The following is a 57057-nucleotide window of genomic DNA, read 5'->3' on the forward strand; positions in this document are numbered from 1 at the left end:
GTCGGGTGCTCGGCGTGCTCGGCGTCGATCGTGTCGACGGCCGGGACCAGGCGGTACCCGGCGGCGGCGACGCTGAGACCCGACAATCCGGGCCCGGCGTCACCGACCGATGGCGTCACCGGCGATCCGGCGGGGGCCTCGTCGTCGTGCTCGACGTGGCCGTCGTCGTCGCGACTGGTGTCGATGGGACCGACCGCGGCGCCGACGGCGGCGGCCGCGCCGAAGGCGATCGCCGTTCCGGCGGCGAAGGCGGCGAGCTTGGTGAGCGGTCTCACTTCACCAACTCGTAACCCGCCTCGTCGACGGCCGCCGCGACGGCGGCCCGATCGACTGGCGATTCGGACTCGACGGTGACGGTGCCCGCGGCGAGGTCGACATCGACCTTGCTCACACCGGCCACCTTGGCGACCTCCTCGGACACGGCGTTGACGCAGTGCTGGCAGGTCATCCCGGTGACGGTGAACGATTCGACGGTCATGGCGGTGGTCTCCTTCGAGCGATCGGACATCAGATACCCCATGGGGGTACATGCCCAACCCTACATACCCCCAAGGGGTACCACAACCCTCACCGCTGCGGCGTCAGCTGGCGAGGCTCGCCTCGCGTCGGCGACGGGCCTCGGCGCGGCGCAGTCCGGCGGCGAAGAGCTCGGTGTCGAACCAGGTGGGGAAGGCGCGGGCGAGGCGAGCCGGGCCGAGCACCCGCACGGCGCCTCCGGCCACCAAGGAGCGGAAGGGCACCAGACCGAGCAGCCAGCGGTGCATCTGCCGGTTGTCGGCCTCGACGGCGAGCGCGATGTCGACGCCGGGGTCGGTGCGGCAGACCGTGATGGCCCCGTCGTTGATGTCGAGCCAACCCTCGGCGCCGCCGACGCCGGTGAGCACGATGTGGGTCACCGTTCGCTCGTCGGGGAAGTGGTCGGGCAACGCGTGCTGGTGCATGCGCCACAGCAGCGACAGCCCGTCGAGGTCGTCGTCGGTGGGGTCACCGAAGGCCCATTCGGCGGCCCAGTGCCCCATCGCCCACACGATCGACGTCAGCCCTTCGCCGGACTCGGTCAGCTCGTAGCGCACCGGGCGCCCGGGACCGGCGGTCTGCCGAACGACGAGGCCGCGCGCCTCGAGCATCCGCAGCCGTTCTGCGAGCAGCGACCGGCTCATCCGCGGCACGCCGCGGTGGATCTCGTTGAAGCCCGTCGCCCCGATCATCATCTCCCTGATCAGCAGCGGGGTCCATCGATCACCGAGCACTTCCACCGCTGACGCGATCGGGCAGTAGTCGGCATACCCATTCACGCCGTCAGTGTGACCGACGACCCAGGGTCGTGTCGCTCGATTTCCGTCGGGACCCAGTTCGAAAGCTGCACTGGTTTGGCTCCGCCGGTTGTCGGATGGTGTACGGCATGTCAACGACGACAACCCTCAGCAACTCCATCACCCGTCCCGCCGACCTCGCGAGCTGGGCCGAAGAGCTCGGCAAGATCGCCGGGGCCGCGGCGGCTCGCCACGACCAGGACGGCTCCTGGATCGACGACTCCTTCGACGCCCTGCGTTCGCGCGGCTACCTGGCCCTCGCCGTCCCCTCTGAGCTGGGCGGCATGGGCGCGACGCTCTCCGAGATCGCCGGCGTCCAGCGCATCCTCGGCCGTCACTGCGGATCGACGGCCCTGGCCATGTCGATGCACCAGCACGTCACCGCCTTCACCGCATGGCGCTACCGAAGAGACCTGGCCGGCGCAGAGGCCACCCTGCGCCGGGTTGCCGACGAGGGCATCGTGCTCGTCTCCACCGGCGGGGCCGACTTCACCAACCCGCGCGGCACGGCCACCAAGGTCGACGGCGGCTACATGGTCAGCGGCCACAAGATCTTCGCCAGCCAGTCCCCCGCCGGCACCGTGATGTCCACGATGTTCGCGTACGACGATCCCGAACAGGGCCTCCGCGTCCTCAACCTGGCCGTTCCGTTCAGCGACCCCGGCGTGACCGTGCTCGACAACTGGAACACGATGGGGATGCGGGGCACGGCGAGCCACGACGTCGTCGTGGAGAACGTGTTCGTCCCGGGAGAGCGGGTGCTGGCCAACCGGCCTCACGGCGTGATCGACCCACCGCTCCAGGTGATTCTGAGCATCGCCTTCTCGGTGATCAACGGTGCCTACCTCGGCGTCGCCGACAGCGCCGCGGCGGCGGCGATCGACGCGGTCGCCGACCGTGCCGGCGATCCCGGCGTGCAGCGCCAGGTTGGGCTGATGCAGCACCGCCTCCGTGTCGCCTCGTGGGCCCACGAGGGGGCGTTGGCGGCGGTCGGCGACGATCCGCAGCCGTCGATGGAGACGGTCGCCGCGGTCATGGCCGCCAAGCGTGAGATCGCCATCGCCGGCATCGAGGTCTGCGACATCGCCATGGAACTGGCCGGCGGCCGCGCCTACTTCAAGGGCTCGCCGATCGAGCGCGCCTACCGGGACATCCGCGCCGCCAAGTTCCACCCGCTCACGCCGGAGGCCACGCTTCTGCACGGCGGCCGCCTCGCCCTCGGCCAGCCCTGCGACATCGTCTGAGTCCACCCCCCAACCCTCGCCGGGCGTGCCCGATCGGGCACGCCCGGCGACCACTAGGGGCGGACGGGCCGGCGCACCTCGTCGAGCACGAACGCCGTCTCCGTGCCGATCACCTCGTCGATCGTGTTGAGCTGGACCAGCAGGGTGTCGCGGAACTCGGCCATGTCGCGGCACCTCACGGTGGCGACGAGGTCGAACTCCCCCGCACACATCATCAGCGACTCGACACCGGGGACCTCGGCGATGGCGTCGCGGGCCCGCCGCCAGTCGTGTTGGCGGATGCGCAAAAAGACCAGCGCGCAGATGTCCAGGCCGAGTGCCCGCGGATCGAGCGTCGCGGTGTACCCGGTGATCACCCCGAGGCGGCGCAAGCGCTCGACGCGGGCGTGGGCGGTGGATCGCGAGATGTGACAGCGATCGGCCAGATCGGAGAACGACAGCCGAGCGTCGTCGAGGAGCTCGCGCAGCACGGAACGATCGACGTCGTCGATCTGTCGGGCGACGGTCCCGATGGGCCGCCCCGACAGGACATCTGGCGTTGAATCGGCGGTCATGTTGCACAATCGTACGGACTTGGGCGTCGAGTCTGGCGCATCGATCCTGCTACGGCACAGAATTGCCGCATGGCTGTCGAGCTCGCTGCCGACCATCCAGGCGTTGCCGACCCCGAGTACCGCCGCCGGCGTGACGAGATCGCCGAGGCCGCCCGCCGCCTTGCCCCCGGCGACGAGGCGGCCCGCATCGCCTACACGCCCGACGAGACAGCGACATGGACGACGGCGTCGACGGCGCTGGACCGCCTCCACGCCCAGCACGCCTGCCAGGCGTACCGGCTCGGCGCAGCGCGACTCGGCCTGCCACGTGACGAGGTGCCCCAGCTCGCCGACGTGTCGGCGCGGCTCCAGCATCTGACCGGCTGGAGATTCCATGCCGCACCGGGCCTGGCGCCGATTCGCGAGTTCTACGGGGCACTCGCCGAGCGGCGCTTCCTGTCGACGCAGTACGTGCGCCATCCCTCAGTGCCGCTCTACACGCCCGAGCCCGACGTGATCCACGAACTGATCGGTCACGCCAACGCCCTCGCCGAACCGCGCTTCGCCGAGCTGTATGCCGTCGCCGGGGCGGCCGGCCGCCGGGTCGCCGACGACGACACCACGTTGCAGCGCTTCTCCAGGACGTTCTGGTTCACGCTCGAGTTCGGCGTCGTCCACGAGGACGACGACCTGCGGGCGTACGGCGCCGGCCTGCTCTCCAGCTTCGGCGAGCTCAACGTCTATCGCGAGGCGGAGATCCGCGAGTGGGATCCCGACGCCATGTCGGTCACCGACTACGACATCAACGTGTACCAGCCGGTGCTCTTCGCCGCCCCGAGCTTCGACACGATGGTCGCCGACCTGCTCGGTTGGTTCGGCGCCCTCGGTCGCTGACGATCTCGGCGGGCGCGTGCGACACTGGGCGCGTGTTGCTCCCGGCCCGCCTCTACGACGGCATCGCCGCCGGTGAGGTGACGCTCGCCTTCCGGTCGTGGCTCCGGCCGACCGTCAAGGCCGGCGGCACGTTGATCACTCCGGTCGGGCAGTTGGCGATCGACGCTGTCGACGTGGTCGATCCGACCCGCATCAGTGACGACGATGCCCGCCGCGCCGGAGCTGCCGACGCCGACGCCGTGCGGGGCGAGCTGCGCGGCGGCGAGGGCCGCCAGGTGTTCCGGATCGCCTTCCACGTCGCGGGCGACGACCCCCGCATCGCCCTGCGCGAACGCACCGAGCTCGACGACGCCGAGTGGGCGGCGCTGCGCAGGAAGCTCGACGTGATGGACGCCCGCGCGTCCGACGGGCCGTGGACCCGTCGCGTGATGGACGTGATCGCCGAGCACCCCGCCGTGGTCTCCACCGTGCTCGCCGAACAGGTCGGCATCGACCGCCCCGAGTTCAAGCTCCGCGTGCGACGCCTCAAGGCGCTGGGCCTGACCGAGAGCCTCGGCACGGGCTATCGCCTGTCCCCGCTCGGCGAACTGCTCCGCTCGAAACCCTGACCAACGCCCTCAGTGGCAGTCGGAGCAGCGGCCGAAGAGGTCGACGCTGTGGCCGGTGACCTCGAAACCGAGCTCGTTGGACACCTTGTGCGACTCGGCGGCCATGGCCTTCTCGAAGCCGTGGTTCGTCGGGATGTCGACGACCAGCCCGCACGACGTGCACTTCATGTGGTGATGGTGATGACCGCTCAGAGCCTCGCTGAGCTCGAAGCGGTCGTGGTTGCCCCACCCGGCGACGCGCTGGAGGACGCCGACGTCCTCGAGCACGACGAGGTTGCGGTACAGGGAGCTCTGCGACACGCCGGCTCCGCCGATGGCCAGCAGATCGGGCACGGTGACCGGACGACCGGCGTCGACGACGAGCTCGAGGATCGCCCGTCGTTGCCTGGTGTGTCGCTGACCGACCTTGGACAGGCGCCGCTCGGCGGCGTCGTGCAGCCGGTCGATCCGGCCGGCCTCGCCGCCGTCGACGGGGACGACAGCGGGCTCGGCCGGCTCAGCTGTCGCTTGCTTGGCCACGGACCTACCGTACCCGGGCCCGCCGCCAGGCCACCGCCTCCCAGGGGCGCAGCTCGATCCCATCGGCCGTCGGCGCGGCCGGGTCGCCGATGTTGCCGATCAGCATCTCGGCGTCGGTCCACTGCTGGGCCTGCTCGATCGGGGCGACGACGTCGTGGCTGGAGAGGTTGGCCACGACCAGCAACTCGACGTCGTCGAGCCGCCGTAGGTACGCGTAGACGTTGGGGTCGTCACGCAGCTGTGGCGTGTAGTCGCCGGCGGCGATCACCGGCTCCGCGCGGCGTAGGGCGATCACGCGTCGATAGTGGTGGAAGACCGAGTCGTCGTCGGCCACGGCCGCCGCGGCGTTGATCTCGGTGTGGTTCGGATTGACGCCGATCCACGGCTCGCCGGAGGTGAACCCGGCGTGCGGCGAGGCGTCCCAGTGCATCGGCGTGCGCGCGTTGTCCCGGCTCGCCGGTTGGATCGAGGCCAACACGTCCGCCGGGTCGGCCCCGACAGCGACCGCCGCGGCGTAGTGGCGGAGGGTCTCGATGTCGCGGTACTCGTCGATGGTGGGTAACCAAGTGTTCGTCATGCCCAGTTCTTCCCCCTGGTACACGTACGGCGTGCCGCGCTGGAGGTGCAGCACCGTGGCCAACGCCTTCGCCGAGCGCACGCGGTGCTCGCCGTCGTCGCCGAAGCGTGAGACCGCCCGCGGCTGATCGTGGTTGTCCCAGTAGAGGCTGTTCCACCCGGTGTCGGCGAGGCCGATCTGCCAGCGGTCGAGCGACCGCTTGAGGCGGACGAGATCGAGCGGCTGCTGGTCCCACTTCGTCAGGCCGTGATCGACGCCGACGTGCTCGAACTGGAAGATCATGTCGAGCTCGCGGCGCGCCGGGTCGGTGAACAGGCGGGCGTCATCCACGGTGGCGCCGGGCGTCTCACCCACGGTGAGGATCGGCCGGTCGTACCGGTCGAACACCTCGAGGTGCATCTCGGCCATGAACTCGTGGATCCGCGGGCCGCAGATGAACGACGGCCATCCGTCGCCGTACTCGGCGCCGGGACGCACCGGGCCGTCGGGCAGCGTGACGTCCTTGGACACCATGTTGATGACGTCCATGCGGAACCCGTCGATTCCCCGATCGAGCCACCAACGCATGAGGTCGTACACCTCGGCCCGCACGGCCGGGTTCTCCCAGTTCAGGTCGGGCTGACGGCGCGAGAAGAGGTGGAGGTAGTACTCCCCCGTCGTCTCGTCGAACGCCCACGTCGGGCCGGAGAAGAACGACCCCCAGTTGGTCGGCTCGGCGCCGGGCGTGCCCGGTTCGAACCCCTCACGCGGCGGGCGCCACCAGTACCAGTCCCGCTTCGGGTTGTCACGGCTCGAGCGGGACTCGACGAACCACGGGTGAAGATCGCTGGTGTGGTTCACGACCAGGTCCATCACGAGCTTCATGCCGCGGTCATGGACGCTCGTCAGGAGCTCGTCGAAGTCGTCGAGCGTGCCGAACACCGGGTCGATGCCGCGGTAGTCGCTGATGTCGTAGCCGTTGTCGTCCTGCGGCGACGGGTAGATCGGCGACAGCCACAGCACGTCGACGCCGAGGTGGGCGAGGTAGTCGACGTGCTCGATGATGCCGCGCAGGTCGCCGACGCCGTCGCCGTTCGAGTCGGCGAAGCTGCGCGGATAGATCTGGTACACGGTCGACGTGGCGAACCAGGGCGTGGCCATGCCCCACATCGTTATCGTCGGTCCGTCATGGGAAGCGAGGGTCAGCCATGAAGTCAGTACTGGCACGGCTCGATCGCCTGCAGCAGCGCTACCCGGCGGTCGCTCTGCCGATCGCCGTGTTCAAGCGCTTCGGCGAACACGGTGGGGGACGGCTGGCCTCGACGATCTCCTACTGGTCGTTCTTCAGCATCTTCCCGCTGATGTTGGCGTTCGTCACGATCCTCAACGTCGTCCTCAAGGACGAACCCGAAACCCGCCAGGACCTCGTGGACGGGGCACTCGGCCAGGTGCCGGTGATCGGGAGCGAGCTGGGCGCAGATCATGCACTGGGCGGTAGCTGGGTGACCATCACGCTCGGCGTGCTGGCCGCCGTGTGGACCGGGCTCGCCGCGGCCAAGGCGCTGCAGGTGGCCCTCGACGAGGTCTGGGACGTGCCGATGTTCGAACGGCCCAACGGGGCGGTCCAACGGGTGAAGGCGCTGGCCTTCCTCGTCGTCCTGGCGATCGGCATCTCCCTGTCGACCGGCGCGTCCAACGCGACCAAGATCTTCGACGCCCCCGGCGTGGTGTGGGTGCTCGGCCTCGTCGTCACGTTCGTCGTCGACTCTGCGGTCGTCCTGTTCGCCTTCTGGATGCTCACCAGTCGCCGCCACACCATCCGCGAGCTGCTGCCCGGCACGCTGTTCGCGGGCGTCGGTCTCGTCGCCCTCCAGGTCCTCGGCACGTGGGTGGTGCAGCGCTACATCTCGGGTGCCAGTGACACCTACGGCACCTTCGCCATCGTCATCGCCCTGCTGAGCTGGTTCTTCCTCGTGTCACGCGTGGTGCTGCTCGGCGCCGAGCTGAGCGCCGTGCTGGCGTTCGGGCTGAGCCCCCGCTCGCTCCTCGCCGACCAGGACCTGACCGAGGGTGACCGCCGGGCCGCCGAGCTCGATGCCCAACGCGTCCGCCGCGACGAACGCATCCCGCTCGTCGCCGAAACGACCCCGTGAGCGGCGAGCCGCTCAGGGAATGACGACGAAGTCATCGCCTTCGGCGAGCCACGGCGCCGGCCACCGGCGCGAGGCGACGTCGAGACCGAACCGAGCGAAGGCGTCGGCGAGTGCGGCTCGGGCGTCGGCGCCGGCCACCACGGACACGACGTCCACGTAGGCCGAGCGGTACAGGCCGTCGTGACCGTGGTCGACCCCGGCGAGGGCGTGGGCCAGCTCGTGGGCGACGGTCGACACGCTGAGTTGCTCATCGGTCAGGCGGACCTCGACCGCATCGGAACCGCGCGCCGACCGTGCTGTCGGTGCGGAACGGGCCGACGACGAACGCGCCGAGCGCCGGGGCACGGTCACCACCACCGACGGGCCGGCCGAGCGCCACCAGGCACCGCCGACCACGGCGTCCACGAGCTCGTGGGCCTGGTCGCGCGTCATCCGTTCGGCAGCCGACGTGCCGTCGAAGGCGTGCGCCTCGGCGGCGGCGACCGCCTCTCGCCCACGGTCCACCGTCACGGCCCGCCCGGCTGGATGTGAACACAGCCCGCAGGTGGATGGCTCATGAGCCGCGGCCGATGGCGCGGCGGCCGCCCAGGCGATCACGGCCGAGATCGGCCTTCGACGCCGCCCGGTGTCCCGCCTGCCACCCCGACGCCTGGGCCGGCCGGGCCGGCGATGCGGCCACGACGCGGCCGAACGACTCGGCGGCGAAGGCCTTCACACGGTCGGCCCGCTCGGCGAGCTCCGGCAACAGGTCGGATCCACCGTCGCCTCCACCACGTCCGCCCCGACGAGGCGCCGGCGCCGGCCGGGACGCGGCGAGCAGCTCGGACACGCGCCGCGCGTACCCGAACAGGAACGAGCGGCGGTAGCGCTGGGTGGCCGCCGCCGTCGATCGCCGCATCGTCGCCATCTGCCCGGCCGCCTGCGTGTGCAGCGAGGCGTAGAGCAGTTCGGTCACGTCGAGATCGGACTCGAAACCGGCCACGATCGCAGTCGTGCCGGTCGATCCGGACTGGAACACGACCTCGCAATCGTGGGTGCCGGCCACCGCCATCAGCAGCGCCAGGCGCGCCCGGACGTAGGCACCCCGGCCGATCGGCAGCCGGCGGATGCCGAGGCTGCCGCGCTCGAGCGAATCGCGGACGTGGCCGAGATCGAGCCGGTGGGCGGCGATCAGCTGTGCCGCCTTGGCCGAGAAGGCCTCGGCCTCGTTGGCGTTGTTGGTCGATTCGGCCTTGGCGAGCAGCTTGCGCACCCGGTCGATCAGCGCTTCGTTGGCGGTGGTCATCGATTGCTGCCCTCCGGGGCGCCGAGTCGTACCACGAGCGGCAAGTGGTCAGACAGCTCGCCGAGCCGGGCCTCGTCCACGGATGTCGCACCCACGGTGGCGTCCAGCACCGCCCAACCGGGTGGTGCCATCACGTAGTCCAGCCGCTGGTCCGCCCGACGGCCGGCACGATGCCCGGGGCTCCAGTTGGTGAAGCCCTCGCCATGCGGGTGGGCGCTCGCCCAGGCGTCCGTCCAGCCGGCCGACTCGAGCCGCGCCGGCGCCGGACCTCCCGGGCAGTCGTTGAAGTCACCACCGACGACGGCACCCCCGGCGCGGCCGACGACGGTCGACGCCTCCTGGCCGCGGGCGTCGCCCTCGTCATGCGGCGACAGGTGCACGTTGACGACCGACACCCTGGCGTGCGCCGATTCGATCGTGGCGAGCACGGCGACGCGTCGTCGCCACGTGAACAGTGGCGAGCGGCGCAGGACGACCTTCGCCGTCGACGAGAAGGCCCACGGCGTCAGCACCGCCAGCCCCTCGGGCCACGCCCACAACGACACGTGCTTGAACACCCAGCGCCGACGCATGGACACGGCGGCGGCGAGACGGCGCGACTGCCGGCGCTGGATCTCCTGGAGCAGCACGACGTCCGGTGCCCACTCGCGGATCACGGCCGCAACGGCGTCCGTGTCGAGACCGTGGGATCCCTGGAGATTCCACGTCAGCACCGTGACCGAGATCGGTGCCTCGTCGGGATCCACGCCGACATTCAATCGACTTTCACCGGACGGTACGGTCCAGGGTGATGAGCACGAGCACGACCCCTCGATTCCTCCACCCCTTCGCCGCTCCGGCCCGGCCGGCGTTCGTCGAGGTCGTGCGAGGGGCGGGTGCCCTGCTCTGGACCGCCGACGGCCACGAGCTGATCGACGCCATGGCCAGCCTGTGGTACTGCAACGTCGGCCACGGACGGGGAGAGATCGCCGACGCCGTCGCCGCCCAGATGCGTTCCATCGAGGCCTACTCGTGCTTCGAGCCGTTCACCAACGCGCCGGCCGATGCGCTCGCCGAGCGGGTCGCCGCGCTGTCCCCCGTCCCCGATGCCCGCGTCTTCCTGTGCGGCTCAGGCTCGGAGTCGATCGACACGGCGATCAAACTCGCCCGGCTCGCCCAGCGCCTGTCCGGTCATCCCGATCGCACCGTCGTGGTCAGCCGGGAACGCGGCTATCACGGCACCAACCTCGGCGGCACCAGCGCTCAGGGCATCGCTCCCAACCGTGAGGGCTGGGGTCCGCTGGTCCCCGAGATGGTGCAGGTGCCGAGCGACGACATCGAAGCGCTGTCGGTTCTCATGTCCGAGCACGGCGATCGGATCGCCGCGGTGATCAGCGAGCCGGTGCAGGGTGCGGGCGGTGTGTTCCCGCCGGCCGACGGCTACCTCCAGGAGGTGCGGGCCCTGTGTGACCGCCACGGAGCGCTGATGGTGCTCGACGAGGTGATCACGGGCTTCGGCCGTCTCGGTCGCTGGTTCGCCGCCGAGCACTATGGCGTGGTGCCCGACATGATCACGTTCGCCAAGGCGGTCACGTCGGGGTACCAGCAGGTCGGCGGCGTGGTGATCGGCCAGGCGGTGGTCGGCCCGCTCGAGTCCGATCCCGCCTACCTCCTGCGCCACGGCTACACGTACTCGGGCCACGCCTCGTCGTGCGCCGCCGGCCTGGCCAACCTCGACATCCTCGAGCGGGAGGAACTGCTCGACCGGGCGGTGCCGATGGGTCGGCGCCTCGCCGACGGGCTCGAAGCGATTGCCGCCGACGGCGGGATCGCCGGCGTCCGCGGTGTCGGTGCCGTTTGGGCCATCGCCCTCCGGCCCGATCAGAACGCCGTGGCCGTGCGCGACCGCATGTTCGCCGACGGGGTGATCACCCGGGCGATCGGCGCCGACACCTGCACGTTCTGCCCGCCGCTGGTGACGACGGACGCGCAGATCGACCGCATCGTCGACTCGGTGGCCGGCGCCGTGGCGCCGTAGCTTGCCGTTGGAACCTCACGGTTGGTGCCCGGCACCAACCGTCAGGTCGCCGGCTGAGCGGCGCGGGGAGCCGGTTCTACTTGGTGGCGGCGGCGGTCTTCTTGGCGGCCGCCGCCTTGGCGGGCTTGAGCACGCCGCGGGCGAGCGCCCCGTCGAGGTAGTCCTCGGCCTCCTCGGCCGTCACCTTGAGCGCCGGCGAGATCTCGCTGATGAGGTTCACGCGGGCCCTCTCGTACATCGTGCGCTCGGCCGCCGACAGCGAGGCGTCACGGTTGCGGGCGGCGAGGTTCCGGACGACCTCGGCCACCTGATACACGTCGCCGCTCTTCAGCTTCTCCTGGTGGTTCTTGAACCGGCGACTCCAGTTCGACGGCACACGCGGATCGGGCTTCGACAGCACGGCCACGAGGTCTTCGAGCTCGTCGGCCGACACCGGCGGGCGGACGCCCACCTCGTCGGTCTTGTTCACGGGCACCTTGAGGGTCATCTCGTTGATGACGGTCTGCAGGATCAGATATTCCTGCTTCTCGCCGAATGCCTCCATCTTCTTGGTTCCCATGACGATGCAGGCACCGTGCTGGGGATAGATGATGGTGTCACCCTTCTTGAACTTCACGCAGGCACCTCGAGGCGAGAGTTGGGACGGAGAGACGGGATCGGAGCACAGAGACCGCCCCCGATCGGGTGCTCCATTGTACGGCGAAACGAGCCCGATCAGGTGGCCCGGTGGCGCGGGTTCGGCCGACGGTCCGAGTCGAGAGCACAGGGGTTACCGCGTGTTACTCTGCCCGCGGCGGCGGCCCAGGGTCGCCGTCAACGCACCGTCAACGCACCGTCAACGCACCCACGGACGCGCCGTGGGGCACCGAGACTTGGGGGTTCTACATGGCTCGATCACGGCATCTCGCCATCACAGCGGCGGCGGCCACGGCATTGCTCGTGCCGACCGCAATCGCCGGGGCGAGCGCGCCGCCCGACAGCGGCGCCGCCGAATCAGGAGCCGCCGAAGAGGTCCCCACCGGCACGGGCACGCCCGAGGAGGCCACCGAATGGGCCTTGAACTACACCGGCGGCACCGCCGGTGAGGCGTCGGGCGACCCGATCCGCATCGGCTACGTGAACCAGGAGGCACTCTTCCCCGAGGCCACCCTCGGCATCAAGGCCGCCGTCGAGTTCGTCAACGCCGAGCTGGGCGGCGCCGACGGGCGTCCCATCGAGCTCGTCGAGTGCCAGCTCAACACCGCCGAAGACGGCGGCGCCTGCGGCGCCCAGATGGCCAACGACGACTCGATCGTCGCAGTGCTCACCGGCACGAGCAACGTCGGCAACAAGGAGCTCTACGACGCCCTGGCCGGCAACAAGCCGGTCCTCATCGGCAACGGCATCACCACCGACGACTTCGTCAACACCGCCGGGGTGTCGTACACGGCGGGCTCCACCGGCGTGATCGCCGGCATGGCCATCTTCACGATCGAGGAGTTCGCGCCCGAGAACGTCGCCGTCGTGTACGTCGACAACGCCGGCGGCCAGGCCGGCGCTCAGGTCCTGCTCAAGCCCATCCTCGACGCCGCCGGTGTCACCAGCACCCTCGTCGGCGTCCCCGAGACGGCGACCGCCCCCGACATCGCCGCGGCGATGCAGGCCGCCGGCGCCGACAGCGCCGACGTCTTCGTGTCGCTGCTCACCCTGCAGGGCTGCATCGCCAGCTACGACGCCATCTCGTCGCTCGGCATCGACCCGGTCGTGGTCACGACGGGCCTCTGTTTCGGCACGCCGATGACCGACCACCTCGCCGAGCTCGGCGTCGAGGGCACGTACCCCGACGGCTGGTACTTCGGCGGCTATGGCTACAGCTACTTCCTCCCCGACTACGACTCGGGCATGCAGGCGTACATCACCAAGGTGCAGGAGTACGGAGAGCCGGTGGGCGGGTCCGAGACGCTCGAGTACACCGGCTTCGCCGGCCCGATGTTCGCCAACCTGCTGACGATCACCAAGTTCATCAACGAGCTCGGTGCCGACAACCTCGATTTCACCACCCTCGACGAGACGGTGCGCTCGTTCACCGGTCCGATGATGATCCAGTCCGGGCCCATCGAGTGCGGCGTCGGCATCTTCATCGCGGCGTGCGGTCACGAGATGGGCATCGAGCAGTACATCGACGGTGAGTGGGTGCCGGTGCGCGACGGACTCAACGGCAATCCGATCGTCGTTCCCGTCGCGTGACACGGCGCGCGTGACGACCACCACGTCGCGTTCCCCCGTCGCGTACGCCCGGTACGCAGCACTCGGTTCGGCGGCGATCGCGTTCATCGCGATCGTCGCCGTCCGGGACTTCCGGGAGAGCTTCTTCTCCGGACCGGGCGTCGCGCAGGGTGCGCTCATCGCGGCGATCAGCCTGGGGGTCGTCCTCACCTATCGCGGCGCGGGCGTCGTCAACTTCGCCAACGCCGCGGTCGCCATGTACGCGGCGTACGTGTACGCCGGCCTGCGGTCCCAGGGCGACGTCTTCCTGCCGCCGTTGCCCAACCCGCTGGCCCTCGTCGAGGGGGTCGTCCACTGGTTCCAGGACCCGGCCACGCTCGACCTGCCCGACTGGCCGACCACGGTCTCGCTCGGCGGACCGATGGGCTTCGGTCTGGCGCTGTTCCTGTCGCTGGTGTTCTGCGTGCTGCTCGGCCTGGCCATGCACTACCTCGTGTTCCGCCCGCTGCGGAACGCGCCGATGCTCGCCAAGGTGGTGGCGTCGGTCGGCCTGCTCCTACTCTTGCAGGCGATCGTCGTGCGCCGATTCGCCACCAACGCCCAGACGATCAAGCCACTGGGGTTCGTCAGCAAGGACCAGGTGAACCTCAGGTTGCTGACGATGACGCAGGAGCAGATCTTCGTCAGCGTCCTCGTCATCGCCTTCGCGATCGCCCTGTGGGTGCTGTTCCAGCGCACTCGCTTCGGCCTCGCCACCCGGGCCGCCGCCGAGAACGAGCGGGGCGCGATGGTGCTCGGCTTCTCGCCCGACTTCCTCGCCGGCGTCAACTGGGTGCTCGCCACCGTCATCACGGGGCTGCTCGGCATCTTCGTCGCGTCGATCAACTCACTGATCGATCCGGCGAGCACCCCGGCGCTCATCCTGCCGGCCTTGACCGCCGCCCTCGTCGGAGGGTTCTCGTCGTTCGGCATCACCACCCTGACGGCGTTCCTTCTCGGAATGCTCGGACCGCTCGTCACCGAGATGGGCGTCAACCGGTCGTGGTTCCCCAAGTCGAACGGCCAGGCGATCCCCGGGGTCGACGAGATGGTGGCGCTCGTCGTCATCGTCATCGTGCTGTTCGTGCGCGGCGATGCCGTACCCGGCCGCGGGTCGGTGACGCTCGGCCGCCTGCCGTTCGCACCCACCCCACCGCGTTGGGCCCTGCGCGCCGGCGGACCGGCGCTGGCCGTGCTCGCGGCGCTGGCGGCGATGTTCTGGTTCACGCCGCCGTTCCGGCTGGCCCTCGCCGACACCCTCGTCGGGATCATCATCTGCCTGTCGGTCGTCGTCCTCACCGGCTTCGTCGGGCAGATCTCCCTGGCCCAGATGTCGTTCGCCGGGATCTCGGCGTTCGTCGTCGCCAAACTGTCGACGGAACAGGGCTGGCCCTTCCCGTGGCCGATCCTCGTTGGCGCGGTCGCCGCCCTCGCCACCGGCATGGTCGTGGCGATCCCGGCGCTCCGGGTGCGCGGCGTGCACCTCGCCATCGTCACGCTGGCGTTCGCCGTGGCCGTCGATCAGTTCCTGTTCAAGAACCCGTCGGTCAACAGCCCGCTCTATGGCGCCCCGGTGAACACGCCCGACTGGCTCGATCCGAACAAGCCGCGCACGTTCAAGCCGTTCCTCGTCACGATCGGTGACGGCAAGCAGCCCAACCCGATGACCGCGGTGTTCTGCCTCGTCGCCGTCGTCGTGCTCTGCTACCTCGTCGCCAACCTGCGGCGCAGCAACACCGGCCGGCAGATGCTCGCCCTGCGCTCCAACGAGCGGGCGGCGGCCGCCGCCGGCGTGAGCATCCGTGGCACGAAGATGCTCGCCTTCGCCGTGTCGGCGTTCATCGCCGGCATCGGCGGTGCCGTCATCGCCTACCGCTCGGGTGGGGCCGACGAGGCCCGCTACCTGTACATCCAGTCGCTCGTCTTCTTCGCCTTCGCCTACCTCGGAGGGATCTCCAGCGTCTCGGGAGCGATCGCCGGCGGCTTCCTCGTGTCGGGCGGCCTCGTGTTCACGTTCCTGAAGAACGTCATGGGCGTCCCCAGCGAGTTCGCCCTGCTGCTGGGCGGCCTCGGGCTGATCATCACGGCCATCGCCAACCCCGACGGCATCGCCGGAAAGCTCCGCACCATCACTGCGTTCCCCGCCCACGCCGGCCGCGCCTGGACGCTGCCTCGCTGGCGCTCGGTCGCTGGCACCGGCACCGGCACCGGCACCGAGGAGCGAGCATGACGCCGTTGCTCGAGACACGGTCGATGTCGGTCACGTTCGGCGGTCTGCGGGCCGTCGACGAGGTCGACCTGCATGTCGACGAGGGCCAGGTCGTCGGGCTCATCGGGCCCAACGGCGCCGGCAAGACGACGTTCATCGACGGCCTGACCGGCTTCGTCCCCACCACCGGCGACATCCTGTTCCAGGGCACGTCGCTGGGCGGGGTGTTCCCCCACCAGCGGGGCCGTCTCGGGCTGGCCCGGACGTGGCAATCCCTCGAGCTGTTCGACGACCTCACGGTGCGCGACAACCTGCGCGTCGCCTCCGAACGCCAGTCGCCGCTGGGCTTCCTCACCGATCTCGTGCGTCCGACGCGCCGGCGTGACCAGCGCAACGTGGAGTTCGCGCTCGATGTGCTCGGCATCGGCGAGCTGGCCGAACGCATGCCCACCGAGATCAGCCAGGGTCAGCGCAAGCTCGTCAGCTGCGCGAGGGCCCTCGCCGCCCGACCCAAGCTCGTGTGCATGGACGAGCCGGCCGCCGGCCTCGACACCAGAGAGAGCCGCGAGTTCGGCGAGCAGCTGCGACGCATCCGCGACGCCGGCATCACCGTGTTCCTCGTCGACCACGACATGGGCCTCGTGCTCGACGTGTGCGACTACATCTACGTCATCGAGTTCGGCCGCAAGATCGCCGAGGGCACCCCCAGGCAGATCACGACCGACGAGCGGGTGATCGAGGCGTACCTCGGCTCGGCAGCCAACGACTCCGGCGGGCTGGATGTCGACGGGGGCGAAACCGGGGAAGGCAGCCGGTCATGACGGCGCCGCTGCTCGAGATCCGTGGCATGTCCACTGGCTACAACGACGTCCCAGTGGTGCGCGGCATCGACCTCGAGGTCGGCGCCGGCGAGATCGTCGCCCTTCTCGGCGCCAACGGGGCCGGCAAGACCACCACCCTGCTCACGGTGTCGGGGCTCAACCCGGTGATGAGCGGCGACATCGTGCTGTTCGGCCGATCGGTGGCGGGCAACCGTCCCCACGCCATCGCCCGCTCGGGTCTCGCCCACGTGCTCGAGGACCGGTCCCTGTTCTTCCAACTCACGGTGCGGGAGAACCTGCGACTCGGCGCGGTGGGCGGCGCCGGCGACCTCGACCAGGCCCTCGCCTACTTCCCGGCCCTCACGCCCATCCTCGACCGCCGCGCCGGCCTCCTGTCGGGCGGCGAGCAGCAGATGCTGGCGATGGCGCGAGCGCTGGCCACCAAACCGAAGCTGCTGATGGTCGACGAAATGAGCCTGGGCCTGGCGCCGATCATCGTCGAGCGGCTGCTGCCCGTGCTGCGCCAGATCGTCGACGACACCGGCGCCGGAGTGCTCCTCGTCGAGCAGCACGTCCACCTCGCCCTCGAGGTGGCCGACCGCGCCTACGTGCTCAGCCACGGCGACCTCGTCATGAGCGGGACGGCCGCCGAGCTGGCAGCCGACCAGCACCTCCTGCGTTCCAGCTATCTCGGAGCCACCGAGCTCGACTGAGCGCCTCCCGCGAGCCACCCGTCCGACGGAAGTGCCGACCAGGCGGGCCTCCCCCGGTCATTCCACGACGGCACTTCCTCGATGCGCAGGCGTGCCCGGCTCCGTCGTGTGACGGGGCCGTCAGCCGCCGTCCGCCCTAGGCTGGCGCCCGTGGCCTCCGTAGCTCAGCTGGATAGAGCACCGGACTTCTAATCCGACCGTCGCAGGTTCGAATCCTGCCGGAGGCGCGGGGCGAATGACGGGACGCGCCTTGCGCGTCCCGTCATTCACGCAGCGCCGTCGTCGCTCGAAGTTCCCGGCGCTGACGGAGCCGATCGGCCAGACTCGCATCCATGCATCGTGCGATGGTCCGCCGCCTCGTCCCGCTCGCCCTGGTCGTCACCACGACCGCCGCCCTCGCCTCGTTCGCCACCGCCGGCGCGAGCAACCCCCCGATCGACACAACCCAGCCGCCGACCACTGTTGATCAGGGCCCCCCGACCACGGCCGCTCCACCCGTCACCGACCCTCCGGCCACCGACCCGCCCGCCACCGACCCCCCGGCGACCGACGCTCCGGACACCCTGCCACTGCCCGAGACGTCGGCGGCACCTGGATCGGAACCGTCGCCGGGAACGGTGTCTCCCCCCGCCCCGAATCCCGTGCCGGCGGCCACGACCACCACGCAGGTCGTCCCGCCGGCGGGCCCGGTGCTCAAGATCCTGCTCACCAACGACGACGGCTGGGACGCCGAGGGGATCACGGCCGTCCGCGCCGCGCTGATCGCCGCCGGGCACGACGTCGTGATCGTCGCCCCAGCGACCAACCAGAGCGGCGTCGGCGGGCGCGTGACGCTCGTCGGTGAGCTGACCCTCACCCAGCACGCCGACGGTGTGTTCTCCGTCGACGGATCCCCCGCCGACGCCACCGAGATCGGGCTCGACATCGCCTTCGGCGGCGAGCGTCCCGACCTGGTCATCTCGGGAACGAACGCCGGCCAGAACATCGGCGCGACCGCCGTGCACTCGGGCACGTTGGGCGCGGCGGTGACGGCGCTGAACGACGGCGTGCCGGCCATCGCCGTCAGCACCGAGACCGACCTCACGACGGGCGAGGGCGACATCACCGGCACGGCGTCGTTCGTCGTCACCGCCGTGCAGCAGCTGGTCGACCGGGCCGACGGCGGCCCGCTCCTGCCCGAAGGCATCGGACTCAGCATCAACTTCCCGTTCGTCGAGAGCGGCGGGCCGGCGGGCGTGGCGATCACCACGACCGATTCGAGCTTCCTCGAGCTCGACTACAGCGCCGTGTCGATCCCGGAGGTCGGGAGCGAGACGGTGATCGGCCCAGTGCTCACGATCGTCGATCCGATCGATCCCGACGGTGATGCCGCCCGTCTCGCGGCCGACTTCGTCACCATCACGTTCATCACCGGCGACTACGACGTCGTGGCACCCGGACAGGTGGCCGCGCTCGACGAGCTGGGTCCGCTGCTCGTCGATCTCGGGCTGTAGACCCGGGGGTCAGACGCCGGTGAGGTGACGGCGGACGAGATCGAGGGCGTTGATCACCGAGAACTGCCGCACCTGTTCCCGCCCGGCGTTCTGCCCGAGCCGCAGCGTGGTGGCGCGGCTGCCGTCGGGCGAGACGACCGCGAGGCACACGGTCCCGACGGCCACACCCGGTTCCCCTGGCTGGGGCAGCGGTCCGGCGACGCCGGTCAAGGCCACGCCGACATCGGCGCCGAGGACGCGCCGAGCCCCCTCGGCCATCTCGAGAGCGACGGGCTCGCTCACCACGGGACCCGGCGTGACCCCGAGGAGGTCGAACTTGACGTCGCTCGCGTACGAGACGATGCCCCCGCGCAGCACGTCGCTCGCCCCCGAGATCCCGGCGAGGCGGGCCGACACCATGCCGGCGGTGAGCGATTCGGCCAGGCCGATCGTCCAGCCGCGGCTGCGGAGGGCGTCGAGCACCACCGACTCCATCGAGTCGGAATCGGCCCCGAACACGATGGTGCCGAGCCGCTCGCGGATCTCCGCTTCGAGCGGCGCGAGCAGTGCCGCGCCGGCCGACGGCGACGACGTACGGGTGGTGAGACGGATCTCCAGCCCGTTCCAGCCGCGGGCGAGGAAGGCCAGCGTGACGCTCGGATCGCCGTCGAGACGGGTGACGATGTCGTCGAGGCGGGCGTTGAGGCCGCTCTCCGACTCCCCCCACGTCTTCAGCGTGCGCGACACGATGGTCGCCGCGTCACCGGACCGGGCGACGAGGTCGGGCAGGACGGCGCGGCCGATCATCTCCTGCATCTCGTCGGGCACCCCCGGCACGAGGTACATCACCTTGTCGACGCCGTCGATCGTCGCCGGGCAGATCAGACCGGGGGCCGTGCCCCGCGTCTGCGGGATGACGGTGGCGCCCGACGGCACCATCGCCTGACGGAGGTTGTTCTCGGGCATCTCGCGTCCCCGGGACCGGAAGAGCTCGGCGATCGTGGCCGCCACCGAGTCGTCGAGGACGAGCGGCACACCGCCCATCACCTCGGCCACGGCCTCGCGGGTGAGGTCGTCGTGCGTCGGCCCGAGCCCACCGCAGATGATCACGGCGTCGGCGTCGGACAGGAGATGCCGGAGCTCGGCCACGATCCGCCCGACGTTGTCGCCGACCTGGATGTGGAGGTGCGACCCGATGCCGACGGCGGCCAGCTGCTCGCCGATCCATGCCGAGTTGCTGTCGACGATCTGGCCGAGCAGGAGCTCGGTGCCGACGGCCAGGAGATCGCAGCGCACGGTCAGAGGGCGTCGTTGCGGACGAACGGATCGTGGTCGCCGGGGACGGGGATCTCCGGGTGAGCGGCTCGCCAGAAGTACTGCGCACCGCTGTACACCGCGAGGACGACGGCGGCCCAGAGCAGGGTGTTCCAGAACCAGGTGGCGTCGCGGGCCGTCCAGGGCAGGACGGCGAATCCCACCGCCAGCTGCTGGAGCAGCGTCTTGTACTTCGCCGAACGGCTGGCCGGCATCGCCACACCACGCGACCCGATCAGGCTGCGATAGACGGTGATCACCAACTCGCGGGCGACGATGATGACGACCGGTAGCCACCAGAACACGTCGCGGCCGACGAGCGTGAGCATCGCGCCGAGCACGAGGACCTTGTCGGCGAGCGGGTCGAGGAACGCCCCCGACGCCGACGGTCCACGACGTCGCGCCACGTAGCCGTCGATGCCGTCGCTGGCGCACAGCACGAACCACAGGCCGAACGCCACCCACGAGCCCTTGTCGTTCTCGGGGATCACCCAGAACATGAGCGGTGACAGCACGAGGCGGCCGGCCGTGATGGCGTTCGCCCACGACGCGAGGGAGTTCGACAGCTCGGGCTTGCTGGAGCTCACGACTCGTCCAGCCCCTCGGCGGCCGCTCGGGAGGCACCCTCCGCGACGAGGTCGGGACCGATCGCGTCGACGATCCCGACGGTGGCGAACGACCCGACGTCGAGGGCCTCGTCGACGGCGATCACGCCGTCGATCTCGGGCGCCTCGCGGTGACTCCGCCCGACGCCTGGACGATCGACCAGCACCTCCAGCCGCGACCCGATCAGCTCGTCGCGGCGCGACGAGGTGATCGAGTCCTGCAGTTCGGTGAGCTCGGCCAGGCGCTCGGCCATCAAGCCCTCGTCCACCTGACCGTCGAGCCCGGCGGCGTAGGTGCCGTCCTCGCGGCTGTAGGCGAAGAAGCCGCACCAATCGAGCTGGGCCGCCTCGACGAAGTGCAGCAGCTGGTCGTGGTCGGCCTCGGTCTCGCCGGGATAGCCGACGATGAAGTTGCTGCGGAACGCGGCATCGGGCTCGCGGGCCCGGATGTCGTCGATGCGCCGGAGGAAGCGGTCGCCATCCCCCCACCGACGCATGCGCCGCAGGAGCGGCTTGCTCACGTGCTGCAGCGACAGGTCGAAGTACGGCACGCCGGAGCGACAGATGGCATCGATCAGGCCGTCGGTCAGGTCGCTCGGATAGAGGTACAGCAGGCGTACGCGGTCGGTGCGCGCGGCGACGGCGTCGACGAGCGGCACGATGGACCCGGCGCCCAGTTCCTCGGGGCGGTCCTTGCCGTACGACGCCAGGTCCTGGGCGACGAGGACGATCTCGCGTGCCTCGAGGGCCTCCACCTCGTCGAGGATCTGGGCGATGTCGCGGCTGCGCTGCTTGCCCCGGAACGACGGGATGGCACAGAACCCGCACTGACGGTCACAGCCCTCGGCGATCTTGACGTACGCCCACGGCGACGCCGACTTCGGTCGAGGCAGGTTGAGCAGGTCGAGCGTGGGCAGCGGGGCCTCGCCGACGGGGATGAGCTTGCGCTTCGTCGCCGGCGCGGCGGTGGCGGCCGGGGCGGCGAACTCGACCCCGAAGCCGGCCACCTGGTCGACCTCGGGAAGGGCGGCGGCCAACTCGTCGCCGTAGCGCTCGGCCATGCAGCCGGTGACGACGAGCCGTGAGCCGGCCCGCCGCTTGCCGTCGAGGTCGAGGACCGTGTCGATCGAGTCCTGCCGGGCGGCGTCGATGAACGCACACGTGTTGACCACCACCAGGTCGGCGGTACCGGGATCGTCCGTGGCCGACATCCCGCCGGCGACGAGGTTGCCGACCAGCTTGTCGGAGTCGACCTGGTTCTTCGGGCAGCCCAGGGTCTCGACGTAGAACGTCGCGGCGGTGGGGGCTGACGGTGGCACGTTGATCGAGGCTACTGGGGTCGCCTGCGAGGGAGATCGATCTCGCCGCCGGAGCACCGACGGGGACCGGCGTCACTGATGGGCGAGTTGCAGCCCGGGGCGCGGCCACTCGGTGGACACGAGCCGGCCGCTGCTCGACAGCGTGATGTACGCGGTGTCCAGGTCCGGACCGCCGAAGCAGATGTTCGTGGTGATGCGATCGCCGGTGGCGAGGAACTCGACGACCGCCCCGTCGGGCGAGATCGACGTGATCCCGCCGTTGAGCAGCGTGGCCACGCACACCCAGCCCTCGCCGTCGACCGCCAGCGAATCGAGGTACTGGAGGCCGGGCAGCCCGGCCAGCAGCGCCCCGGGATCGAGCGCCGCGGTCCGGGCGACCGTCCCGGGCTCGGTGATCTGTCGCTGGAAGACCCGTCCGGTGATCGTCTCGGCGTAGTACAGCATGGTGCCGTCCGGACTGAGGCCGATGCCGTTCGGCGAGCTGGTCGGGAACACGACCTCCCGGATCGCCGAGCCGTCGCAGGCGGCGTAGTAGATCCCCGTGACGTCGGCGGTGCGGGCACCTCGGTTGTCGACCGTGCCGTGATCGGTGAAGTAGAAGCCGCCGAAGCCGTCCATCACCAGGTCGTTGGGGGCGCGCAGGGGCCGTCCGTCACACTCGGCGTAGAGCGTGGTGACGGTGCCGTCGGCGTCGACGCGCTGGACCGACCCGCCTCGGTAGCGGGCCGGATCGAACGGCCCTGGCAGCAGCTCCCCGTTGCGCTCGACGGGAGCGAAGGCCCCGCCGTTGTTGCACACGATCAGCGACCCGTCGGGGCCGACCGCCAGCCCGTTGGGACCGCCGGGCACCTCGGCGACGGTGGCCGTCGTCCCGTCCGGGGCGACGCGCGTGATGCGCTCGGCGAACATCTCGACGAGCACCACCGAGCCGTCCGGCATCGCCACCGGACCTTCGGGGAACTGCAGGCCGGATGCGATCTCGGTGAACTCCGGAGGTGTGGTCACCCGACCAGTGTCCTCCACGGCACCGTCAACCGGCGAGGCGGGCGACGGTGGCGGCGAACTCGGAGACGGTACCGGCGATGATGTCGGCGACGGGCCGCACGTCGTCGATGCGACCGGCCACCTGCCCGCTGAGCGCGATGGCCGCGTTCATGTCGCCGCCGAAGTACAACGACTTGGCGTCGCCGAAGTCCCCGAACACGTTGTGCTCGGCGTACTGCAGCGCCTCGGTGCGATCGGTGCGCAACGCCCGCAGGGCCGGCGAATGGCGGTCGTTGAGGAACAACGTGTCGGTCTCGGCCGCGGAGACGATCGCCTGCTTCCAGTTGTCGTGCACCGGCGACTCGGCCGCCGACACCATGCGCGTTCCCATCTGCACGCCCTCGGCGCCGAGGGCGAAGGCGGCAGCCATCGTCATGCCGTCACAGATGCCGCCGGCGGCGATGATCGGCACGTCGACGCGTGAGCGGACGAGTGGGAGCAGGACCATCGTCGACACCGGTGTCGGGCTCTTGAACCCACCGCCCTCGCCGCCCTCGACCACCAGGCCGTCGACGCCGGCGTCCACCGCCTTCAGGGCGGCCGCCAACGTGGGCACGACGTGGTACACGGTGAGCCCGGCCGCCTTGAGCACGCCCGTGTACTTGGTGGGCGAGCCGGCCGACGTGGTCACGAACTTCACGCCCTGATCGATGACGAACTCGGCGATCGCCGGGTCGCGGACGAAGGCCTGGGCGATGTTCACCCCGAACGGGCGGTCGGTGAGCTCCCGCATCGCCCGGATCTCGTCCTTCACGGTGTCGAGCTCACCCGACGAGGTCTCGATGATGCCGCACGCCCCGGCCGCCGAGACCGCCGAGGCCAGCTGGCTCCGGGCGATCCATCCCATCGGGGCCTGCACGATGGGGATGTCGACGCCGAGGTCGCGGCTGACGCGGTTGACGCTGCTGTCGAAGGCGGGATGGGGTGCCGGCATGCCCCGATCATGACAACGGCGTCTCCTCCGGGGACAGTCGGAGTGTCGCGTCCGTCACACGGTGGGGACTCCCCCACCGCCGGTTGGCGAGCCCGCACCATCGATCGCGTCGGGAGCGATCGTCATCGTGGAGGTATGCCAACGGCGACCCTCCTTCCTCCCCCGTCACCGTTCGACACCCCCGTCGTCGAACCACGTCATGCCGAGATGCCCGCCACGGCCGCCACCGAGCCCGCCGTCGCCCTGACGGCGGTGTCGAAGCGCTACCAGCGGCGCGGACCGTTCGCCCTCGACGAGGTGTCGCTCAGCTTCCCCCGCGGCACGTTCACCGCCGTGATGGGACTGTCGGGATCGGGCAAGTCCACGCTGCTGCACTGCGCGGCCGGGCTCGACCGGCCCACGTCGGGCAGCGTGCGCCTGGCCGGTCACGAGCTCACCACGATGAAGCGCAAGGAGCTCTCGGTGCTCCGCCGCCGCAAGGTGGGGTTCGTCTTCCAGTCGCTCAACCTCGTGCCCACCCTCACCGTCGCCGAGAACATCGCCCTGCCCCTGCGTCTCGACGGACGGCCGGTCGACCGCGCCGACGTCGCCGTCCTCGCCGATCGCGTGGGCGTGGGTCCGCTGTTGCGACGGCTGCCGGGCACCCTCTCGGGCGGCCAGCAGCAACGCGTCGGCATCGCCAGGGCACTGATCACGCGCCCCGACGTGGTGTTCGCCGACGAGCCGACGGCGGCCCTCGACCCCTACACCGCACTCGGCGTGCGCGACCTGCTCCGCTGGGCCGCCGACGAGCTCGGCCAGACGATCATCCTCGTGACCCACGAGCCGGTGATGGCTGAAGCCGCCGACCGGGTGATCGTGCTCGATCGGGGCGAGGTGTTCTGCGACACGCCCACCCCCGACGCCGCCGCACTCAACGACCTCCTGCTCCGCCTCGGGAGCCGGTGATGCGCACGCTCCTCGCCAGCGCCCGCCGCGCACCGAGTGCCTACGCAGGGATCTTCGTCGCCCTCCTCGTCGCCGCGTCCCTGATGACGGTCGTCGGCCGGTTCGGCGGCACGGCGCTGCAGATGCAGCCACGGGAGCACCGACTGGCCGCCACGGCTGCCGTCGTCGTGGGCGACCCGGACGTCTCGTTCACCGCCGGCAGCGGCGACGACGCCGACACGGTCACGCTCCCGCTCGCCACCTACCGGCGTGTGCCCGCGGCCCTCGCCGACGACATCGACGAGCTGCCCGGCGTCGCCTCGGTGGTCGCCGATGTCTCCGTGCCGGTCACGATGGGCGACGACCACCTGGAGGCGACCGTGCACGGCTGGCAGAGCAGCCTGCTCGCCCCGTTCACACTCACGGCTGGTGTGGCACCCGCTGGATCCGGCCAGATCGTCCTCGGTGACGGCCTCGCCGAGACGCTCGGCGCGACCGTGGGCTCCAGCGTCCAGCTCGCCGGCCGGGCCAACGCGGCCTTCGTCGTCTCCGGCATCGTGGCCGCACCGATCGGCGACCCGCTGGCCGACCACACGGCGTTCGTCAGCGACGCGGTGGCGACCGACCTCTACGGGCACGACGGCGACGCCGACCTCGTCGCCGTCGTCGCCGAGCCGGGCCGCGAGCGCGAGGTGGCCGACGCCGTCCGCGATCTCGTCGCCGACGACCTGGTCGTGCGCACGGGCGCCGGTCGCTCGCTCGCCGAGACGGTGGGCCTCGCCGGGCAGCGCATGGACCTCGGCGAGATCGCCCTCGGAGGAGGCATCCCCGTCGCCATGATCGCCATGTTCGTGGCGGCCGGGGCGATCGGCCTGTCGGTCGCCGGGCGCAGGCGCACCTTCGCCCTGCTGCGAGCCGTCGGCGCGACCCCACGGCAGATCCGCCGCCAGGTGTACGTCGAGTTGACGGTGCTCGGGGCGGTGGCGGGCACCGCCGGATACGGCATCGGCACCGCTCTCACGTCGGCCGCGATGCGCGGCCTCGGCAGTCACGGGCTCGTCCCGGACGGGGTGTCGGCCTGGAACGCGCCGTGGCTGCTGGCCGCCTCGGCCGGCGCGGCGATCGTCGTCGGCGTGACGTCGGGCTACGTCGCCGCCCGCCGGGCCAGCCGCTCCGATCCCCTGCTCGCCCTGCGCGAGTCGGAGGTCGAGCGCCGGCCCGGCGTGGTACGCACCGTCCTGGGAGTGACCACCCTCGGCGGTGGCATCGCCCTGCTGGTCCTGGCCGTCAACGAGTCGGGCGACCCCGTCCAGCAGCTCCAGCTCTCCCTCTCGATGCTGATGACGCTGGTGGCCGGCGTCGCGCTGCTCGGGCCAGTGCTGGTGAAGGTGGCCGCCTGGATGATCCGCCTCCCGCTGCAGCGGCTCGGGCCGAGCGCCCGGATCGCCCTCGCCGACATCCAGCGGCGTCCCAGCGTGGTCGCCTCGGCCGTCGTGTCGGTGGCGATCAGCGTGAGCTTCCTCGGCACCGTGTACCTGGTGAACACCAACTTCACCCACGCCGCCGAGACACAGGGAGCCGAGCGCCTGGTGGCGGCCACGGTCGTGGCCGCGCCCGGCGGCCTCGACGACGATGCCGTCACCATGGTGGGAGCGCTGCCGTCCACGGGAACGACGGTCGGGATCACGCCCACCACCGTGTTCCTCCCCGCCGGCGGCGGCATCGACGTGCCGGCGGTGGCCGTGACCCCCGGCCGGCTCTCCGACATACTCGACCTCGGTGTGGTCGACGGCGACCTCGACACTCTCGACGACGGCGAGATCGCCGTCAGCCAGCTCGACGGTGGGGCGGACGTCGGCGACGTGATCGACACCTTCCTCGCCGACGGCACGCCGTACCGGGCCACGGTGGTCGCGACGTACCGTCGCGGCCTGGGGTTCGGCGACGCCGTGATCCCGGTCGACGCCGCCGGCGGCGATCACCTCGGCGACTCGCCCGTCGCCCAGATCCTCACCGCCGGCGAGATCGCCGACACGGAGATCGACAGCCTCACGGCGACGTACCCAGGCATCGATGCCGGGCCGACGCGGGCTGCCAACGGCGAGGCCGAGCGCATGGGCGAGCAGGACGACTTCCTCAACACCGTGCTCGTGCTCACGATGGCCGTGTTCGGGGTGATCACCCTCGTGAACACGCTGATCACGGCGACGGTGGGCCGCCGGCGGACGATCGCCCTGCTCGATCGGGTGGGGGCGACCCGCCGCCAACTCCTGGCCGTGGCCGGCTGGCAGACCGGCGCCGTGGCCGGCATCGGCGTGGTGTGCGGCGTCGGGACCGGGCTCGCCGCCCTGCTCGCCGCGACGAAGGCCGTCACCGGATCGTGGGTCCCCTACGTGCCGGCCGGCCCGGTGATCGGCGTGCTGCTCGCCACGGTGGTCCTCACCGCGGCCGCCATCGTCGGTCCGACGATCGCCCTCACGCGCCGTTCGGCGTGAACACCGGTCGGCTCGCCGGCTCCGAGATAGTGCCTGGCACTATCTCGGAGCCGGGCGCTCGGCCGGGTCGCCGAGGCGGTGCAGGGTGGCTCGGACCCATCCGGTCGCCTCGGTGAGCAGGTCGGCCATGTCGTGCTCGATCGCCCACAGGATGTCGCCCGTTTCGTCACGAAGCTGGGCGAAGTCGAGCTTGCCGGCGAGCCGAGCGTCCACGGTGAGGCCCCGGGCGCGCTGGACACGACCGACGAACTCCGGTCCGGCCTCGGCCCAGAGGTAGGCGAGCTCGAGGTCGGGATCGGTGACGTTGACGTCGCCGAAGTCGATCAGCCCCACGATGCGGCCGTCGTCGATCAGCAGGTGATCGAGGCTGAGGTCGGCGTGCACGAGCCCCGGGTCGTTGACGAAGTTGTCGTCGTCGGCGACGTAGCGCTCCCAGCGTTCGAGCAGGTCGCCCGCCTCGTCGGGCGACAGCAGGTCGCCGACGTGAGGCCGCAGCTCGTCGAGCTCCTGCGCCAGGTCGGCGCGCTCGTCGTCCACCGGGACGCCGAGCTCGACAGCCCGGTCGACGGGGAACGAGGCGATGGCGTCGATGATGCGGGCGATCATCGAGGCGTTGGTGTCGTCGAGGTACGAACGCCGGTGCCACTCGTGCTCGTCGGCCACCTCGCCGGCGACGAAACGGGACGCGCCGATCGAGCCGGGTCCGAGGGGGTTGGGCACGACGAACAGCGGAGCGGGGATGGCGACGGGCATGCGCTCGGCGAGCTCGGTGAGGAGCCCGAGCTGGCGATCGACGCTGGCCGCCCCGTCGTCGTGCTGGGGGATCCTCAAGACGATGTCGTCGCCGGCCCGAACCGCCCAGCAGTCGAGGCCCGATCCGAGGATCTCCAGGCCGACGTCGTGGCCGAGCTCACCGGCGACCGAGCGACGGACAGCGGGCTCCCAACCGTCGGGAAGCCGTGGCGGAACCCTCATCGAGACGCCCCGTGCCCTGCATCAGAGTATGGAAGGGCCCGATTCCGGACCGTCGGTACTCGGGTCACGCTCAGTACTCGGATGGCAGACGGTGGAGTCACGTCGGCGGGTGCAGGGCCTCGAACTCCTCGACCGTCATCAGCACGGCGCGGGCCTTGGAGCCCTCGCTGGGGCCGACGACGCCCTGGGTCTCGAGGAGGTCCATGATGCGCCCGGCGCGGGCAAAACCGACCTTGAGCTTGCGCTGCAGCATCGACGTGGAGCCGAGCTGGCTGCGCACGACGAGCTCCATCGCCTGGCGCATCATCGCCTCATCGTCGTCATCGCCACCGGCTGACATCGCGTTCGACGCCGCCGTGACCAGGTCGGGTTGCTCGTCGGCGCCCTCGACGCCGCTGACGTAGGTGACCTCCGGCGCCTGGTCGCGCCAGTGCTGGACCACCCCGCGGACCTCTTCCTCGCTGACGAACGAACCCTGCACACGGTTGGGCACCGACGTGTTGCCGGGCAGCAAGAGCATGTCGCCCTTGCCGACGAGCTTCTCCGCGCCGGGCTGGTCGAGGATGACGCGAGAGTCGGTGAGGCTGGAAACGGCGAAGGCCATGCGGGCCGGGATGTTGGCCTTGATGACACCGGTGATCACGTTCACGCTCGGGCGCTGGGTGGCGACGATGAGGTGGATGCCCACGGCGCGGGCCTTCTGGGCGATGCGGGTGATCGAGTCCTCGACGTCGCGGGCCGCCACCATCATCAAGTCGTTGAGCTCGTCGACGACGACCACGATGTAGGGCAGGCGCTCGGGTTCGTTGGCACTGCCGCTGAGGTCGAGCTCGCCGCTCGGCAGCATCTCGGCGGTGAGCTGGCCCCGGTCGTAGGCGGCGTTGTAGCCGGTGATGTCCCGGAAGCCCTCCTTCGACAGCAGGTCGTAGCGGCGCTCCATCTCCTTGACCGCCCAGCCGAGGGCATTGGCGGCCTTCTTCGGGTTGGTGACCGGCTGCGTGAGCAGGTGGGGCAGGCGGTTGTACTGGCCCATCTCGACCTGCTTGGGGTCGACGAGGATGAGGCGCACCTGGTCGGGCGTGGTGCGCATGAGGATCGAGGTGAGGATGCAGTTGATGCCGCTGGACTTACCGGCGCCGGTGGCGCCGGCGATGAGGAGGTGGGGCGTGGTGGCGAGATCGAGGAACACGGCCTTGCCGGCGATGTCCATGCCGACGGCGACGTCGAGCACGCCGGTGGCCTCCTTGGCCTCGGGCGACACGAGCAGGTCGCCGAGGGCGACGAGGCGACGGGTGTTGTTGGGCACCTCGACGCCGATGGCCGACTTGCCCGGGATGGGGGCGAGGATGCGCACGTCGACGGCGGCCATCGCGTAGGCGATGTCCTTCTGCAGCGACGTGACGCGGGCGACCTTCACGCCGGGGCCGAGCTCGAGCTCGTAGCGGGTGACGGTGGGGCCGACCGTCATGCCCGACAAGGTGGTGTCGACGCCGTGCTGTTGCAGGGACTCCTGCAGCACTCGTCCGCGGGCCTCGACCTCCTCACGGTTGACCGTCTGGGCCCCGGCCCGGTGCAACAGGGTGACCGGGGGCAGCGTCCAGGTGCCGGTGTCGCCCCCTGCCGAGGCGGCCGCGGGTGCTGCCGGCTGGGCCGGCGTCGCCCGCTTGCGTTTGGGCGTGGCCGCGACGTCGTCGGCGAGCTCGTCGTCGCCGCCGTCGTAGAGCTGGGTCTCGGGTTCGGGGCTGGGTGCGGCGGGGAGGGCGAGGGCGGCGGTCGGCGACGACGCCTCGTCGGCGGCGTCCTCGTCACGCTCGTCGTCGTCTTGATTGTCGCTGCTCAGCGACGACAGGTTGTCGAGCGCCTGCCGAGCGGCTCGACCCAGTGGCCGGGCGATGGCGGCCGCCCCGCTCCCCGTACGTTGGGCGATCGACCGCAGCGAGGCCTGGGTGACGAGCAGCGCACCGCCGATGCCGACGGCGACGAGCAGGACGACGGCGCCGACGTCGCCGAGCAGGGCGCCGAGCGGACGGCCGACCATCCATCCGAACACGCCACCGGCGTCGCGGATGATGTCGACGTCGAAGCCGACCGTGTTGTCGGGGCCCTTGGCGATGTGGAGGATGCCGAGGATGGCGAGGGCCGTGAGGCTCCATCCGATGAGGAGACGCCACGGACTCGACGTGCGGGCGTCACGGATGAGGGCGACGCCCCCGGCGACCATGGCGATCGGCACGACGTAGCGGCCGACGCCGGTGAAGAACCCGACGAGCCAGCCGATGGCGTCGCTGAGTGGCCCCGCAACGTCGACGTACACGCCGAGGGCGAGGATCACGCCACCGACGATGAGGATCAGACCGTAGAAGTCCCCCTCACGGCCGGCGATCGCCCGCTTCAGCTCGCCGGAGGCCTCGGCGCGGCGGTTCCTGGTGCCCGACCCGTCGTTGCGGCTGTACCGGGCGCGGGCCACGTGGCCGCTCCCCCGGCCGTGCCCCGGCGACGACGATGACGTGCCGCCGCTCTCCGAAACGCGCGCGGGCACGTTGCTGCCGCCGGCCGGCGGCAGTGCCTTCGGCTCGCGCTTCTTGGAGGGACCCCAGGTAGCCATGTCCCTTGAACGGTATCAACCCGCCCGCGCCGCAGCGCCGCAAAGCGCTGACTACGGTGCCTCGGCGTGAGCACGTACGCCAGCGCCATCGTGGTCGACGCCGACACGGCCGACGGCGCCCAGGCCGCCCTCGTCCGGCTGCGTGCGCAACCGGACTTCGACGAGGACGCGGCGATCGTCACGGGGCCCGAACGACGGGGGAACCTGCACCGGCTCGCGGTCTACGCCCCGTTCTTCGCCGTCTCGTCGGACCTCGGTGACGAACTGCTGGCCGACGTCACCAACGGGAGGGCCCTGGCGGCCGACGACTTCGACGAATACGGCGCCCGCTTCACAGCCGGAATCTCCACGAGCTGGCAGACACGCGTGGACAGCCGTCTCGCTCCGACCAGCACCACGGAAGTCCGACCGATCGCACCTGGCGGTCCTCCCGTCCCGTCATGAGCGCTACCAGTACATCGGTCCGGTACCGATGAGCTCCAGCAAACGCTGGGTCGAGATCCTGCGTGTCATCAGGGACGACCTTCCGGGAAGATGGACCATTCGCGGACGCGGCATGAAGACCACGCTCATCCGCGAACCGATCGGTTGGACGATCCCGTGGATCGGAGCTTCCAAGGGATCGTTCGGTCGCCTCCATGCCGGCGTCGCTCCCGCCGTCGAGCAGGCGGTGTCGTGGCGCACGGGGCCGTACGGACTCGACATGGTGGACGTCCGAGGTGGCCCCCGTGGGATCGACTTCGGCGCTACCGATGATCTCGACGTCGCCCGCACGTTCGTCGGTCACGCGCTCGTTCGGATCGACGAACTCTCACCCACCGCACTCGCGGAGAAGGGCGAACGAGGGCTGCAGGTGATGTTCGACCTGGTATCACCTCGGTCCGACATGGATCTGCCCTCGCGCTACGTGATGGGAGCCGTTGGTTGGCGGATCGTCAACGACAGTGGCAACCCCGTCGAGGCTGCCGAGCAGTGCATCCGATACGTCGAGTTCCAGACCTGGGAACGGGCGACGAAGGATGAGAGCATCGGGTTCTATCGCGAACTCATCGACGTCTGGACATCCGGCGGCCGGGACGAATCGCTCACCTGGCTCGCCGAACGCCGCGACCGCCAGCTCGCCGAGCTCGGCTACGGCGACGACGCCATCGTCGACTGAGGCGCGTGACAGAGCTCTCGATCGTCGCAGCCGTCGGCAGCCTGCTCACCCTCGTCGTACGCGGTTCGAGGTTCGACCGCGACGGTCTGATCGTCGCCATCGACCTCCACGGTCCGGAGGCGCGTCTCGCCGCCGGCTCACTCGTCAGGACCGCCGAGACGACGACCCCGAGCCGGTGGCCGGCGCTCGTGGAGGCGTGGAGCGCAGCCGTTCTCGAACAGCTGCGACAACCTGCCGGGACGATCACGGGCGACCACCTTCGCCTGCTGCTCGCCCCGCGTCGGGTTGTCGAGCCGTCGCACACGATGGTGCGGGCGGTGGGCGCGCACTTGCAGCTCGAGCTGATGGCGGAGCTTCCCGACCGCCGGGTGTGGGTGGGCCTGTCGCGGCTCGGAGAGATCGGGCTCACCGCCGACGACGCCTGGGCCCGGGCGGTGGCGAACACAGAGCACGAGCTGGGTCGGGTGACCGCCCGGCGCCATCAGATCGGGGGGTGGCTTCGACGTGTTCGTCGCCGCGCGCGACGACTGCCCGTGGGTGTCGGCCGGACTGATGTCGGTGCCGGCCTGGGCGGGCGACGAGCTCCCGTACGGCGCGTTGGTCGCCGTGCCCCGACGAAGCTCGGTGCTCTTCACCCCGGTCCGCGGCGCGCGTGTGACCGGCGAAGCCGTCGTCGTGTGCCGGCTGGTCGCGGCGATGTATGGCGACGCCCCCGACCCGTGCGACCCGGGCACATACTGGCTGCTCGACGACGCCATCTATCCCGTCGTCGTCGACGAGGCCCAACGGGTGACGTTCCCGGTGGAGCTGCAATCGGTCGTCGACTCGCTCCCGCAGATCCCGTGAGGGCCGTTACAGCGGGCCGGACTCGAGGATCTTGCCGTCACCGTCGACGACGACCTCGAGGATGCCCCCGCGGTCGGACTCGACGAGCGCCGAGTACTGCACGATGTCGCCCTCGCCGCCGATGACCGAGAACTTCGTGACGTTGTCGCCGAGATCGTCGAGCACCTGGTCGAGGATGTCGTCGGCGTCGATGTCGAGGTCGGCTGCGACGAACGTCTCGCCCTCGGCCGGCCGGCTCTCGACCTCCGTCAGTTCGTCGCTCGCCCACACGTACAGCACCGCCCGGGTGGCATCGTCCATCGCCACCCAGACCGACACCTTGTTGAGGTCGGCGAAGACCTCGAAGAACTGCTGCGGGCCTCCGAGCTCCTCCTCGACGGCGTCGATGGCGGGGGCGATCTCGCCGATGAGCGGTCCGGCGAAGCCGGCGTCGTCGTCGCCCCCGCACGCGCCGAGCAGCATCGAGCCCAGAGCGACGACACCGACGGCACCCTGATGTGCAGCAGTCACGGGCCCGTTCGCCCGGTTGCGAGCGAGCGAGCCACCGGAGCGAACGCCGTCGGGGCGCCGAGCTCGCGAGGCTTGCCCCGACGGAACAAGAAGTACGTCGCCGAAGGCGTCCTTTCAGTCATGCTTCCATGACGACGGGGACGATCATCGGGCGGCGACGGGTGCGCTCCGAGACGAATCGCCCAGCAGCCCGGCGCACGTCGCGCTCGAGCTGTTCCACATCGCGGACGCCCTTGGCCAGCGACGCCTCGACGGCGGCGGCGATGGTGTCGCACGCCTCGTCGAGGAGATCCTCGGCCTCGGGGGCGTAGACCCAGCCGCGTGTGATGATCTCCGGTCCGACGAGCACCTTGCCGCTCTGCTGATCCACGGTGACGACGACCACCACGACGCCCTCGGAGGCGAGCACCCGCCGGTCGCGCAGGACGCCCTGACCGACGTCGCCGACGATGCCGTCCACGTAAAGGTAGCCGGACGGCACGCGGCCGGACATCTCCACCCGCTCGTCGGTCACGCACAGCACGTCGCCGTCCTCGCACACCAGTACGTGGTCGCGAGGCACGCCCATCAGCGTGCCGAGCGCAGCGTTGGCGACGAGGTGACGGAACTCGCCGTGCACGGGGACGTACCACTCGGGCTGGGCGATCGACAGGTACGTCTTCAGCTCGTCGGCCTGGGCGTGCCCCGTGGCGTGGACGTCGCGGATGCCGGAGTGCACGACGTGGGCTCCCGCCCGGATGAGGCCGTCCATCACCCGGTTGATGTTGCCCTCGTTGCCGGGGATTGCGTGGCTCGACAGGATCACCGTGTCGTGCTCGGAGAGCTTGACGAACTTGTTCTCGCCGCGGGCGAGAAGGGCCAGCGCCGACATCGGCTCACCTTGTGAACCGGTGGAGATCACGCAGATCTCGCCGGGCTCGTAGCGGTCGATCTCCTCGATGTCGACCAGCTTGCTGGCTGGGATCGACAGCACCCCGAGGTCGATGCCGAGCTGCACGTTCTTGCGCATGCTGAGGCCGAGCGTGGCGACCACCCGGCCGCTCTCGATGGCTGCGTCGGCGATCTGCTGGATGCGGTGCAGATGGCTGGCGAAGCTCGCCGTGATGATGCGCCGGCCCTTGTTCTCGGCGAACAGCGAACGCAACACCGAGCCGACGGAGGTCTCGCTCGGCGCGTGCCCTTCTTCCTCGGAGTTCGTGGAGTCGGCGAGCAGCACCCGGATGCCCTTGCGGCCGTTGGCGACGGTCTTGGCGAGTTGGCCGATGCGGGCGAGGTCGGTGCGGCGTCCGTCGACCGGCGTCAGGTCGAGCTTGAAGTCGCCGGAGTGGAGGATGACGCCCTGGTTGGTGTGCACGGCGATGGCGTGGGCATGCGGCACGCTGTGGGTGACCGGGATGAACTCGACGTCGAAGGGCCCGATCTGCACGCGCTCACCGTCGGCGACGACGCGCAGTTCTGTGCGGCCGAGCAGGCCGGCCTCCTCGATGCGGTTCCGAGCCAGGCCGAGCGTGAGCGCCGAGCCGTAGATGGGCACCTCGAGCTCGCGCAGCAGGAACTGCAGGCCGCCGACATGGTCCTCGTGGCCATGGGTTGCGACCACGCCGATGATGCGCTCGGCGTTCTCGCGCAGGTAGGTGAAGTCGGGCAGAACGAGGTCGATGCCGTGCATGTCGGCATCGGGGAACATCAGCCCGCAGTCGATGAGGATGATCTTGCGGTCGGCGCCGTCGCCCTGGGGGCCCCCGCCCGACTCCAGGGCCATGCAGTTGCGCCCGATCTCGCCGAGCCCTCCGAGGAAGACGATGCGGACCGCACCGCCGTCTGCCGTCGGCGTGACGTCAGGCACGCGCGGCGACCAGTCGCTCGTACACCTCGGCGGCCCGGGCGTCGAGCCATTCGGGATCCGAGCCCATCGGCGGCCGGCAATGGCCGGCGGGTTTGCCGAGGTGCCGCATCATCGCCTTGGCGGGACCGGGGTTGGGCGCCTCGTCGCCGGTCTCGAAGTTCCAGCTGTCGAGCAGACGGGCGTTGATGCGCCGGGCTTCTGCGGTGTCGCCGCGCTCCCAGGCGTCGAAGAGCGCCACGGCATCGGGGGCGACCCAGTGCGTGGCGACGCCGATCAGCCCGACCGCGCCGACGGCGAGCAGCGGCAGCGTGAACGAGTCGTCGCCGCTGTACACCTCGAACCCGGCCGGGGCCTCGGCGACGAGTTGCGCGGTACGCGCCGGGTTGCCGGCGGCGTCCTTGACGCCGACCACGTTGCCGGTCTCGCGAGCGAGTCGGAGCAGGACGTCGTTGTACACCTTGCGGCCCGTGCGGATGGGGATGTCGTAGATCACGACCGGAAGGTCCGTTGCGTCGGCGACCGCACGCAGGTGGGCCTCGATGCCGGCCTGCGACGGGCGGCTGTAGTACGGGCACAGGGCGAGGATCCCGGCGACACCGAGCTTGGATGCCTCGGCCGTCAGGTGGGCATCGGCCGCCGTGTTGGCTCCGGTCGAGCCGGCGACGACGGGGATCGTGACCGCCGCTGACACCGTCTCCCACAGCTGCAGCTTCTCGTCCCTGGTGAGCGTCGGAGCCTCACCGGTCGTGCCGGCGAGCACCAGTCCCTCGTTGCCCTCGCTCTGGAGCCACTTGGCGAGGGCGACCGCCCCGTCGATGTCGAGCGCCAGCTCGTCATCGAATGGCGTGACCATCGCCGTGAGAACTCGACCGAAGCGGGGCATCGCGCCAGGTTATCCGGTCGCCACCTCCGGCTCCTGGACGGATCGGCGACCCGTCGGCGTCAGCTCGATCAGCGAGACGCTGGGCATCGGCAGGGCGAACTGCATCGTCAGCTCGCCACCGGCGATCTCCAGTTCGGTCGGCGGTTCATGGTCCTCCAAGTGGTCGGCGGCCGCGAGCAGCTCCCATTGATCGGGGTCGGGCCAGGCCTGGTCGTCCCGGCGCATCGCTCTCCATGCTGCGTCGAGATCGGAGTGCTGCTGGTCGAGGCGGCGGTGGCGGACGCGGTAGGCCCCGGGCGGCAGCCCCGTGAACGTGACCGACACGTCCCGACCGAGGAGCGCCGAGCCGCCTGCCTTGGTCACGTCCACCGTGCCGTTCCACACCACGCTGGCAACCTCGCCGTCGGGTCCGGTCGTGGCGACGGCATCGACCATGTCACCGGCGCCGTCGCCCGACACGTCGGCCGCAACCCGCCGCGGGCCGAGCTGTTCGAGCATCCAGAGACCCCACCAGCGCGGCTTGCGCAGGTTGCCGACTGCGAGCAGGCCGAAACCGCCGTGGAGCAACTCGGCCGGCCGGCCGAGCTCCTCGAAGTGGTCCGAGATCGTCCAGTAGGCGAGAGCGTCGAGGCGTCCCATGGCACTCACCATGCCCCGGACGAGGTAGGCCGCGCTCCACGCCGTGTCGTGCACGCGGTCGAAGTGCGTGGCGTGAGCACCCCATTCCGTCCACCACAGGGCCACGCCGGCCTTCCCGTGCCGAGCGGCGATCGGTCGGAGATCGAGCGGCGCGTTGCCGTACGTGTGCGTCGACAGGAAATCGAGCGCGGCGCCCGAGCGTCCCACCCACCCGAGCAGATCGTCGATCCAGCCGACGGCAGCGGACGCCGGGCCACCGACGGGCAACGAACCGTCGACCGCCTTGACGGCCCGGGCGCTGATGTCGTACAGCCGCATGTACTCGTCACGGGTGCCGGACCAGAACACCTCGAGATTGGCCTCGTTCCAGATCTCGAACCCCCAGGTGCGCACCTCGTCGAGCCCGTAGCGCTCCACCAGATGGGCGGCCAGATCGGTGACGAGCGCCTCCCACCTGTCCCAATCCTTCGGCGGCGAGATGATGGCGTCGTAGTGGAACACGGTGCGATCCGGATCGCGCGCGAGGTCGCGCGGCATGAAGCTGACCTCGACGACGGGGCGGAGGCCGAGCCCGAGGACGCGGTCGTAGATGCGGTCGATCCCGGAGAAGTCGTGCACCGGCCGGCCGTCTCGCTCGCGGTACACCCCGAGATCGTCGTGGAGGATCGCATGGGCCCGCACGGCGCTGACGCCCAGTTGGTCGTGGGCCAGGCGCAGAGCCTCGGCGTACTCGTCGCCGATCGGCCGGCCGCCCGGGCCGACCCCGTGGTCGAGCTGCGACAGGCGCTCACCGCCGATCATCGGACGCCACGGGCGAGGCAGCTCACCGCGGTCCGCGGCGACGTCGACGACGACCCGGCACGCCGCCTCGCCGTCGACCAGTGGAGTCGCCTCGACGGCGTCACTCTGCGGCTGGCGCCGGTCGTCCACCGCGGCGACCGCCGCGACGGTGTACCACCCGGTGACGCCGGGTGTCCCGGTGGTGTCGGTGAGCGGCGGATGAGGCACCGGCCGCACCCACGGCTCGCCGATCTCCAACGGCTCGTAGTCGCCGTCCGGTGCCGCCGCGCGTCGCACGAGGTAGCCGGCGGCGCCGTCGACGGGCTCCCAGTCCAGCGTCACCTGGCCGCGGCCGCTGCTGGCCCGGAGCCCGGTCGGCGCCGGGAGGACCGGCCGCCGGTCGTCGTCGCCGGCGCGGCGTTGGGCGGCTTCCTGTTCCCAATCCAGGCCGCGTTCTTGTGAATCGGTCACGGTGGCTCCCTCCGTCTACTTCAAACCCGACGTGGCGATGCCGCGGATCACGTACCGCTGCATGGCGAAGAACAGCACCACCACCGGCAGCACGACGATCACCGCACCGGCCATCTGCAGCGCCACGTTGGACCGTTGCTGCCCGGTTGAGAACAGGGCCAGGGCGACCGGCAGTGTGTACATGTCCTCCCCCGTCGCCACCACGAGGGGCCAGAGGAAGCTGTTCCAGTTGGTGAGGAACGTGAGCACGCCGAGCGTGGCCAGGGCCGGACCGCACAGGGGCAGGACGATGCGGAAGAAGATGCGCAGCTCGCCGGCGCCATCGACCCGCGCCGCGTCGAGGAGCTCGTCGGGCAGGCCGAGCATGTACTGCCGCATCAGGAACGCACCGAACGCCCCGGCGAGGAACGGCAGGATCAGGCCGGCCCGCGTGTTGGTGAGGTTCATGTTGGACACGAACACGAACAGCGGCATGAACGTGACGAACGAGGGGATCATCATCGTTCCGAGCATGATCGCCAGCAGGACCCGCTTCCCCGGGAAGTCGAGCTTCGCCAGCGCGTAGCCGATCATCGAGCAGAACAGCAGGTTGCCGGCGGTGACGGCGAGCGCCGAGATGATCGAGTTGAGGAAGTAGCGCGGGAAGTCGAGTCGTTCGAACAGCTCGCGGTAGTTCTCGGTGGTGGGGTCCTTCGGGATCCACGTCGGGGGCCACTGCCGCATCTCGGCCGACGTCTTGAACGAGCTGAGGATCATCCACACGAACGGGATGGCCATGACGACGAAGCCGCCGTACAGCAGCAGGTTGAGCCCCACGCCCGACCAGTCGCGTCGCGAGCCGGCGGTGCGGGACCGGCCGGGGGCCAGGGTCGACGCCATCACTTCTCCCTCAGGACGCGGAACTGGAGGGCGGTGAGGCCGGCGATGACGACGAACAGGACGTAGCTGATGGCTGCCGTGTAGCCGTAGTTGCCGAACGTGAACTGGTTGTAGGCGTGGAAGGCGACCGACAGCGTCGAGTCGAGCGGGCCGCCCTGCGTCATCACGTAGGGCTCCTCGAAGAACTGCAGCAGGCCGATGCTGGCGACGACCGTGGAGAACAGCACCGTCGGGCGGAGTTGCGGGATGGTCACGTACCGCAGCCGCTGCAGGCGACCGGCCCCGTCGACGTCGGCCGCCTCGTACAGCTCGGGAGGGATCGCCTGCAGACCGGCGAGAAAGATGATCATCTGCAGGCCGAGGCCGTGCCACGTGGTCATCAGGATGATCGACCACAGCGAGTACCGGCTGTCGGTGAGCCAGCCGGGACCGGCGATGCCGAGGCTGTCGAGCAGGCCGTTCACGAGACCGGCGTCGGTCCCCAGGATGATGCGCCACACGACGGAGATGGCCACGATGCTCGTGACGTAGGGCAGGAAGTACCCGAGTCGCAGCACGTTGCGCAGCTTGATGGTCGCCTGGTTGAGCCCGAGGGCGACGAGCAGGCCGAGACCGATCGTGAGCGGCACGGCGAACACCACGTACACGGCCGTGTTGCGGGCGGCCCGGCGGAACGTGGCGTCCTGGAAGACGTCGACGTAGTTGCTGAGGCCGACGAATCCCACGCCGAAGGGCGAGCGGATGTCGGTCACCCGCATGTCCGTGAAGCTGGTGACGAACGAGACGACGATCGGGCCGGCCATGAAGACGCCGAACAGCAGGACGAACGGCAGGCTGAAGCCCCAGCCGATCAGCGCCTGTCGTCTCCGTGCTCGCCGGCCGTGGCGGCCGGCGATCCGGGCGTGGCTCACGTCAGGTCACAGGCCGGTCCCGATGCTCTCGGCTTCCGCTTGCATCGCCGCGCAGCCGTCCTCGGGCGATGTGTCGCCGACGGTCACCTGCTCGATCTGGCCGTCGATGGCGCTGGCGACCTCTTCCCACGTGGGGATCGCCGGCGGGGACTTGGTGTCGTCGAGCTGTTCGCCGAAGGCGGCCAGCAGCGGATCGTCGGCCAGGGCGGGGTCGTCCCACGCTGCGTGCACGGCGGGGAGGTCGCTGACCGTCTCGTACCACAGGACCTGCGTCTCGGGTCGAGAGGCGAACTCCACGAACGCCCAGGCGGCGTCCTGGTTGTCGGACTGGTCGAAGACAGCCAGGTTGCCGCCGCCGACGAACGAGGTGCCACTCACGTTGGTGGGTTGGTGGGCGACCGTCCACGTCTCGGGATCGGCTCCGGCATCGGTGATGATGTTGATCATCCACGGCCCGCTGATGAAGGCGCCCACCGAGCCGTCGGCGAACTGCGCCTCGACCGGCACGTCGGAGGTCTCCGCCCGCGCCAGGCCGTTCTCGAAGAACGAGTCGTAGAACGTGAGCGCCTCGACGCATTCGGGCGAGTCGAGCGTGAAGTCGTTCGACTCGTCGACGATGTCGCCGCCCGCCTGCCACAGGAACGGGGCGAAGGTCTGCCACGCGCCGATGCAGCACGGCTGCTGCAGGCTGATGCCGTTCTCGGCCCCGGCCTCCTGGAGCGCGGTGACGAGCTCGGTGAGCCCGTCCCAGTCCGCCGGCGGTTCCGTGATGCCGCCCTGCTCGGCGAGATCGGTGCGGTAGTAGAGGAGGCGCGTCTCCACGTACCACGGCACGCCGTAGCTCGTTCCGTCGACCACGGTGGACTGCCAGGCGCCTTCGAAGAACGCCGAGGGATCGATCGTGTCGGGCGTCGGCGCCAACCCGCCGAGGGTGGCGAACTCGCCCATCCACGTGGTGCCGATGAGGCTGACGTCAGGGCCTTCGCCGCCGGCGATGGCGGTGACGAGGCGATCGTGCGCGGCGTCCCACGGCACCGCCGTGACCTCCACGTCGACGTCGGGATACTCCTCCTCGAACGCATCGGCGAGGACGCCGAGCTGCTCCCCCTCCGTTCCCATCGCCCACACGGTGATGTCGCCTTCCACGGGCGCGGCGTCCTCCGGCGTCCCGGTTGCGGCCGATTCGGTTGCGGCCGACTCGGTTCCCGCAGGTTCGCTGCCCGGAGGCGCGCTCGTCGCCGCGGCGACGCCTCCGGTCCCGACGATGGCGACCGCCGCGAGTGCGGCGAGACGGCTGGCCTTGATCTTCATCGTGTCCCCTTTCGGGTTCGTCGTGACGTAGCGGTCGAGACGGTCGTGGCGTCGGTGGCGGCGCAGCCGCAGCTCTGCCTGACGACGACCGACGTACCCAGAAGCACGGATGCGGCAGGCCTGGCTTCGACGCGGTCGAAGAGGACGTGCGCCGCTCGCGTCCCGAGGTCGTGGAGAGGCTGGCGGACCGTGGTGAGCGGCGGGTGGAAGCGCTCGGCGATCGGAGTGTCGTCCCAGCCGGTCACCACCAGCGAACCGGGCACGGTGTGTCCTGCCGTGACCGCCGCGTTGATGACACCGATGGCGATTTCGTCGTTGGCACAGACCGCCGCGTCGATCCCGCCGCCGGTCACGAGGTCGAGCCCGGCCTTGTAGCCGTGCTCGACGTCGAAGCCGTCGACCGGGATCAGCGTCACGTCGGCGCGGCCGCGAGCCGCGCGGCGGACGCCGAACCAGCGCTCGTTGACGTCGGGTGATCGGGCGGGATCACCGACGAATGCCAACCGGCGTCGGTCGTGCCCGAGCACGTGCTCGGTGAGTGCGGCGGCCGTCGCCGTGTTGCGGGCCCGCACCGCGGGCACGTCGCCGACGGGAGGCCGGGCGAGGACGACGAGCGGTAGCCGCCGGGCGGCGAGCGACTCGACGACATCGTCACCGACCGTGCTCCCCATGACGACCAGCCCGTCGACCCGGTCGGCGAGGTCGCAGACGAGCTCGTCGGCGTTGGGACGACCGTGGGCGGCGAGGATCAACACGGCCCACCCGCGTTCGGCGGCGGCATCCTCGAACCCGGCGATGACGCGCGAGTAGTAGGGGCCACCGAGGTCGGGGAACACGATGCCGACGGCGCCGTGGCTCTGTTCCACGAACGCCCGGGCCAGGCGGCTCGGGCGCCAGCTGAGCGCGTCGGCGGCGGCGATGACGCGATCACGGGTGGCCGCGGCGACAGGAGCGTTGCCGCGCAGCACCCGCGAGACGGTGGCGATGGAGACGCCGGCCCGGGCGGCCACGTCGTACACGCTCGGACGGCGCTCCCCTCCCCCTGCTTGTCGGCGACTCGGCATCGACACCCCCGGCGGTCGATTGTGGCGGAGCTCCCTGGCGAGCGGACGAAAGTGCTTACAGGAAGCGCTTACACCATCGCGCCGTCCGCCGCGCCCGTCAAGCGATCGGGGCGACCGCGGGTCAGTCGCCTTTGCGAGCCCAGATCAGGATGCGCTTGAACGGGTAGAAGTACGGCGCTTCGTCGCCGATGGCCTCGAGCAGCCGCTCGCGGTAGGCGGCGATGTACGCCGCCGCCAACTCCTCCGAGAGCAAGCGGGTGAAGCGGGTGAGCGACGTACCCCTCACCCACTCCACCACCTCGTCCGACGAGGCCAGCCGATGGCCGTACACCTGCAGCCGCACGTGCTGGGCGACCGCGCCGAGGCGCTCGAGAAGGAGCGCGTACTGCTCGGGAGCGAGGACGTTCTGCACGACGGGGTCGGCGGGCGGCAGGCAGTTGAACGCCGAGAGGAACGGCTCGGTGGACGCCACCTGCGTGGCGACCAGGTGGGAGGGGTGGTCGGCGTTGGCCGGCACCTGCACGGCGAGCTGGCCGCCGGGCGCGAGCGCCTTCCACCACCGTTCGAGCACCGCTGCGTGATCCGGGACCCACTGCAGACTGGCGTTGGCGATCACCAGATCGTGATCGCCGCGCCCGGACCAGTGGGCGATGTCACCACGAGCGAAGCGGAGCCGGTGCTCGTCCTCGGAGACGTCGGCGCGCGCCTTGGCGAGCATCGCGTCGGACGAGTCGACGCCGAGCATCTCGGCGATGTTGAGCCGGTCGGTGACCGCTGCGGTCAATTCGCCCGAGCCGCAGCCGAGGTCGGCGCATCGGCCGTAGCCACCGCCGGGCACGCCCGACGGCTGGATGAGTCCGACGAGGTCCCAGAACGGCTGCGACCGCTCGTCGGCAAACTTCCGGTACTGGTGTGGATCCCAAGCGTCGCGCCCGCTCTCGCTCACGCGACGAAACGTACCCCTTGGCGAGACGACGTCACGAAAATCGCGTTCGGATGGCACGTTCGGTCCGGATCGCCGCGGCGGCGAGCTGTGCGACTAATGTCACAGTCGCTGCCGGTCATTGGGGACCCGGTGGCACTCATCGCCGGCGCGTCCCACCGACGCGTCCGGCACGACGGCCGGCACAGGGGGACCTACGTGGACGATCTCGGCAGTGGCACCTCCGGATCGTCGGTCGCGCTCGCCGAGACACGATCCGGTGGTGATGGCCTCACCGTGACCGAAGTGACGGTGCGCTTCGGCGGCATCCTCGCCCTCGACCGCGTGGACATGATCGCCCGACGGGGCGAGATCTCGGGGCTGATCGGGCCCAACGGCGCCGGCAAGACCACGCTGTTCAACTGCCTGACCGGGCTCTACCGGGCGACGTCGGGGCGCATCCGGTGGAACGACGTCGAGTTGCTCGGCATGCAGCCGTATCAGGTCGCCGGTCATGGGATCTCCCGCACCTTCCAGAACCTCGCCCTCTTCCCCCGCCTCACCGTCCGCCAGAACGTCATCGTCGGCATGCACCGCGTCCGGCGCACCGACTGGGTGTCGAACGCCCTGCGCATGCCGTGGGTTCGCAAGGAGGAACGGGAGATTGCGGCCCGGGCCACCGCGGCGCTCGACGAAGTCGGGCTCGGAGACGTCGCCGACCGCCCGGCGGCCGGCCTTCCCTACGGCACGCTGAAACGGGTGGAGCTGGCTCGGGCCGTGGCGTCCGAGCCCAGCCTCCTGCTGCTCGACGAGCCGGCAGCTGGTCTGTCGCACAGCGAGGTCGACGAGCTGATGGACGTCGTCCGTCTGCTCCGGGACCGCTACGACCTGACGATCGTCCTCGTCGAGCATCACATGGGTCTGGTGATGCGGCTGTGCGACCACCTGACCGTCCTCAACTTCGGCCGCACCATCGCCACCGGCTCACCGGCCGAGGTGCGATCCAATCCCGCAGTCATCGAGGCCTACCTCGGAGGAGGAGAGTGAGCGAGCTGGAGATCAGGGGGCTGACGGGGGGCTACGGGTTGGTGACGGTGCTGCACGGCATCGATCTCAGCGTGCCGGACGGCCAGGTGGTCGCCGTGCTGGGGGCCAACGGGGCCGGCAAGACCACCCTCCTGCGAGCGATCAGCGGTGCCCTCGGTCGAGCGAAGGGCTCGATCCAGTTCGACGGCACCGAGCTCGTCGGGTTGGCCGCGGAGAAGATCGCCCGGCTCGGGATCTGCCACGTCCCGGAGGGGCGTGGCACGTTCGTCGAGCTGACGGTGGCCGAGAACCTGGCGATCGGCGCGTGGCGCCGGCGCAGTGCCGCGAAGATCCGCAGCGATGCCGCTCGCATGTACGAGATGTTCCCGATCCTCGGGGAACGGCGCGGCCAGCGGGCCGGCGAGCTGTCGGGCGGCGAGCAGCAGATGCTCGGCGTGGCGAGGGCGCTGATGGGCGATCCGAAGCTCCTCCTCCTCGACGAACCGTCGCTCGGCCTCGCCCCGCTGGTGGTCCGCCAGCTGTACGCGACGTTGGGCGACATCGTCAGCCAGCTCGGCGTGTCGACGATGGTGGTCGAGCAGAACGCTCAGCTCGCCCTGGGCATCGCCGACACGGCGTATCTCCTCGAGGTCGGCGAGATCGTCAGGTCGGGCACGGCCGCCGACATGCAGGCCGACGAAGCCATCCAACGGGCGTACCTGGGGGTCTGATCGTGTCGAAGCTGCTCCAGACCCTCGTCGACGGACTCGCCTACGGCTCGATCTACGCCAGCCTGTCGCTGGCCCTCGTGCTCGTCCACCGCGCCACCCACATCCCCAACTTCGCCCAGGGCGAGATGGCGATGGTGTCGGCCTACCTGGCGTGGGAGGTGCAGTCACGGATCGGGAGCTCGTCGGTGCTGGCGTGGGTCATCGCCGTGCTCTCGTCGATGCTCCTGTCGTTCGTCCTCGGGTTCCTGATCGAACGCGGCATCATCCGCTGGGTAGAGAACGCGTCGCCGCTGACGTTGCTGATCATCACGCTCGGGTTGCTGACGATCATCCAGAACGCCGCCGGCTGGTACTGGGGCTTCCTGCCCGAGCGCCCGTTCTCGCCCCTGCCCACGAAGCCGATCCGCGTCGGCGACACGGTGCTCAGCTGGCAGAACATCGGCATCGTCCTCGTCCTGATCGCTCTCTTGGTCGTCGTCTTCGTGCTGTTCAAGTACACCAAGCTGGGCCTCGGGCTACGCGGCGCGGCGAGCAACCCGGGATCGGCCCGACTGGTCGGTATCAACGTGGGGCTGATGCTGGCGATCGGCTGGGGCCTCGCCGCCGCCGTCGGTTCCACGGCCGGGGTGATGATCGCGCCGAAGCTCGGCGCGCTGACGCCGACGATGATGTCGTCGATCATGCTGTTCGCCTTCGCCGGTGCGGTGCTCGGCGGATTCGACTCGCCACCCGGCGCGGTGATCGGCGGGCTGCTGGTGGGGCTCATCGAGTCGTTCACGAAGGCCTACTGGCAGCCTCACGGCAACAACCTCAACCTCGTCATCGCCGGCGTCGTCATCCTCGCCGTCCTCCTGGTCAAACCGAACGGCCTCTTCGGGAAAGCCGCGGTGTCACGGGTATGAGCGCGTTCGGCCGCTCGTGGATCACCGGCATCGTCGTCTCGGCGATCGCCGTCGCCCTCACGTGGATCGCGCCCGACTTCCGGCTCTTCCAGTTCGCCACGGTCGCGTCGTGGGCGATGGCGATGCTCGGCCTCAACCTGCTCACCGGTTTCAACGGTCAGATCTCGCTCGGCCACGGCGCGTTCATGGGCGTCGGCGCGTACACCGTGGCGATCAGCGTGCGCGAGTGGGCGCTGCCGTACGGGCTCGCCATGGCGTTGGCGTTCGTGCTGTGCTTCGTGATCGGGGGCATCATCGGCATCCCCGCCCTGCGGCTCCCCGGCACGAGTCTGGCGCTGATCACGGTCGCCCTGGCGCTGGCGTTCCCCCAGGTGATCAAGAAGTTCTCGTCGGTCACCAACGGCGTCGGCGGTATCAGCACCCCGCCCGACAGCCAGTTCCGGGCGCCGGACTGGACGGGCATGTCCAACGACCAGTTCGTCTACCTGGTGATGGCCGTGATCTCCATCGCCATGTTCTGGGTGGCCTGGAACCTCACGCGCGGCCGCTGGGGGCTGGCGATGATGTCGGTCCGCGACAATCCGGTCGCCGCCGCGTCGATGGGGGTGAACCTGCCGCAGACCAAGGTGGTCACGTTCGCCGTCAGCGCCGGCTACGCCGGCATGGGCGGCGCGATGATGAGCATCATCACGCCGTTCGTCGGGCCCGACAGCTTCGGGATCGGCCAGTCGATCGCCGTGCTCACGGGCATCGTGATCGGCGGGCTCGGCACCATCGCCGGCGCCCTCATCGGCGGGGTCTTCCAGGTCTTCATGCGCACGTGGGCACTCGAGATCTCCGACGCCGCCCCCGGTGTGGTGTACGGCGTGGTGATCGTGCTGGTGATGCTGCTCGCTCCGGGCGGCGTCCTCGGCCTGCTCCGCCGGGGCTACGAGCGGCTGCTCCGGCGCCGCCGCGGCCGCTCGAGCAGCGGTTCGGGTCCCGGTGACGTTCTGCCCGCCGAGCTCGAGACCGTCACCGACAGCGTCGAACCGCCGATCCCGACCGGCCCGGTGACGTGAGCGCCAACGATCCTCAACACACAACACAGGGGGAACCGATGAGTCAGAGGAAAGCAAGGATTCGAGTGGCGGCGATGCTCAGTGCATGCGTCGCCGGCGGCGGTTGGAGCGTGGCGACGGCGACCACCGCGCCCGTCGACGACACCGCCGCGGCGGGCACCGAGGCGGCCGCCGAGGGCACCGAGGCGGCCGCCGAGGGCACCGACGGAGGCGCGAGCGCGCCGGCCGTGGAGTGCCCGGAGGAGGAGCAGGGCCTCACCGACACCGAGATCGTGCTCGGCGGAACGTACCCGTTGTCGGGTCCCGTCGCCGCCTACGCATCGATCCCCGTGGCGATCGGGGCGTGGTTCGACTACCTCAACGAGACCCAGGGCGGCATCACCGCCGGCGACGGGGTCACGCGCCAGATCACGTGGAACTACCTGGACGACCAGTACGCGCCCCCGGCGACCCTCGAGAACGTGCGCAAGCTCATCGAGTCCGACGGCGTGTGGTTGGTGCTCAACCCGCTCGGGACACCGCCCAACACGGCGATCCGCGACTACATGAACGAGGCCGAGGTGCCGCAGCTCTATGTCGCCACGGGGGCGGCGACATGGGGTCGCGACATCGAGGAGTACCCGTGGACGATCGGCTATCAGCCCGACTACGAGTCCGAAGGCATCGCCTACGCCCAGTTCGCCCTGGCTGACAATCCCGACGCGACCGTCGCGATCCTCTACGCCAACGACGACTTCGGCAAGGACTACGTCACGGGCATTCGCGAGGGCATGGGCGACGCGGCAGACCAGATCGTCGCCGAGGTCACCTACGAGACGACCGATGCGACCATCGACAGCCAGGTCGCCCAAGCGCTCGAGAGCGACCCCGACGTGTTCATGCTCATCGCTACGCCGCAGTTCGCCATCCAGGGCATCAACCAGACCCAGGCGCTCGGCTACGAGGGCATGCGGATCCTCACGTCGGTGTCGGCATCGGTCGGTGCCGTGATCGCCAACACCAACGACGGCGCGGCAGACGGTTGGTACACCGACACCTACATCAAGGACCCGACCGACGAGCAGTGGGCCGACGACCCGGGGATGCAGCAGTACTTCGAGATCCTCGCCGAGTACGCACCCGACGCCAATCCCGACGACGGCCTGCACGTGTACGGCCTGTCGCTGGCCCAGCTCTTCCAGCACACGCTCGAGAGCATGCCGACGGTGTGCCGGGCGGCGATCATGGAAGCGGCCAAGAACCTCGAGTGGACCGATCCTCCGCTGCTGCTGCCGGGCGTGGAGATTCGCACCGGCGAGGGCGACGGCTTCCCCGTCCAGCAGGTGCAGATCATGCAGTGGAACGGTGAGGAGTACGAGTTCGTCGGCGACCTGATCGACGCCGCCAGCCTCGGCGGCTGATCCACCCGACTCGACGGCGTAACGGATGGTGCCTGGCACCATCCGTTACGCCGGTGGCGATCGGGGGTCAGGTGATGTTGGCCGGCTCGTCGCCCTCGTCGAGGGCGAACTTGACGTATTCCTCGCCGGTGTCCTCGAGGTCCTCGAACTGGATGACGTTCATCTCCTCGAACCGGCGGCGCAGCCACTGGTCGTTGCGGTCGAGCAGCCCGAGCTTCTTGCAGTTGGGCACGATCTTCGAGAACAGCATCGTCTGGAAGAGGTCACGGGTCGGGTCGGTGAGGATGAGCGGCACGACGTCTTTGGGGTTCACGCCGTGCTTCTCCCACACCTCCTGGGCGAGGAAGCGATCGCGCATCCGGACGGCGGCCTCGAAGGCGAACTCCTGGCGGTCCTTCATCTCGGCGTCGGTCATGCCGTCGTAGACCTCCTTCAGCGACAGCACGCCGAAGGCGACGTGGCGGGCCTCGTCGCTCATCACGTAGCGGAGCAGCTGCTTGAGCAGGGGCTCCGACGTGAGCTGGTGCATGAAGCCGAAGGCGGCGAGCGCCAGGCCCTCGACCATCACCTGCATGCCCAGGTACGTCATGTCCCAGCGGCTGTCGTTGATGATGTCGTCGAGGAGCAGGCGCAAGTGGGCGTTGACCTGGAACCCGCCTTCGAGCTTCTCGTCGATGTAGCGGGCGAAGACCTCGACGTGACGGGCCTCGTCCATCACCTGCGTGGAGGCGTAGAGCTTGGCGTCGTACCACGGCACCGTCTCGGTGATCTTGGCCGTGCAGAGCAGCGCGCCCTGCTCGCCGTGGAGGAACTGCGACAGCGTCCAGCGCCGGTTGTCGAGACCGAACTGGAGCCACTGCTTGTCGTCCCACTTCTCGATGATCGTGCCGTCGTAGTGGTCGGGCGAGAGGCCGGCGCTGATCGCCGACTGATCCTCGGTGACCACCTTCTCGAGGTCGACCTCGGTGTCCCACGGCAGGTCGGTCGTGGAGTTCCACTGACCGACCTTGGCCTTCTCGTAGAGCTTGCGGAGATGCGGCCGGGCGAGCGAGTAGTCCCACGTGAAGATGGCGTCGGCGTTGTCGGCGACGATGTGCTGGATCTCGTCGACGTCGGAGTTGGTGACCGACAGGATCGCCTCGATGTCGTCGACGTCGTCGCGACCGAGGATGGCGTCGTTGTCGCGATGGGTGATGGTCATGCTGGTTCCCCCGGGGTGGTGAGTGCGGCTGGTGTGCCGGCTGGTGCAGGAATGGCGGCTGGTGTGGTGAGGACGTCGATGAACGGCGTGAGGAACGCCGACGCCGACTCCGTGTCGCCGAGGTCGACGAGGTCGCTCGGCGCGAGGAAGTAGGAGATCGTCAGGCGGCTGAGGACCTCGATGACGACGCGCGCCTGGCGTCGGTCGAGGTAGGGATCGAGCAGCGGCACGAGGAACGCCGTGGCGAATCGGACGATGCGCGGGACGCCCTCGGACGTCAGCTGCGAGAGCACCTCCCCCGGCTCGGCGGCCAGAGCGAGGGCGAGGTGCTGGTCCTCGCGGAGGTGCTGGGTGGCCGTGACGACGGTGCGCACGAGCAGCTCGTGCAGCGACCCGGCGCCGACCACGCTTGCTTCGAGCTCGGCGAAGAACTCCTCGAGCTCGTGCACGCGGAGCGCCTCGAACAGGACGTCCTTGCCGCCCGGGAACATCCGGTAGATCGTCGCCCTCGACACCCTCGCAGCAGCGGCGATGTCGTCGATGGTGACCTTCTCCCGGCCCCAGCGCTCACAGCATTCCCGCGCCGCCAGCAGGATGCGTACCTCGACCGACGCGGTCGCGGAGCTCGTGCGATCGCCAGCGCGATCACCCGCCTGGGCGGTGTCCATCGTCACACTGAGACAGTAAGACGATTTTCGTCTCACCGTCAAGCCCCGCTCTCGAACGTGCCCCGATCGGCCGGCCCACGCGTTCCGGGACCGATCGGCCCGAGAGGTAGCGTTGTCGCATGCGTCGTCGCACTGCTCTGGCCGCTCTCACATCGTCATTTGCCGCTCTCGCCGTCGGGGCCACGGCCGCCGCGTCGGCGCCGCCGGGGTCCGCTGCCGGCGAGTCAGGGCCGAACGACACCCAGTCGGTCGACTCGGCAGCCTCGGGCACCATTCCCGACCCGGCGGCGTGCGCCGAAGGGCTGACGCTCGAGGAGGGCGTGCTCACCATCGCCACCGGCGAGCCGGCCTACCCGCCCTACGTCATCGACGACGATCCGACGTCTGGCGAGGGCTTCGAATCGGCGGTCGCCTACGCCGTCGCCGCCCAGCTCGGCTTCGAACCCGAACAGGTCGAGTGGGTCCGCACCACGTTCGAGGAGGGCTTCGCGCCCGGGCTGAAGGACTTCGACTTCAACCTGCAGCAGTACGACATCACGCCCGAGCGCCAGGAGACCGTGTCGTTCAGCCTCCCGTACTACACGAGCAACCAGGCCATCGTCGGCCCGTCCGACTCGGCGGCTGCCGGGGCCGCCTCGCTGTCCGACCTCCAGGCGCTGCGCTTCGGCGTCGCCGCCGGCACGACGAGCCTCGCGTTCGTCGAGGAGATCATCCAGCCCGAGGCCGAGGTGCAGGTCTACAACGACAACGCTGCCGCGGTGGCCGCCCTCGGGGCTCAGCAGATCGACGCCCTCGTCGCCGACCTGCCGACCGCCCTCTACGTGGCCGCTGCGCAGCTCGACGACGGCGCCGTGTTCGGCCAGTTCCAGCCCACCGACGTGGCGCCGGGGAGCAGCTTCGGGCTGCTCTTCGAGAAGGACAACCCGCTCGTCGAGTGCGTCGACAACGCCATCTTGTCGCTGCGGCAGTCGGGTGAGCTCGACGCCATCACCGCCGAATGGATGAGCAGCAGCATCGAGGTGCCGTTCCTCGACATCGACGGCTGAGTCCCCGCACCACGCCGAGTCCAGGCCCCCGTTGACCGACGCGGTACCGCAACCTCCACGTCTCGGCGGCACCCGGACCCGGCGTCAGGCCTACGAGCGACGCCAGCGCAGGCGAGCGACGGCGATCGCGGCGAGCAGCACGATCGTCGTCGTCGGCCTCGTCGTCCTGCTCCTGCCGCGGACGTCGGGCTGGCAGCGCGTCCGCGAGACGTTCTTCAGCTGGCCGCACTTCCGCGACGCCGTCGGGCCGATCGCCAGCGAGTTCTGGTTCGACATCCAGATCTTCCTCGTCTGCGCGCCCACCATCTTGATCGTCGGTCTGCTCATCGCCAGCGCTCGCAACGCCAGGGCGCCGGCGCTGTTCCCGATCCGGCTGTTCGCGATCGTCTACACCGACATCGTCCGGGGCGTCCCGGTGATCCTGTGGATCACGATGCTCGGCTTCGGCGTGCCCGGGCTGCTGCAGACCCGCGAGTGGTACGGCCGGGCGGTGATCTGGGCCGGCGCCGCTCTGGTGATGGTGTACTCGGCCTACGTGGCCGAGGTCTTCCGCGCCGGGATCGAGAGCGTGCACGAGTCGCAGCGGGCGGCCGCCCGGTCGCTCGGGCTGTCGGCCGGGCAGACGATGCGGTCGGTCATCCTGCCCCAGGCGATCCGGCGCGTGGTCCCGCCGTTGATGAACGACCTCGTCAGCCTGCAGAAGGACGTCGCCCTCGTCAGCCTCGTCGGACCGGTCGAGGCGATGCGGCGGGCCGGCATCATCAACGCCCGGACCTTCAACTTCACGCCGTACCTCGTCGCGGCGTGCTTCTTCCTGTGCCTGTCGGTCCCGCTCACACGCCTCACCGACTACCTCCTGACCAAGGAACGCCGACGCATGTCGGGGACGGCGGTGCGCTGACATGACCGCGCTCACCTGGCCGGCGTGGCACGGCGCCGAGAGCAAGCTCGACCTGATCGGGGTGGTGAAGGACTTCGGCGCGCACCGCGTGCTCGGCGGCATCGACCTCTCCGTGCCGGCCGGCTCGGCCGTCGCTCTCATCGGGGCGTCGGGATCGGGTAAGAGCACGCTCCTGCGCTGCGTCAACCTGCTCGAACCGATCGACGACGGCGCCGTGCTGCTCGACGGCGTCGACATCAGCCAGCCCGGGCTCGACCCGAATCCGGTGCGGCGCCGCATCGGCATGGTCTTCCAGAGCTTCAACCTGTTCCCGCACCGCACGGTGCTGCAGAACGTGACGATGGCACCACGCAGGCTGAAGATCGCGTCCAAGGAGGCGATCGTCACCGACGCCGTTGCCCTGCTCGCGCGCTTCGGGCTCGCCGACAAGGCCGACAGCTATCCCGACCGACTTTCGGGCGGTCAGCAGCAGCGGGTGGCGATCGCCCGCTCGCTCGCGATGCACCCCGAGGTGATGCTGCTCGACGAGATCACCTCGGCGCTCGATCCGGAGCTGGTGGGCGAGGTGCTCGACGTGGTGCGCACGCTCCGCAACGACGGCATGACGATGCTCCTCGCCACCCACGAGATGGCCTTCGCCAGGGAGATCTCCGACACGGTCTGCTTCCTCGACGCCGGCCGAATCATCGAATCCGGCCCGCCCGAGCAGGTGCTGGGTGACCCCGTCGAGCCGCGCACCCGCGAGTTCCTGCAGCGGGTCATCGACGCCGGCCGCCTGTAGGCGTCTTGGCGCACGGGTCCTGACGTCGTCGGGCGTCGGCGATGCTCACTACTGTCGCCGCCGTGGTCGACATCGCTCCCTCCCCTTCCATCTCGTCCCTGTTCGGCCTCGACGGCCGCGTCGCCATCGTCACCGGAGCGTCCTCCGGGCTCGGCGCCCGCTTCGCCCGGGTCCTCCACGCGGCCGGCGCCACCGTCATCGCGTCGGCGCGCCGCACGGAACGCCTCGCCGCGCTGGCCGAGGAACTGGGCGACCGGGTCCACCCCGTCACCGCCGACGTCGGCAACGACGACGACTGTGAGCGTCTCGTCGCCACGGCCACCGAGATCGGCGGTCGCCTCGACGTGCTCGTGAACAACGCGGGCATCGGCTACACCGGCGCCGCCGAGACGGAGCCGGTCGGCACGTTCCGCAAGGTCGTCGAGGTCAACCTCAACGCCGTGTTCGTACTGTCCCAGCTGGCGTACGAGCCGCTGCGCCAGAGCGGGCACGGATCGATCATCAACATCGCGTCGATCCTCGGCCTCAACGCCTCGGCTCCCATCAAGCAGGCGTCGTACTGCGCGTCGAAGGGTGGCGTGGTCAACCTCACCCGTGAGCTCGGCTGCCAGTGGGCGCGGCGCGGGATCCGGGTGAACGCCATCGCCCCGGGCTGGTTCCCCACCGAGATGACCGAGGACATGTGGAGCGACGCCGGGTCGATCGAGTTCGTCAAGCGCAACGCCCCGATGGGCCGGGCCGGTCTCGACCACGAGCTCGACGGTGTCCTGCTGTTCCTGGCGTCCGATGCGAGCAGCTACGTCGTCGGCCAGACGATCGCCGTCGACGGCGGCTGGGACGCCCGGTAGGTCGCCATGGCCGCCGTCGATCACTGGTCGAGCGCCACCGAGCAGCTGGCGGCCCTCGACGCCGGCGAGATCAGCTCGGTGGAGCTCGTCGACCACCATCTGGCCCGCATCGACGAGCGCAACGCCGAGATCAACGCGATCGTCGTCCCCACCGCCGATCGGGCGCTGGAAGCGGCCCGGCGCGCCGACGAGCTCCGGGCCGGTGGCCGGCGAGGCGGTGGCGACCGTCCGGCGTTGCTCGGCCTGCCCATCACGCTCAAGGAGTCCACGCAGGTCGCCGGGCTGCCGCACAGCGCCGGGCTGGTCGCCTTCAAGGACCATCGTCCAGCCACGGACGGACCCATCGCGCGCGACGTCTTCGCCGCCGGAGCGTGCCTGCTGGGGACGACCAACATCCCGGAGGCGCTCGGGGACTGGCAGGCCAACAGCCAGGTCTACGGCCGTACGAACAACCCCTGGGACCCGACCCGGACGCCGGGCGGGAGCACCGGAGGCGGCGCCGCGGCGCTGGCCGCGGGGTTGACGCCCCTCGAGATCGGCAGCGACATCGGCGGCTCGATCCGGGTCCCGGCGGCGTACTGCGGCGTCTACGGGCATCGCCCCTCCGAGACGGCGATTCCCCGTCACGGGTCACTCCCAGGCGACGACGTGCCGAACCCCTGGGTCCTGATGGGCGTGCAAGGCCCGCTCGCCCGAAGCGCGATCGATCTCGAGCTGCTGTTCGACGTGGTCGCCGGTCCGGTGGAGGGCGAGGATGCCGGGTGGCGCCTCGACCTGCCCCCGGCGCGCCACGACCGGCTGGGTGACTTCCGGGTGGCCGTGATGCCGACGCTCCCCTGGGTCCGCCCGTCCGCCGACATGCAAGGCAAGGTCGACGAGCTGGCGTCGTTCCTCTCGACCCAGGGGGCGACCGTGCGCGAGGCGATGCCGGACGTCGACGTCGACGCCTACCGCGAGGACTACCACCGCCTGCTCACCGTGATGACGGTGCCGTACGGCAAGACCCCGGACGAGCTGCAGGCCCACGCCCAGCGTCTGCGCGGTGGCGGCCCGATCGCCGAGGCCACCGCCGACGGCATGACCCTGACCGCCCACGGCTTGCGCGACCTCCTGGCGCGTCGCGAGCGAGCCCGCGCGGCGTGGCGGGCCTTCTTCTCCGAGTGGGACGTCCTGATCGCCCCGACCGCACTCGGCTCGGCCTTCGAGCACGTGGAGGGGCCACAGTCGAAGCGGACGCTGCTCATCGACGGCGTCGAGGTCGCCTACGGCCTGAACATCGTCTACCCGATGTGGGCCGTGTTCGCCGGCCAGCCGGCCACGGCGTTCCCGGCGGGGCTTGACTCGTCAGGGCTGCCCCTCGGCCTCCAGGCGATCGGCGGCTATCTCGACGACCGCACCACGATGCGATTCGCCCAACTCCTCGAGCGCGAGTGGTACCACTTCCAGCGCCCGCCTGGCTGGTGACCTGACGGGAGGTGCTCGGCAGATCCCGTCAGGCACATCCGTCAGACGACCCGCAGGCGGGTGACCGACGCCGCGGGGCCGTCGGTGTCGTTGCCGGCGAGGCCGGTGAAGGCGGCGTCGGTGGGCGCGTCGTCGGGCAGCCACACGAGGAGTCGCTGGTCGAAGTGGTCGGCGAGCAGGAGGATCTCGAATCGCACCGCCAGCGGGCCGAGTGTCGGGTGCTGGAGTCGGGTCGCTCCCCGCTTCTCGTCGCCCACCTGATGAGCCGACCACCGGCGGGCGAATTCGGGCTCGGCCGACAGCTCGGCGACGAGGTCGTGGACGCGCTGGTCGAGATGCCACGACGCCGCCGCCGCTCGCAGCTGGGCGGCGTGGGCGTCGGCCACCGCGTCCCAGTCGGCGTACAGGGTCCGCGCTGACGGGTGCGTGAACACGAAGCGCACGAGGTTGGGGCGCGGGCCGTCGAGCAGGCCGACGGGAGCGAGGAGGCGGGTCCACGTGCCGTTCCACGCCAGCAGGTCGCCGTACGGTCCGAGGACCACCGCGGGCGACGGTCCGAGCCGCTGCAGCAAGAGCGTCACGGATGGCGCCACGGTCTCGATGGGCCGGGCGCCTGCCCGGCAGACGCCGGAGTCCTGCTCGCGCATCGCCAACATGACGAGGTGCTTGCGCTCGGCATCGTCGAGCCGCAGCGCGGCGGCGAGCGAGTGGAGGACCGGCTGCGACGGACTCGTGTCGCGACCCTGCTCGAGACGGATCAGGTACTCGATGCTGATGCCGGCCAGCGTGGCCACCTCTTCCCGCCGCAGACCGGGCGTGCGGCGCCGGCCACCTCCCCGGAAGCCGAAGTCCTCAGGAGAGAGGCGCTCGCGGTGCGAGCGGAGGAAGTCACCGAGCTCGGAGGCCACCGGGTCCAGGATCGCACAGGACGGCGGCGGCAGCCTGGCCCTGCCACTACTACTCTCGCCCCGGCCTTCCCGCCGGGGGGCCCGAGGCCGACGATGGCCTCGTGAGCACTCCCCTGAACCTCAAGATCATCATCGGCAGCACCCGCCCGACCCGGGCGGCCGATCTCGTCGCCCCGTGGGTGGAAGCGGCGGCCCGGTCCCACGGCGACTTCGCCGTCGACGTGCTCGACCTGCGCGACTGGCCGCTGCCGATGTTCGCCGAACACGCCGGCACGATCGGCGACATCAACGACCCGACCTACTCCGACCCGCTGATCAAGCGGTGGAACGACATCATCAAGGGCGGAGACGCGTTCGTGATGATCACCCCGGAGTACAACCACAGCATCCCCGCCGTGTTGAAAAACGCCGTCGACAGTGTCTGGCTGTCGTTCGGTTTCCGCAACAAGCCGGTCGCCGCCGTGGGCTACTCAGCGGGCGCCGGTGGCGCCATCCGGGCCATCGAGCACCTCGCCCACATCGTGGTCGAGGCCGAGGCGGTCCCGCTGCGCAACGCCGTGCTCGTTCCCAACGTGACCGCGGCCTTCGACGAGACGGGCGCGCCGACGGATCCGGTGAGCGCGGCGGCCCTGGGCATCGCCCTCGACGACCTCGCCTGGTGGGGTCGCGCGTTGAAGTCGGCGCGCCAGCAGGGCGAGCACCTTCCCGGCATCTGGCGAATGCGGGCCGCGATGGAGACTGCCGCCGCGCCGGCGAACCAGTGACGCACTAGGCGAATCGCTCGCGCAACGTCTTCTTGGAGAACTTGCCGACGCTGGTCTTGGGCACCTCGTCGATGAACTCGACCCGGTCGGGGAGCTGCCACTTGGCGAGCGTCGGGGCGAGGAAGGCGATGATGTCCTCCTGCGTGAGCGTGGACCCTTCCTCGAGCACGACGCAGGCGAGCGGGCGCTCGGTCCAGCGCGGATCGGGCACGCCGATGACGGCGGCCTCCTTGATCTCGGGATGGCTCATCAGCTCGTTCTCCACCTCGACCGACGAGATCCACTCGCCACCCGACTTGATCAGGTCCTTGGTGCGGTCGGTGATGCGCAGGCGGC

At 70.3% G+C, this 57057-nt stretch carries 56 protein-coding genes and 1 tRNA gene (2 of these 57 running past the window's edge); 27 read left to right on the forward strand and 30 right to left on the reverse strand.

Going from position 1 to position 57057, the window contains the following annotated elements; translation table 11 throughout:
* The 3 genes from DN771_RS13760 to DN771_RS13770 form a co-directional block, all read right to left on the reverse strand.
* A protein-coding gene (locus tag DN771_RS13760; protein ID WP_116998115.1) for a hypothetical protein crosses the window boundary here: on the reverse strand, positions 1 to 275 show its 5' end (the start). The gene continues 673 nt to the left of window position 1, outside the view; the window shows 275 of its 948 coding nt (coding positions 1–275); the start codon lies at positions 273 to 275; its stop codon lies beyond the left edge, outside the window.
* Positions 272 to 478: a heavy-metal-associated domain-containing protein gene (locus DN771_RS13765; RefSeq protein ID WP_116998174.1), complete on the reverse strand. Its 207-nt coding sequence runs from the start codon at positions 476 to 478 to the stop codon at positions 272 to 274. The genes DN771_RS13760 and DN771_RS13765 overlap by 4 nt, the downstream gene beginning before the upstream one ends.
* A 103-nt stretch (positions 479 to 581) precedes the next feature.
* A complete protein-coding gene (locus tag DN771_RS13770) occupies positions 582 to 1295 on the reverse strand; it encodes a winged helix-turn-helix transcriptional regulator (RefSeq protein ID WP_116998116.1) in 714 nt (237 codons plus the stop codon).
* A 107-nt stretch (positions 1296 to 1402) separates the two neighbouring features.
* Between DN771_RS13770 and DN771_RS13775 the strand changes: the two genes are divergently transcribed.
* Positions 1403 to 2557 carry an acyl-CoA dehydrogenase family protein gene (locus DN771_RS13775; protein ID WP_116998175.1) on the forward strand — a complete coding sequence of 385 codons (1155 nt, stop codon included), beginning with the start codon at positions 1403 to 1405 and terminating at the stop codon, positions 2555 to 2557.
* Between the two features lie 53 nt (positions 2558 to 2610).
* Here DN771_RS13775 and DN771_RS29520 read toward each other — a convergent pair whose 3' ends face one another.
* Entirely contained in the window at positions 2611 to 3111 is a 501-nt protein-coding gene (locus tag DN771_RS29520; RefSeq protein ID WP_162941926.1) for an Lrp/AsnC family transcriptional regulator, read from the reverse strand.
* 69 nt (positions 3112 to 3180) lie between these two features.
* Here DN771_RS29520 and DN771_RS13790 point away from each other — a divergent pair, with 69 nt between their 5' ends.
* Together DN771_RS13790 and DN771_RS13795 are read left to right on the forward strand one after the other, a co-directional pair.
* The gene (locus DN771_RS13790) at positions 3181 to 3984 is read left to right on the forward strand and encodes a phenylalanine 4-monooxygenase (protein ID WP_116998118.1); all 804 of its coding nucleotides are present in this window, start codon (positions 3181 to 3183) and stop codon (positions 3982 to 3984) included.
* A gap of 32 nt (positions 3985 to 4016) precedes the next feature.
* On the forward strand, positions 4017 to 4592 hold the full coding sequence (locus DN771_RS13795; RefSeq protein ID WP_116998119.1) for a hypothetical protein: 576 nt from the start codon (positions 4017 to 4019) through the stop codon (positions 4590 to 4592).
* A 9-nt stretch (positions 4593 to 4601) separates the two neighbouring features.
* On the opposite strand, the gene DN771_RS13800 is transcribed toward DN771_RS13795, so the two are convergent.
* Positions 4602 to 5111, reverse strand: coding sequence for a Fur family transcriptional regulator (locus DN771_RS13800; protein WP_162941927.1), 510 nt, complete (start codon positions 5109 to 5111; stop codon positions 4602 to 4604).
* A gap of 4 nt (positions 5112 to 5115) precedes the next feature.
* Entirely contained in the window at positions 5116 to 6828 is a 1713-nt protein-coding gene (locus tag DN771_RS13805) for a glycoside hydrolase family 13 protein (RefSeq protein ID WP_116998121.1), read from the reverse strand.
* 47 nt (positions 6829 to 6875) lie between these two features.
* Here DN771_RS13805 and DN771_RS13810 point away from each other — a divergent pair, with 47 nt between their 5' ends.
* The gene (locus DN771_RS13810; RefSeq protein WP_116998122.1) at positions 6876 to 7820 is read left to right on the forward strand and encodes a YihY/virulence factor BrkB family protein; all 945 of its coding nucleotides are present in this window, start codon (positions 6876 to 6878) and stop codon (positions 7818 to 7820) included.
* 12 nt (positions 7821 to 7832) lie between these two features.
* Here DN771_RS13810 and DN771_RS29525 read toward each other — a convergent pair whose 3' ends face one another.
* Genes DN771_RS29525 through DN771_RS13825 form a run of 3 tightly spaced genes read right to left on the reverse strand, consistent with a single transcriptional unit; the run spans position 7833 to position 9851 of the window.
* A complete protein-coding gene (locus tag DN771_RS29525; protein ID WP_162941928.1) occupies positions 7833 to 8324 on the reverse strand; it encodes a hypothetical protein in 492 nt (163 codons plus the stop codon).
* 49 nt (positions 8325 to 8373) lie between these two features.
* Entirely contained in the window at positions 8374 to 9105 is a 732-nt protein-coding gene (locus tag DN771_RS13820) for a DUF2786 domain-containing protein (RefSeq protein WP_116998124.1), read from the reverse strand.
* The gene (locus DN771_RS13825) at positions 9102 to 9851 is read right to left on the reverse strand and encodes an endonuclease/exonuclease/phosphatase family protein (RefSeq protein ID WP_162941929.1); all 750 of its coding nucleotides are present in this window, start codon (positions 9849 to 9851) and stop codon (positions 9102 to 9104) included. Before DN771_RS13825 ends, DN771_RS13820 begins: the two co-directional genes overlap by 4 nt.
* 44 nt (positions 9852 to 9895) lie before the next feature.
* Here DN771_RS13825 and DN771_RS13830 point away from each other — a divergent pair, with 44 nt between their 5' ends.
* Positions 9896 to 11122 carry an aminotransferase family protein gene (locus DN771_RS13830; RefSeq protein WP_116998126.1) on the forward strand — a complete coding sequence of 409 codons (1227 nt, stop codon included), beginning with the start codon at positions 9896 to 9898 and terminating at the stop codon, positions 11120 to 11122.
* Between the two features lie 76 nt (positions 11123 to 11198).
* Here DN771_RS13830 and DN771_RS13835 read toward each other — a convergent pair whose 3' ends face one another.
* Positions 11199 to 11738: a CarD family transcriptional regulator gene (locus DN771_RS13835; RefSeq protein WP_116998127.1), complete on the reverse strand. Its 540-nt coding sequence runs from the start codon at positions 11736 to 11738 to the stop codon at positions 11199 to 11201.
* Between the two features lie 269 nt (positions 11739 to 12007).
* Here DN771_RS13835 and DN771_RS13840 point away from each other — a divergent pair, with 269 nt between their 5' ends.
* The 6 genes from DN771_RS13840 to surE all read left to right on the forward strand — a co-directional run bounded on the left by DN771_RS13840 (position 12008) and on the right by surE (position 18602).
* On the forward strand, positions 12008 to 13348 hold the full coding sequence (locus DN771_RS13840) for an ABC transporter substrate-binding protein (protein WP_116998128.1): 1341 nt from the start codon (positions 12008 to 12010) through the stop codon (positions 13346 to 13348).
* Between the two features lie 10 nt (positions 13349 to 13358).
* Complete coding sequence (locus DN771_RS13845; protein WP_205528583.1) at positions 13359 to 15596, forward strand: ABC transporter permease; 2238 nt, start codon at positions 13359 to 13361, stop codon at positions 15594 to 15596.
* Entirely contained in the window at positions 15593 to 16396 is an 804-nt protein-coding gene (locus DN771_RS13850; RefSeq protein ID WP_116998129.1) for an ABC transporter ATP-binding protein, read from the forward strand. Before DN771_RS13845 ends, DN771_RS13850 begins: the two co-directional genes overlap by 4 nt.
* Positions 16393 to 17109, forward strand: coding sequence for an ABC transporter ATP-binding protein (locus DN771_RS13855; RefSeq protein ID WP_116998130.1), 717 nt, complete (start codon positions 16393 to 16395; stop codon positions 17107 to 17109). Before DN771_RS13850 ends, DN771_RS13855 begins: the two co-directional genes overlap by 4 nt.
* 153 nt (positions 17110 to 17262) lie before the next feature.
* A tRNA-Arg gene (locus tag DN771_RS13860) sits at positions 17263 to 17336 on the forward strand.
* A gap of 105 nt (positions 17337 to 17441) precedes the next feature.
* Positions 17442 to 18602: a 5'/3'-nucleotidase SurE gene (gene surE / locus DN771_RS13865; protein WP_116998131.1), complete on the forward strand. Its 1161-nt coding sequence runs from the start codon at positions 17442 to 17444 to the stop codon at positions 18600 to 18602.
* Between the two features lie 9 nt (positions 18603 to 18611).
* On the opposite strand, the gene DN771_RS29530 is transcribed toward surE, so the two are convergent.
* The 5 genes from DN771_RS29530 to DN771_RS13890 form a co-directional block, all read right to left on the reverse strand.
* Positions 18612 to 19877 carry a competence/damage-inducible protein A gene (locus DN771_RS29530; RefSeq protein WP_162941930.1) on the reverse strand — a complete coding sequence of 422 codons (1266 nt, stop codon included), beginning with the start codon at positions 19875 to 19877 and terminating at the stop codon, positions 18612 to 18614.
* Positions 19878 to 19879: 2 nt separating this feature from the next.
* Positions 19880 to 20482 carry a CDP-alcohol phosphatidyltransferase family protein gene (locus DN771_RS13875; protein WP_116998133.1) on the reverse strand — a complete coding sequence of 201 codons (603 nt, stop codon included), beginning with the start codon at positions 20480 to 20482 and terminating at the stop codon, positions 19880 to 19882.
* A complete protein-coding gene (gene rimO, locus DN771_RS13880; RefSeq protein ID WP_116998134.1) occupies positions 20479 to 21819 on the reverse strand; it encodes a 30S ribosomal protein S12 methylthiotransferase RimO in 1341 nt (446 codons plus the stop codon). Before rimO ends, DN771_RS13875 begins: the two co-directional genes overlap by 4 nt.
* Before the next feature lie 72 nt (positions 21820 to 21891).
* Positions 21892 to 22824 carry an SMP-30/gluconolactonase/LRE family protein gene (locus tag DN771_RS13885; RefSeq protein WP_227462346.1) on the reverse strand — a complete coding sequence of 311 codons (933 nt, stop codon included), beginning with the start codon at positions 22822 to 22824 and terminating at the stop codon, positions 21892 to 21894.
* A 25-nt stretch (positions 22825 to 22849) separates the two neighbouring features.
* Complete coding sequence (locus DN771_RS13890) at positions 22850 to 23797, reverse strand: NAD(P)H-dependent flavin oxidoreductase (protein ID WP_116998135.1); 948 nt, start codon at positions 23795 to 23797, stop codon at positions 22850 to 22852.
* Positions 23798 to 23932: 135 nt separating this feature from the next.
* Between DN771_RS13890 and DN771_RS13895 the strand changes: the two genes are divergently transcribed.
* Positions 23933 to 24745 (forward strand): ABC transporter ATP-binding protein, encoded by an 813-nt coding sequence (locus DN771_RS13895; RefSeq protein WP_205528584.1) that lies wholly within the window; start codon positions 23933 to 23935, stop codon positions 24743 to 24745.
* The gene (locus tag DN771_RS13900) at positions 24745 to 27219 is read left to right on the forward strand and encodes an FtsX-like permease family protein (RefSeq protein WP_116998136.1); all 2475 of its coding nucleotides are present in this window, start codon (positions 24745 to 24747) and stop codon (positions 27217 to 27219) included. Before DN771_RS13895 ends, DN771_RS13900 begins: the two co-directional genes overlap by 1 nt.
* Before the next feature lie 39 nt (positions 27220 to 27258).
* On the opposite strand, the gene DN771_RS13905 is transcribed toward DN771_RS13900, so the two are convergent.
* Together DN771_RS13905 and DN771_RS13910 are read right to left on the reverse strand one after the other, a co-directional pair.
* A complete protein-coding gene (locus tag DN771_RS13905; protein WP_116998137.1) occupies positions 27259 to 28194 on the reverse strand; it encodes a phosphotransferase in 936 nt (311 codons plus the stop codon).
* Between the two features lie 97 nt (positions 28195 to 28291).
* A complete protein-coding gene (locus DN771_RS13910; protein ID WP_116998138.1) occupies positions 28292 to 30799 on the reverse strand; it encodes an FtsK/SpoIIIE family DNA translocase in 2508 nt (835 codons plus the stop codon).
* A 66-nt stretch (positions 30800 to 30865) separates the two neighbouring features.
* On the opposite strand from DN771_RS13910, the gene DN771_RS13915 reads away from it, so the two are divergent.
* From DN771_RS13915 to DN771_RS13930, 3 genes are all read left to right on the forward strand, one after another.
* Positions 30866 to 31243, forward strand: a complete 378-nt coding sequence (locus DN771_RS13915) for a hypothetical protein (RefSeq protein ID WP_116998139.1) — start codon at positions 30866 to 30868, stop codon at positions 31241 to 31243.
* A 112-nt stretch (positions 31244 to 31355) separates the two neighbouring features.
* Positions 31356 to 31958, forward strand: a complete 603-nt coding sequence (locus DN771_RS13920) for a hypothetical protein (RefSeq protein WP_116998140.1) — start codon at positions 31356 to 31358, stop codon at positions 31956 to 31958.
* A gap of 504 nt (positions 31959 to 32462) precedes the next feature.
* A complete protein-coding gene (locus tag DN771_RS13930; RefSeq protein WP_116998142.1) occupies positions 32463 to 32804 on the forward strand; it encodes a hypothetical protein in 342 nt (113 codons plus the stop codon).
* A 6-nt stretch (positions 32805 to 32810) separates the two neighbouring features.
* Here the strand turns inward: DN771_RS13930 and DN771_RS13935 are convergent, their stop codons facing one another.
* The 9 genes from DN771_RS13935 to DN771_RS13975 all read right to left on the reverse strand — a co-directional run bounded on the left by DN771_RS13935 (position 32811) and on the right by DN771_RS13975 (position 43044).
* The gene (locus tag DN771_RS13935) at positions 32811 to 33314 is read right to left on the reverse strand and encodes a hypothetical protein (protein WP_162941931.1); all 504 of its coding nucleotides are present in this window, start codon (positions 33312 to 33314) and stop codon (positions 32811 to 32813) included.
* Positions 33315 to 33432: 118 nt separating this feature from the next.
* On the reverse strand, positions 33433 to 35160 hold the full coding sequence (locus DN771_RS13940; RefSeq protein WP_116998144.1) for a ribonuclease J: 1728 nt from the start codon (positions 35158 to 35160) through the stop codon (positions 33433 to 33435).
* Complete coding sequence (dapA, locus tag DN771_RS13945; protein WP_116998145.1) at positions 35153 to 36043, reverse strand: 4-hydroxy-tetrahydrodipicolinate synthase; 891 nt, start codon at positions 36041 to 36043, stop codon at positions 35153 to 35155. Before dapA ends, DN771_RS13940 begins: the two co-directional genes overlap by 8 nt.
* 9 nt (positions 36044 to 36052) lie before the next feature.
* The gene (locus tag DN771_RS13950; RefSeq protein WP_116998146.1) at positions 36053 to 37933 is read right to left on the reverse strand and encodes a GH39 family glycosyl hydrolase; all 1881 of its coding nucleotides are present in this window, start codon (positions 37931 to 37933) and stop codon (positions 36053 to 36055) included.
* Between the two features lie 15 nt (positions 37934 to 37948).
* Complete coding sequence (locus tag DN771_RS13955) at positions 37949 to 38812, reverse strand: carbohydrate ABC transporter permease (protein ID WP_116998147.1); 864 nt, start codon at positions 38810 to 38812, stop codon at positions 37949 to 37951.
* Positions 38812 to 39723 (reverse strand): carbohydrate ABC transporter permease, encoded by a 912-nt coding sequence (locus tag DN771_RS13960; protein WP_205528585.1) that lies wholly within the window; start codon positions 39721 to 39723, stop codon positions 38812 to 38814. The genes DN771_RS13955 and DN771_RS13960 overlap by 1 nt, the downstream gene beginning before the upstream one ends.
* 6 nt (positions 39724 to 39729) lie before the next feature.
* Complete coding sequence (locus DN771_RS13965; protein ID WP_116998148.1) at positions 39730 to 41034, reverse strand: sugar ABC transporter substrate-binding protein; 1305 nt, start codon at positions 41032 to 41034, stop codon at positions 39730 to 39732.
* Positions 41031 to 42044, reverse strand: coding sequence for a LacI family DNA-binding transcriptional regulator (locus DN771_RS13970; RefSeq protein WP_162941932.1), 1014 nt, complete (start codon positions 42042 to 42044; stop codon positions 41031 to 41033). Before DN771_RS13970 ends, DN771_RS13965 begins: the two co-directional genes overlap by 4 nt.
* A 175-nt stretch (positions 42045 to 42219) precedes the next feature.
* Positions 42220 to 43044: a methyltransferase domain-containing protein gene (locus tag DN771_RS13975; protein ID WP_116998150.1), complete on the reverse strand. Its 825-nt coding sequence runs from the start codon at positions 43042 to 43044 to the stop codon at positions 42220 to 42222.
* 273 nt (positions 43045 to 43317) lie between these two features.
* On the opposite strand from DN771_RS13975, the gene DN771_RS13980 reads away from it, so the two are divergent.
* The 5 genes from DN771_RS13980 to DN771_RS14000 all read left to right on the forward strand — a co-directional run bounded on the left by DN771_RS13980 (position 43318) and on the right by DN771_RS14000 (position 48140).
* The gene (locus DN771_RS13980) at positions 43318 to 44067 is read left to right on the forward strand and encodes an ABC transporter ATP-binding protein (protein ID WP_420810929.1); all 750 of its coding nucleotides are present in this window, start codon (positions 43318 to 43320) and stop codon (positions 44065 to 44067) included.
* A complete protein-coding gene (locus DN771_RS13985) occupies positions 44064 to 44777 on the forward strand; it encodes an ABC transporter ATP-binding protein (RefSeq protein ID WP_116998151.1) in 714 nt (237 codons plus the stop codon). Before DN771_RS13980 ends, DN771_RS13985 begins: the two co-directional genes overlap by 4 nt.
* A 2-nt stretch (positions 44778 to 44779) precedes the next feature.
* Complete coding sequence (locus DN771_RS13990) at positions 44780 to 45679, forward strand: branched-chain amino acid ABC transporter permease (RefSeq protein WP_162941933.1); 900 nt, start codon at positions 44780 to 44782, stop codon at positions 45677 to 45679.
* Entirely contained in the window at positions 45676 to 46740 is a 1065-nt protein-coding gene (locus tag DN771_RS13995) for a branched-chain amino acid ABC transporter permease (protein ID WP_116998152.1), read from the forward strand. The genes DN771_RS13990 and DN771_RS13995 overlap by 4 nt, the downstream gene beginning before the upstream one ends.
* Before the next feature lie 74 nt (positions 46741 to 46814).
* Positions 46815 to 48140 (forward strand): ABC transporter substrate-binding protein, encoded by a 1326-nt coding sequence (locus DN771_RS14000; RefSeq protein WP_162941934.1) that lies wholly within the window; start codon positions 46815 to 46817, stop codon positions 48138 to 48140.
* A gap of 67 nt (positions 48141 to 48207) precedes the next feature.
* Here the strand turns inward: DN771_RS14000 and DN771_RS14005 are convergent, their stop codons facing one another.
* Together DN771_RS14005 and DN771_RS14010 are read right to left on the reverse strand one after the other, a co-directional pair.
* Positions 48208 to 49341: a ferritin-like domain-containing protein gene (locus DN771_RS14005; RefSeq protein ID WP_116998154.1), complete on the reverse strand. Its 1134-nt coding sequence runs from the start codon at positions 49339 to 49341 to the stop codon at positions 48208 to 48210.
* Entirely contained in the window at positions 49338 to 50009 is a 672-nt protein-coding gene (locus tag DN771_RS14010; protein ID WP_116998155.1) for a TetR/AcrR family transcriptional regulator, read from the reverse strand. The genes DN771_RS14005 and DN771_RS14010 overlap by 4 nt, the downstream gene beginning before the upstream one ends.
* 119 nt (positions 50010 to 50128) lie before the next feature.
* On the opposite strand from DN771_RS14010, the gene DN771_RS14015 reads away from it, so the two are divergent.
* From DN771_RS14015 to DN771_RS14035, 5 genes are all read left to right on the forward strand, one after another.
* Positions 50129 to 51055, forward strand: a complete 927-nt coding sequence (locus DN771_RS14015) for an ABC transporter substrate-binding protein (RefSeq protein ID WP_116998156.1) — start codon at positions 50129 to 50131, stop codon at positions 51053 to 51055.
* A gap of 31 nt (positions 51056 to 51086) precedes the next feature.
* Entirely contained in the window at positions 51087 to 51956 is an 870-nt protein-coding gene (locus DN771_RS14020; RefSeq protein ID WP_116998157.1) for an amino acid ABC transporter permease, read from the forward strand.
* 1 nt (position 51957) lies between these two features.
* Positions 51958 to 52737 carry an amino acid ABC transporter ATP-binding protein gene (locus DN771_RS14025; protein WP_116998158.1) on the forward strand — a complete coding sequence of 260 codons (780 nt, stop codon included), beginning with the start codon at positions 51958 to 51960 and terminating at the stop codon, positions 52735 to 52737.
* Between the two features lie 62 nt (positions 52738 to 52799).
* Complete coding sequence (locus tag DN771_RS14030; RefSeq protein ID WP_227462348.1) at positions 52800 to 53585, forward strand: SDR family NAD(P)-dependent oxidoreductase; 786 nt, start codon at positions 52800 to 52802, stop codon at positions 53583 to 53585.
* A 6-nt stretch (positions 53586 to 53591) separates the two neighbouring features.
* Positions 53592 to 55049 (forward strand): amidase family protein, encoded by a 1458-nt coding sequence (locus tag DN771_RS14035; protein WP_116998159.1) that lies wholly within the window; start codon positions 53592 to 53594, stop codon positions 55047 to 55049.
* Positions 55050 to 55090: 41 nt separating this feature from the next.
* Here DN771_RS14035 and DN771_RS14040 read toward each other — a convergent pair whose 3' ends face one another.
* The gene (locus DN771_RS14040) at positions 55091 to 55957 is read right to left on the reverse strand and encodes a helix-turn-helix transcriptional regulator (RefSeq protein ID WP_116998160.1); all 867 of its coding nucleotides are present in this window, start codon (positions 55955 to 55957) and stop codon (positions 55091 to 55093) included.
* Between the two features lie 101 nt (positions 55958 to 56058).
* Between DN771_RS14040 and DN771_RS14045 the strand changes: the two genes are divergently transcribed.
* On the forward strand, positions 56059 to 56721 hold the full coding sequence (locus DN771_RS14045) for an NADPH-dependent FMN reductase (RefSeq protein WP_205528586.1): 663 nt from the start codon (positions 56059 to 56061) through the stop codon (positions 56719 to 56721).
* Between the two features lie 4 nt (positions 56722 to 56725).
* On the opposite strand, the gene DN771_RS14050 is transcribed toward DN771_RS14045, so the two are convergent.
* On the reverse strand, positions 56726 to 57057 hold the end of the coding sequence (locus tag DN771_RS14050) for a long-chain fatty acid--CoA ligase (protein WP_116998161.1). Its footprint extends 1282 nt past the window's final position; the window shows 332 of its 1614 coding nt (coding positions 1283–1614); its start codon lies off the right edge, out of view; its stop codon occupies positions 56726 to 56728.

Origin of the sequence: Desertimonas flava (assembly GCF_003426815.1) — a bacterium.
Classification (GTDB): Bacteria; Actinomycetota; Acidimicrobiia; order Acidimicrobiales; family Ilumatobacteraceae; genus Desertimonas; species Desertimonas flava.

What these genes read in the sequence shown, in the direction of transcription:
- DN771_RS13890 (WP_116998135.1), bottom strand. Translation starts at nt 23,797, where the DNA reads ATGCCGGCACCCCATCCCGCCTTCGACAGCAGCGTCAACCGCGTCAGC.
- DN771_RS14015 (WP_116998156.1), top strand. Translation starts at nt 50,129, where the DNA reads ATGCGTCGTCGCACTGCTCTGGCCGCTCTCACATCGTCATTTGCCGCT.
- dapA (WP_116998145.1), bottom strand. Translation starts at nt 36,043, where the DNA reads ATGCCCCGCTTCGGTCGAGTTCTCACGGCGATGGTCACGCCATTCGAT.
- DN771_RS13805 (WP_116998121.1), bottom strand. Translation starts at nt 6,828, where the DNA reads ATGGCCACGCCCTGGTTCGCCACGTCGACCGTGTACCAGATCTATCCG.
- DN771_RS29520 (WP_162941926.1), bottom strand. Translation starts at nt 3,111, where the DNA reads ATGACCGCCGATTCAACGCCAGATGTCCTGTCGGGGCGGCCCATCGGG.
- DN771_RS14000 (WP_162941934.1), top strand. Translation starts at nt 46,815, where the DNA reads ATGCTCAGTGCATGCGTCGCCGGCGGCGGTTGGAGCGTGGCGACGGCG.
- DN771_RS13855 (WP_116998130.1), top strand. Translation starts at nt 16,393, where the DNA reads ATGACGGCGCCGCTGCTCGAGATCCGTGGCATGTCCACTGGCTACAAC.
- DN771_RS14025 (WP_116998158.1), top strand. Translation starts at nt 51,958, where the DNA reads ATGACCGCGCTCACCTGGCCGGCGTGGCACGGCGCCGAGAGCAAGCTC.
- DN771_RS14005 (WP_116998154.1), bottom strand. Translation starts at nt 49,341, where the DNA reads ATGACCATCACCCATCGCGACAACGACGCCATCCTCGGTCGCGACGAC.
- DN771_RS13955 (WP_116998147.1), bottom strand. Translation starts at nt 38,812, where the DNA reads ATGGCGTCGACCCTGGCCCCCGGCCGGTCCCGCACCGCCGGCTCGCGA.
- DN771_RS13790 (WP_116998118.1), top strand. Translation starts at nt 3,181, where the DNA reads ATGGCTGTCGAGCTCGCTGCCGACCATCCAGGCGTTGCCGACCCCGAG.
- DN771_RS13995 (WP_116998152.1), top strand. Translation starts at nt 45,676, where the DNA reads ATGAGCGCGTTCGGCCGCTCGTGGATCACCGGCATCGTCGTCTCGGCG.
- DN771_RS13850 (WP_116998129.1), top strand. Translation starts at nt 15,593, where the DNA reads ATGACGCCGTTGCTCGAGACACGGTCGATGTCGGTCACGTTCGGCGGT.
- DN771_RS13895 (WP_205528584.1), top strand. Translation starts at nt 23,933, where the DNA reads ATGCCAACGGCGACCCTCCTTCCTCCCCCGTCACCGTTCGACACCCCC.
- DN771_RS13775 (WP_116998175.1), top strand. Translation starts at nt 1,403, where the DNA reads ATGTCAACGACGACAACCCTCAGCAACTCCATCACCCGTCCCGCCGAC.
- DN771_RS13820 (WP_116998124.1), bottom strand. Translation starts at nt 9,105, where the DNA reads ATGACCACCGCCAACGAAGCGCTGATCGACCGGGTGCGCAAGCTGCTC.
- DN771_RS13840 (WP_116998128.1), top strand. Translation starts at nt 12,008, where the DNA reads ATGGCTCGATCACGGCATCTCGCCATCACAGCGGCGGCGGCCACGGCA.
- DN771_RS14010 (WP_116998155.1), bottom strand. Translation starts at nt 50,009, where the DNA reads ATGGACACCGCCCAGGCGGGTGATCGCGCTGGCGATCGCACGAGCTCC.
- DN771_RS13900 (WP_116998136.1), top strand. Translation starts at nt 24,745, where the DNA reads ATGCGCACGCTCCTCGCCAGCGCCCGCCGCGCACCGAGTGCCTACGCA.
- DN771_RS13810 (WP_116998122.1), top strand. Translation starts at nt 6,876, where the DNA reads ATGAAGTCAGTACTGGCACGGCTCGATCGCCTGCAGCAGCGCTACCCG.
- DN771_RS13765 (WP_116998174.1), bottom strand. Translation starts at nt 478, where the DNA reads ATGACCGTCGAATCGTTCACCGTCACCGGGATGACCTGCCAGCACTGC.
- DN771_RS13905 (WP_116998137.1), bottom strand. Translation starts at nt 28,194, where the DNA reads ATGAGGGTTCCGCCACGGCTTCCCGACGGTTGGGAGCCCGCTGTCCGT.
- DN771_RS14035 (WP_116998159.1), top strand. Translation starts at nt 53,592, where the DNA reads ATGGCCGCCGTCGATCACTGGTCGAGCGCCACCGAGCAGCTGGCGGCC.
- surE (WP_116998131.1), top strand. Translation starts at nt 17,442, where the DNA reads ATGCATCGTGCGATGGTCCGCCGCCTCGTCCCGCTCGCCCTGGTCGTC.
- DN771_RS13830 (WP_116998126.1), top strand. Translation starts at nt 9,896, where the DNA reads ATGAGCACGAGCACGACCCCTCGATTCCTCCACCCCTTCGCCGCTCCG.
- DN771_RS13965 (WP_116998148.1), bottom strand. Translation starts at nt 41,034, where the DNA reads ATGAAGATCAAGGCCAGCCGTCTCGCCGCACTCGCGGCGGTCGCCATC.
- DN771_RS13910 (WP_116998138.1), bottom strand. Translation starts at nt 30,799, where the DNA reads ATGGCTACCTGGGGTCCCTCCAAGAAGCGCGAGCCGAAGGCACTGCCG.
- DN771_RS13920 (WP_116998140.1), top strand. Translation starts at nt 31,356, where the DNA reads ATGAAGACCACGCTCATCCGCGAACCGATCGGTTGGACGATCCCGTGG.